The sequence below is a fragment of the Streptomyces sp. NPDC006544 genome (assembly GCF_040611715.1).
Taxonomy (GTDB): Bacteria; Actinomycetota; Actinomycetes; order Streptomycetales; family Streptomycetaceae; genus Streptomyces.
Window position 1 is genome coordinate 100,886 of sequence record NZ_JBEXOV010000004.1, and the last position, 54,400, is coordinate 155,285.

55 protein-coding genes and 3 pseudogenes (1 of these 58 only partly in view) are annotated in these 54,400 nt (G+C 71.4%); 37 read left to right on the forward strand and 21 right to left on the reverse strand.

Translation table 11 applies throughout. The features are described from left to right. Positions 1-153 precede the first annotated feature (153 nt). On the forward strand, positions 154-522 hold the full coding sequence (locus tag ABZY44_RS03200; RefSeq protein WP_356649838.1) for a hypothetical protein: 369 nt from the start codon (positions 154-156) through the stop codon (positions 520-522). Between the two features lie 101 nt (positions 523-623). Here the strand turns inward: ABZY44_RS03200 and ABZY44_RS03205 are convergent, their stop codons facing one another. Continuing rightward, positions 624-989 carry a darcynin family protein gene (locus tag ABZY44_RS03205; protein ID WP_356649839.1) on the reverse strand — a complete coding sequence of 122 codons (366 nt, stop codon included), beginning with the start codon at positions 987-989 and terminating at the stop codon, positions 624-626. Beyond that, positions 979-1,899: an NAD(P)H-binding protein gene (locus ABZY44_RS03210; protein WP_356649840.1), complete on the reverse strand. Its 921-nt coding sequence runs from the start codon at positions 1,897-1,899 to the stop codon at positions 979-981. Before ABZY44_RS03210 ends, ABZY44_RS03205 begins: the two co-directional genes overlap by 11 nt. 108 nt (positions 1,900-2,007) lie before the next feature. On the opposite strand from ABZY44_RS03210, the pseudogene ABZY44_RS03215 reads away from it, so the two are divergent. Beyond that, positions 2,008-2,950, forward strand: a pseudogene (locus tag ABZY44_RS03215) (LysR family transcriptional regulator). Between the two features lie 146 nt (positions 2,951-3,096). On the opposite strand, the gene ABZY44_RS03220 reads toward ABZY44_RS03215, so the two are convergent. Further along, a complete protein-coding gene (locus ABZY44_RS03220; RefSeq protein ID WP_356649841.1) occupies positions 3,097-3,543 on the reverse strand; it encodes an Lrp/AsnC family transcriptional regulator in 447 nt (148 codons plus the stop codon). Positions 3,544-3,636: 93 nt separating this feature from the next. On the opposite strand from ABZY44_RS03220, the gene ABZY44_RS03225 reads away from it, so the two are divergent. The 3 genes from ABZY44_RS03225 to ABZY44_RS03235 all read left to right on the forward strand — a co-directional run bounded on the left by ABZY44_RS03225 (position 3,637) and on the right by ABZY44_RS03235 (position 5,317). After that, positions 3,637-4,452 carry a TIGR03619 family F420-dependent LLM class oxidoreductase gene (locus ABZY44_RS03225; RefSeq protein ID WP_356649842.1) on the forward strand — a complete coding sequence of 272 codons (816 nt, stop codon included), beginning with the start codon at positions 3,637-3,639 and terminating at the stop codon, positions 4,450-4,452. Next, positions 4,449-4,889 (forward strand): nucleoside deaminase, encoded by a 441-nt coding sequence (locus tag ABZY44_RS03230; RefSeq protein WP_356649843.1) that lies wholly within the window; start codon positions 4,449-4,451, stop codon positions 4,887-4,889. The genes ABZY44_RS03225 and ABZY44_RS03230 overlap by 4 nt, the downstream gene beginning before the upstream one ends. Positions 4,890-4,984: 95 nt before the next feature. Beyond that, on the forward strand, positions 4,985-5,317 hold the full coding sequence (locus ABZY44_RS03235; protein WP_356649844.1) for a hypothetical protein: 333 nt from the start codon (positions 4,985-4,987) through the stop codon (positions 5,315-5,317). 107 nt (positions 5,318-5,424) lie between these two features. Here ABZY44_RS03235 and ABZY44_RS03240 read toward each other — a convergent pair whose 3' ends face one another. Then, positions 5,425-6,075 (reverse strand): HAD family hydrolase, encoded by a 651-nt coding sequence (locus ABZY44_RS03240; protein WP_356649845.1) that lies wholly within the window; start codon positions 6,073-6,075, stop codon positions 5,425-5,427. A gap of 123 nt (positions 6,076-6,198) precedes the next feature. Between ABZY44_RS03240 and ABZY44_RS03245 the strand changes: the two genes are divergently transcribed. Both ABZY44_RS03245 and ABZY44_RS03250 read left to right on the forward strand, forming a co-directional pair. Beyond that, on the forward strand, positions 6,199-6,684 hold the full coding sequence (locus ABZY44_RS03245; protein ID WP_356649846.1) for a DUF2975 domain-containing protein: 486 nt from the start codon (positions 6,199-6,201) through the stop codon (positions 6,682-6,684). Further along, the gene (locus ABZY44_RS03250) at positions 6,684-6,905 is read left to right on the forward strand and encodes a helix-turn-helix transcriptional regulator (protein ID WP_356649847.1); all 222 of its coding nucleotides are present in this window, start codon (positions 6,684-6,686) and stop codon (positions 6,903-6,905) included. Before ABZY44_RS03245 ends, ABZY44_RS03250 begins: the two co-directional genes overlap by 1 nt. Before the next feature lie 116 nt (positions 6,906-7,021). Here the strand turns inward: ABZY44_RS03250 and ABZY44_RS03255 are convergent, their stop codons facing one another. Then, positions 7,022-7,729, reverse strand: a complete 708-nt coding sequence (locus tag ABZY44_RS03255; RefSeq protein ID WP_356649848.1) for a TetR/AcrR family transcriptional regulator C-terminal domain-containing protein — start codon at positions 7,727-7,729, stop codon at positions 7,022-7,024. A 135-nt stretch (positions 7,730-7,864) separates the two neighbouring features. Between ABZY44_RS03255 and ABZY44_RS03260 the strand changes: the two genes are divergently transcribed. Beyond that, complete coding sequence (locus ABZY44_RS03260; protein WP_356649849.1) at positions 7,865-8,662, forward strand: DUF4386 domain-containing protein; 798 nt, start codon at positions 7,865-7,867, stop codon at positions 8,660-8,662. A gap of 148 nt (positions 8,663-8,810) precedes the next feature. Here ABZY44_RS03260 and ABZY44_RS03265 read toward each other — a convergent pair whose 3' ends face one another. After that, entirely contained in the window at positions 8,811-10,583 is a 1,773-nt protein-coding gene (locus ABZY44_RS03265) for an NlpC/P60 family protein (protein ID WP_356649850.1), read from the reverse strand. Positions 10,584-11,181: 598 nt separating this feature from the next. On the opposite strand from ABZY44_RS03265, the gene ABZY44_RS03270 reads away from it, so the two are divergent. Then, a complete protein-coding gene (locus tag ABZY44_RS03270; RefSeq protein WP_356649851.1) occupies positions 11,182-13,278 on the forward strand; it encodes a SpoIIE family protein phosphatase in 2,097 nt (698 codons plus the stop codon). A 166-nt stretch (positions 13,279-13,444) separates the two neighbouring features. Then, the gene (locus ABZY44_RS03275) at positions 13,445-14,212 is read left to right on the forward strand and encodes a class I SAM-dependent methyltransferase (RefSeq protein ID WP_356649852.1); all 768 of its coding nucleotides are present in this window, start codon (positions 13,445-13,447) and stop codon (positions 14,210-14,212) included. A gap of 46 nt (positions 14,213-14,258) precedes the next feature. On the opposite strand, the gene ABZY44_RS03280 is transcribed toward ABZY44_RS03275, so the two are convergent. The 3 genes from ABZY44_RS03280 to ABZY44_RS03290 all read right to left on the reverse strand — a co-directional run bounded on the left by ABZY44_RS03280 (position 14,259) and on the right by ABZY44_RS03290 (position 15,551). After that, entirely contained in the window at positions 14,259-14,480 is a 222-nt protein-coding gene (locus tag ABZY44_RS03280; protein WP_356649853.1) for a hypothetical protein, read from the reverse strand. Positions 14,481-14,510: 30 nt separating this feature from the next. After that, positions 14,511-14,906 carry a TraR/DksA C4-type zinc finger protein gene (locus tag ABZY44_RS03285; protein WP_356649854.1) on the reverse strand — a complete coding sequence of 132 codons (396 nt, stop codon included), beginning with the start codon at positions 14,904-14,906 and terminating at the stop codon, positions 14,511-14,513. Positions 14,907-15,110: 204 nt separating this feature from the next. Then, positions 15,111-15,551 carry a MarR family transcriptional regulator gene (locus ABZY44_RS03290; protein ID WP_356649911.1) on the reverse strand — a complete coding sequence of 147 codons (441 nt, stop codon included), beginning with the start codon at positions 15,549-15,551 and terminating at the stop codon, positions 15,111-15,113. A gap of 219 nt (positions 15,552-15,770) precedes the next feature. Between ABZY44_RS03290 and ABZY44_RS03295 the strand changes: the two genes are divergently transcribed. From ABZY44_RS03295 to ABZY44_RS03310, 4 genes are all read left to right on the forward strand, one after another. Further along, positions 15,771-16,901, forward strand: a complete 1,131-nt coding sequence (locus ABZY44_RS03295; protein WP_356649855.1) for an NADH:flavin oxidoreductase — start codon at positions 15,771-15,773, stop codon at positions 16,899-16,901. Positions 16,902-17,013: 112 nt separating this feature from the next. After that, positions 17,014-17,466, forward strand: coding sequence for a hypothetical protein (locus tag ABZY44_RS03300; protein ID WP_356649856.1), 453 nt, complete (start codon positions 17,014-17,016; stop codon positions 17,464-17,466). A gap of 231 nt (positions 17,467-17,697) precedes the next feature. Next, on the forward strand, positions 17,698-18,270 hold the full coding sequence (locus tag ABZY44_RS03305) for a dihydrofolate reductase family protein (protein WP_356649857.1): 573 nt from the start codon (positions 17,698-17,700) through the stop codon (positions 18,268-18,270). A 307-nt stretch (positions 18,271-18,577) separates the two neighbouring features. Continuing rightward, positions 18,578-19,456: a Rieske 2Fe-2S domain-containing protein gene (locus ABZY44_RS03310; protein WP_356649912.1), complete on the forward strand. Its 879-nt coding sequence runs from the start codon at positions 18,578-18,580 to the stop codon at positions 19,454-19,456. Between the two features lie 153 nt (positions 19,457-19,609). Here ABZY44_RS03310 and ABZY44_RS03315 read toward each other — a convergent pair whose 3' ends face one another. Continuing rightward, complete coding sequence (locus ABZY44_RS03315; protein WP_356649858.1) at positions 19,610-20,086, reverse strand: DUF5709 domain-containing protein; 477 nt, start codon at positions 20,084-20,086, stop codon at positions 19,610-19,612. A gap of 360 nt (positions 20,087-20,446) precedes the next feature. On the opposite strand from ABZY44_RS03315, the gene ABZY44_RS03320 reads away from it, so the two are divergent. Beyond that, on the forward strand, positions 20,447-20,812 hold the full coding sequence (locus tag ABZY44_RS03320) for a hypothetical protein (protein WP_356649859.1): 366 nt from the start codon (positions 20,447-20,449) through the stop codon (positions 20,810-20,812). A gap of 23 nt (positions 20,813-20,835) precedes the next feature. On the opposite strand, the gene ABZY44_RS03325 is transcribed toward ABZY44_RS03320, so the two are convergent. Then, positions 20,836-22,029: an amidohydrolase gene (locus tag ABZY44_RS03325; protein ID WP_356649860.1), complete on the reverse strand. Its 1,194-nt coding sequence runs from the start codon at positions 22,027-22,029 to the stop codon at positions 20,836-20,838. A 137-nt stretch (positions 22,030-22,166) separates the two neighbouring features. Between ABZY44_RS03325 and ABZY44_RS03330 the strand changes: the two genes are divergently transcribed. From ABZY44_RS03330 to ABZY44_RS03340, 3 genes are all read left to right on the forward strand, one after another. After that, positions 22,167-23,633: an ornithine decarboxylase gene (locus ABZY44_RS03330; protein ID WP_356649861.1), complete on the forward strand. Its 1,467-nt coding sequence runs from the start codon at positions 22,167-22,169 to the stop codon at positions 23,631-23,633. Next, a complete protein-coding gene (locus ABZY44_RS03335) occupies positions 23,633-24,922 on the forward strand; it encodes a peptide ligase PGM1-related protein (RefSeq protein WP_356649862.1) in 1,290 nt (429 codons plus the stop codon). The genes ABZY44_RS03330 and ABZY44_RS03335 overlap by 1 nt, the downstream gene beginning before the upstream one ends. A gap of 132 nt (positions 24,923-25,054) precedes the next feature. Further along, positions 25,055-26,239, forward strand: coding sequence for a zinc-dependent alcohol dehydrogenase (locus ABZY44_RS03340; protein WP_356649863.1), 1,185 nt, complete (start codon positions 25,055-25,057; stop codon positions 26,237-26,239). A gap of 9 nt (positions 26,240-26,248) precedes the next feature. On the opposite strand, the gene ABZY44_RS03345 is transcribed toward ABZY44_RS03340, so the two are convergent. Further along, positions 26,249-26,587 carry an STAS domain-containing protein gene (locus ABZY44_RS03345; RefSeq protein ID WP_356649864.1) on the reverse strand — a complete coding sequence of 113 codons (339 nt, stop codon included), beginning with the start codon at positions 26,585-26,587 and terminating at the stop codon, positions 26,249-26,251. A gap of 253 nt (positions 26,588-26,840) precedes the next feature. On the opposite strand from ABZY44_RS03345, the gene ABZY44_RS03350 reads away from it, so the two are divergent. From ABZY44_RS03350 to ABZY44_RS03360, 3 genes are all read left to right on the forward strand, one after another. Then, positions 26,841-27,797: a transcriptional regulator gene (locus ABZY44_RS03350; RefSeq protein ID WP_356649865.1), complete on the forward strand. Its 957-nt coding sequence runs from the start codon at positions 26,841-26,843 to the stop codon at positions 27,795-27,797. Between the two features lie 315 nt (positions 27,798-28,112). Beyond that, a complete protein-coding gene (locus ABZY44_RS03355) occupies positions 28,113-28,487 on the forward strand; it encodes a peptidase inhibitor family I36 protein (protein ID WP_356649866.1) in 375 nt (124 codons plus the stop codon). Positions 28,488-28,589: 102 nt separating this feature from the next. Then, positions 28,590-28,775, forward strand: a complete 186-nt coding sequence (locus tag ABZY44_RS03360) for a hypothetical protein (RefSeq protein ID WP_356649867.1) — start codon at positions 28,590-28,592, stop codon at positions 28,773-28,775. 49 nt (positions 28,776-28,824) lie between these two features. Here ABZY44_RS03360 and ABZY44_RS03365 read toward each other — a convergent pair whose 3' ends face one another. Continuing rightward, entirely contained in the window at positions 28,825-28,986 is a 162-nt protein-coding gene (locus ABZY44_RS03365; RefSeq protein WP_356649868.1) for a carbohydrate-binding protein, read from the reverse strand. A 288-nt stretch (positions 28,987-29,274) separates the two neighbouring features. Between ABZY44_RS03365 and ABZY44_RS03370 the strand changes: the two genes are divergently transcribed. Beyond that, a complete protein-coding gene (locus ABZY44_RS03370; RefSeq protein ID WP_356649869.1) occupies positions 29,275-30,153 on the forward strand; it encodes a trypsin-like peptidase domain-containing protein in 879 nt (292 codons plus the stop codon). 167 nt (positions 30,154-30,320) lie between these two features. Here ABZY44_RS03370 and ABZY44_RS03375 read toward each other — a convergent pair whose 3' ends face one another. Next, positions 30,321-31,052, reverse strand: a complete 732-nt coding sequence (locus ABZY44_RS03375; protein WP_356649870.1) for an alpha/beta hydrolase — start codon at positions 31,050-31,052, stop codon at positions 30,321-30,323. A 79-nt stretch (positions 31,053-31,131) separates the two neighbouring features. After that, positions 31,132-31,947: an NAD(P)-dependent oxidoreductase gene (locus ABZY44_RS03380; RefSeq protein WP_356649871.1), complete on the reverse strand. Its 816-nt coding sequence runs from the start codon at positions 31,945-31,947 to the stop codon at positions 31,132-31,134. A 57-nt stretch (positions 31,948-32,004) separates the two neighbouring features. On the opposite strand from ABZY44_RS03380, the gene ABZY44_RS03385 reads away from it, so the two are divergent. Then, the gene (locus ABZY44_RS03385) at positions 32,005-32,904 is read left to right on the forward strand and encodes a LysR substrate-binding domain-containing protein (protein ID WP_356649872.1); all 900 of its coding nucleotides are present in this window, start codon (positions 32,005-32,007) and stop codon (positions 32,902-32,904) included. Positions 32,905-33,073: 169 nt separating this feature from the next. Here the strand turns inward: ABZY44_RS03385 and ABZY44_RS03390 are convergent. Both ABZY44_RS03390 and ABZY44_RS03395 read right to left on the reverse strand, forming a co-directional pair. Next, a pseudogene (locus tag ABZY44_RS03390) lies at positions 33,074-33,214 on the reverse strand (phospholipase A2); the annotation flags it as partial. 36 nt (positions 33,215-33,250) lie between these two features. Next, positions 33,251-33,793: a hypothetical protein gene (locus ABZY44_RS03395; protein WP_356649873.1), complete on the reverse strand. Its 543-nt coding sequence runs from the start codon at positions 33,791-33,793 to the stop codon at positions 33,251-33,253. Between the two features lie 611 nt (positions 33,794-34,404). Between ABZY44_RS03395 and ABZY44_RS03400 the strand changes: the two genes are divergently transcribed. The 5 genes and pseudogenes from ABZY44_RS03400 to ABZY44_RS03420 all read left to right on the forward strand — a co-directional run bounded on the left by ABZY44_RS03400 (position 34,405) and on the right by ABZY44_RS03420 (position 40,773). After that, entirely contained in the window at positions 34,405-35,061 is a 657-nt protein-coding gene (locus ABZY44_RS03400) for a hypothetical protein (RefSeq protein WP_356649874.1), read from the forward strand. A 270-nt stretch (positions 35,062-35,331) separates the two neighbouring features. Next, entirely contained in the window at positions 35,332-36,552 is a 1,221-nt protein-coding gene (locus tag ABZY44_RS03405) for a helix-turn-helix domain-containing protein (protein WP_356649875.1), read from the forward strand. Between the two features lie 373 nt (positions 36,553-36,925). Continuing rightward, positions 36,926-39,415: a nitrate reductase gene (locus tag ABZY44_RS03410; protein ID WP_356649876.1), complete on the forward strand. Its 2,490-nt coding sequence runs from the start codon at positions 36,926-36,928 to the stop codon at positions 39,413-39,415. Continuing rightward, positions 39,412-39,936 (forward strand): annotated as a pseudogene (locus tag ABZY44_RS03415) (hypothetical protein); the annotation flags it as partial. The gene ABZY44_RS03410 and the pseudogene ABZY44_RS03415, both read left to right, overlap by 4 nt. A gap of 411 nt (positions 39,937-40,347) precedes the next feature. Next, positions 40,348-40,773, forward strand: coding sequence for a DoxX family membrane protein (locus ABZY44_RS03420; protein WP_356649913.1), 426 nt, complete (start codon positions 40,348-40,350; stop codon positions 40,771-40,773). 69 nt (positions 40,774-40,842) lie between these two features. On the opposite strand, the gene ABZY44_RS03425 is transcribed toward ABZY44_RS03420, so the two are convergent. Beyond that, entirely contained in the window at positions 40,843-41,043 is a 201-nt protein-coding gene (locus ABZY44_RS03425) for a hypothetical protein (RefSeq protein WP_356649877.1), read from the reverse strand. Positions 41,044-41,351: 308 nt separating this feature from the next. Between ABZY44_RS03425 and ABZY44_RS03430 the strand changes: the two genes are divergently transcribed. Further along, positions 41,352-43,694, forward strand: a complete 2,343-nt coding sequence (locus ABZY44_RS03430) for an Orn/Lys/Arg decarboxylase N-terminal domain-containing protein (protein ID WP_356649878.1) — start codon at positions 41,352-41,354, stop codon at positions 43,692-43,694. A 76-nt stretch (positions 43,695-43,770) separates the two neighbouring features. On the opposite strand, the gene ABZY44_RS03435 is transcribed toward ABZY44_RS03430, so the two are convergent. After that, entirely contained in the window at positions 43,771-45,552 is a 1,782-nt protein-coding gene (locus ABZY44_RS03435) for an RICIN domain-containing protein (RefSeq protein ID WP_356649879.1), read from the reverse strand. Positions 45,553-45,899: 347 nt separating this feature from the next. Here ABZY44_RS03435 and ABZY44_RS03440 point away from each other — a divergent pair, with 347 nt between their 5' ends. Next, positions 45,900-46,490, forward strand: a complete 591-nt coding sequence (locus ABZY44_RS03440; protein ID WP_356649880.1) for a peptidase inhibitor family I36 protein — start codon at positions 45,900-45,902, stop codon at positions 46,488-46,490. Between the two features lie 111 nt (positions 46,491-46,601). Here the strand turns inward: ABZY44_RS03440 and ABZY44_RS03445 are convergent, their stop codons facing one another. Together ABZY44_RS03445 and ABZY44_RS03450 are read right to left on the reverse strand one after the other, a co-directional pair. Continuing rightward, on the reverse strand, positions 46,602-47,057 hold the full coding sequence (locus tag ABZY44_RS03445) for a hypothetical protein (protein WP_356649881.1): 456 nt from the start codon (positions 47,055-47,057) through the stop codon (positions 46,602-46,604). A 306-nt stretch (positions 47,058-47,363) separates the two neighbouring features. Further along, positions 47,364-48,269 (reverse strand): LysR family transcriptional regulator, encoded by a 906-nt coding sequence (locus ABZY44_RS03450; RefSeq protein ID WP_356649882.1) that lies wholly within the window; start codon positions 48,267-48,269, stop codon positions 47,364-47,366. Positions 48,270-48,406: 137 nt separating this feature from the next. Here ABZY44_RS03450 and ABZY44_RS03455 point away from each other — a divergent pair, with 137 nt between their 5' ends. The 7 genes from ABZY44_RS03455 to ABZY44_RS03485 all read left to right on the forward strand — a co-directional run. Next, positions 48,407-49,225 carry a 3'(2'),5'-bisphosphate nucleotidase CysQ gene (locus ABZY44_RS03455; RefSeq protein WP_356649883.1) on the forward strand — a complete coding sequence of 273 codons (819 nt, stop codon included), beginning with the start codon at positions 48,407-48,409 and terminating at the stop codon, positions 49,223-49,225. 41 nt (positions 49,226-49,266) lie between these two features. Continuing rightward, positions 49,267-49,863 (forward strand): 3-hydroxyacyl-CoA dehydrogenase NAD-binding domain-containing protein, encoded by a 597-nt coding sequence (locus tag ABZY44_RS03460; protein ID WP_356649884.1) that lies wholly within the window; start codon positions 49,267-49,269, stop codon positions 49,861-49,863. Between the two features lie 241 nt (positions 49,864-50,104). Beyond that, on the forward strand, positions 50,105-50,932 hold the full coding sequence (locus ABZY44_RS03465; protein WP_356649914.1) for a 2OG-Fe dioxygenase family protein: 828 nt from the start codon (positions 50,105-50,107) through the stop codon (positions 50,930-50,932). A gap of 436 nt (positions 50,933-51,368) precedes the next feature. Beyond that, on the forward strand, positions 51,369-51,587 hold the full coding sequence (locus ABZY44_RS03470) for a hypothetical protein (protein ID WP_356649885.1): 219 nt from the start codon (positions 51,369-51,371) through the stop codon (positions 51,585-51,587). A 50-nt stretch (positions 51,588-51,637) separates the two neighbouring features. Beyond that, positions 51,638-52,963, forward strand: a complete 1,326-nt coding sequence (locus ABZY44_RS03475; RefSeq protein ID WP_356649886.1) for a chitinase — start codon at positions 51,638-51,640, stop codon at positions 52,961-52,963. Positions 52,964-53,217: 254 nt separating this feature from the next. Next, positions 53,218-53,862, forward strand: coding sequence for a dihydrofolate reductase family protein (locus ABZY44_RS03480; protein ID WP_356649887.1), 645 nt, complete (start codon positions 53,218-53,220; stop codon positions 53,860-53,862). A 107-nt stretch (positions 53,863-53,969) separates the two neighbouring features. After that, positions 53,970-54,400 carry the 5' portion of a VOC family protein gene (locus tag ABZY44_RS03485; protein ID WP_356649888.1) on the forward strand. Its footprint extends 40 nt past the window's final position, so only the first 431 of its 471 coding nucleotides appear in the window; its start codon is at positions 53,970-53,972; its stop codon lies beyond the right edge, outside the window.

A 54,400-nucleotide genomic window follows, 5' to 3' on the forward strand; every position in this document is an offset into this window, starting at 1 on the left:
GGCTTTACGCGCCCGTTGCCCTCACTCTGGGTAGTGATGGGAACGGCGGATGTCGTGCGGACGGGGGACGGCCGTGCATTGCGTGTTCGGACCCCGGCGACGTCCCGAGCCCTTTCGAAGCAGCAGCGGCATTCCGACTCAGGGAGGTTCTTCGTGGAGTTCTGGCAGTCCACCCCGTCCGAGGCCCCGCCCCCTCAGCTGGACCCCTACCGCTTCCCCGGCGCCGACGCCGTCCAGCCCGCCCCCCACCGCACGCCGCCCCAGAGCCGCCGCCCCGGCGACATGGACTGGCTCCTGCCTCCCTGCGGCGCAGAGCGCCCGGGTGAGCACGGGCCGACGAACGAAGCGCACCACGGCCGGTCCCTGACGCCCGTGGACCGGCGAAGGCTGGACCTGCAAGCCGCGCTGACGGCCGCGGGCATTGCACCGCTCCCCGGTGACATGGAATCCATCTACATCCTCTCGGCGCTCGACGACACGACCCACGCAGCCGTCGTCCGGTGGATCACCGCCAACCGTTGAGGGCCCTCCGGTGACTTGACAGCCCCGTCCGCGGGCCGAGTCCTCGTCTGTACCGCCCGGACGCGCAGTGCCAGTGCCGGGCGGCGGCCGGTCCGGGGACATCAGGTGGCGAGGGTGGCCACCGGCTCCACGCCGTAGGTGAGGGCGTAGCCGTTCTCGGTGCCCACGAGCAGGTCCACGACGGTGAAGTAGCGGTCCCAGAAGGGGGTTTCACGCAGCGCGTCGATCAGCAGCCGGTAGGCGTCGTGGTCGTCCGCCTCCCAGACCCAGACGTCGGTGACCCGCGCCGAGTAGAACTCCGTGTCGTAGAAGCGGGAGCGGACGCCCCGGGTGCGGGCCTCGATCACCGGGACGACCTCGGTGGTGAAGGCCTGGACGCGTTCGGCCACGGTCATCGCCAGCCACTCGGGCGTGGTCTTGACGGGTATGAACGCGGTGACCGGCGGCTCGGTTCGGTCAGCGGGCATCGGTCGCCTCCGGTGTGGTGGCGAAGACGGCGGGCTTGAGGGTCTGGGCGCACCACTGGGCGAATCCGGTGGCCGGGGCCGCCTGTGGCGAGCGGTCGAGGCCCGAGTCCAGGCCCTGGTCCTTGGCGCGCTTCATGTCGACCACGCCGTCGACGAACGCCTCGGCGAGGCCGTAGCCGAGCAGGGTGGACCGCAGCTCGTCGAGCGGCTGACGCCGGTAGCGGACGGGGCGGCCCAGCTCCTCGGTCATGATGCGGGCCAGGTCTTCGGGCGACAGGTCCTGTGGGCCGAGCACGGGAACGCTGTCGACGCCCTTCCAGGAACGGTCCAGCAGCAGCCGGGCCGCCGTCGCGGCGATGTCGGCGACGGCCACCAGCGGGGCCGGGCGATCTGCGGCCACGGTGTCGGTGAAGACACCGTTCTCGCGGATCGAGTCGGCCTCCTCCAGCAGGTTTTCGAAGAAGGACGGGCTGGCCAGGGCGCGATAGGCGACGCCGGAGCCGGCGATCAGGTCGTCCATGGCGAGCGAGGCGGTGACCAGACCGGCGCGGGCGGCCTGCGGAGTGCCGCGGCCGAGAGCCGAGACGCCGACGACATGGCCGACGCCGTGGGTGGCGAACGCCCGCGCGGCGGGGCGGGTGAAGCCGCTGTACGCCTCGTCGGGCGTGACCGAGGCGTCCGGCGGCACCAGCCAGAAGACGGCGTCGGCCCCGGTGAAGGCGCGCTCGACGCTCGCGGCGTCGCCGTGCGAGCCGGTGACCACCTCGACCTGTCCGCGCACGCCCTCGGGGAGCCGGGCGGGGTCGCGGACCACGACGCGCACCTTCTCTCCGCATGCGGGTGCGGCCTCGACCAGCAGTGACAGCAGCTGCCGGCCGATGTTCCCGGTGGGGGCGGTAATGACGATCATGAAAACCTCGCGGTCTGTGTCGGATCGGTACGCCCCCTCATCGTGCGAACCCGAACCGCATTGCCACAATGGGAACTTCAGCAACGGATCATTACCTGAAACGGAATCATGCAGGTGAGCAGCCCAGTCCCGAACCTCGACGCCAACCTCGCCGTCGCCCTCGACGCCCTGCTGACCGAGCAGAGCGTCACCCGGGCCGCCGCGCGGCTGCGGACCTCACCCGCGGCGATGAGGCACCCTGGCCCGGCTGCGCCGGGTGCTCCAGGACCCGCTCCTCGTACGGGCGGGACAGGCGATGGTGCCCACACCCCGTGCCGAGGCGCTGCGGGACGAGGCCGCCGCGGTGGTGCGCGGGCTGGAGGCGCTGCTCACCCCGAGCGGCGCGATCGACCCCGCCGCGCTGCGGCGCACCTTCACCGTCCAGGCCTCGGACCTGGTCGGCGCGGCGCTGGCCCCGGGGCTGCTCGGGCTGGCCCGGCGCCGCGCCCCGGGCGTCTCGCTACGGGTGCTGGCCGAGGAGTGGGAGGCGGGCCCCGCCCTGCGCGAAGGCCGGATCGATCTGGAGATCGGGGCCATCGACCACGTCGACCCCGAGACCCGGGTCGAGGAGCTGGTCACCCTGCGGATGACGGCCGGCGTCCGGGCCGGGCACCCGCTCGCCGAAGGAACCCTGACGCCCGCCAGGCTGGCGGCGGCCGAGCACGTGGCGGTCAGCCGCCGGGGACGCTTCACCGGCCCGCTGGACGCGGCCCTGGCCGAGCAGGGGCTCAGTCGGCAGGTCTCCGCCGTCCTGCCCGGACATCTGGCGGCGATGGCGCTGGCCGCCGTCGGAGACGTGGTCTGCCTGGTGCCGGCCGCCCTGCCGGGCGAGGCACCCTCACCACTCAGCGACGCGGCGCACGCGCTGGGGCTGCACCTGCTGGACATTCCGCTGCCGCTGCCACCGCTGACGATCGGCATGGCCTGGCACCCGCGCCACACCGCCGACGGAGGCCACCAGTGGCTGCGCGGCGCCGTACGCCAGGTGCTCCGTCCGGCCGGCGAGGTGTAGCCGCGGCGCGGGCCGGTACAGCCGCGGCGCGGGCCGCGCACCCGCAGGCCTCCGCGCAGGGCCGACGACCGGCCCGATGGCAGCAGGGCGTGGCAGGGCAGGGCATGGCATCGCTCGTGCGTACGCGGCGGCCGGGCAGCTGTTCTTCAGGGCCGGTCGGGTCCGCGACGGGGCAGCGTCTGGCTGTAGACGACACTGGTGGTCGTGCTGCCGAAGCCGGCCAGTTCGTCCATGAGCGTCTCCAGATGTTCCATGGAGGTCGCGGCCACCTTCAGGGTGTAGCAGTCCTCTCCGGTGGTCCGCAGGCACTCCAGGATCTCCCGCCGCTCGGCGAGCAGCCGGCGCAGCGGCTGGTGGTGGTTGCCCGGGTACTTCAACCGGACGACGGCGAGGACGGGGTAGCCGACCTTGGCCAGGTCGACCACCGCGTGGTAGCCGGTGATCACTCCCGTCGCCTCCAGGTGCCGCACCCGTTCCGTGGTGGCGGACGAGCCGAGACTCACGCGCCGCCCCAACTCGCTGAGGGAGATACGGGCCTCCCTTTGCAGCTCGCCGATGATCGCCCAGTCGGTGTCGTCAAGATTCACGGCCATATCGCAAATCTACCGGGAAACAGCCGGGAGAAGGCAGGAGATAGCAAGAGAAGCACCTTCCGAACGTCTTGATCGCCGGGATAGCCTCCGATCATGCAACTTGGCGTCAACGTACCGAACTTCGGGCCCGGGACCGATCCGGGCATGCTCCGCGCGTGGGCGAGGATCGTGGAGGGGCTCGGCTTCGACCTCCTGATGGTGTCGGATCACGTGGCCGTCACCCCGGACGTGGCCGGTCGCTATCCGGCGCCGTTCTACGAGCCGTTCACCACGCTCTCCTGGCTGGCCGGAGTCACCAGCAGGGTGCGGCTGGGCACGACCGTGCTCGTACTGCCCTACCGGCATCCGCTGCTCGTGGCGCGCATGAGCGCCAATCTGCAGGAGCTCAGCGGCGGCCGGCTCGTGCTCGGGGTGGGCGTCGGCTGGGCGCGTCAGGAGTTCGACGCGCTCGGCGTGCCGTTCGCCGCGCGCGGCAGGCTGACGGACGAGCACCTCGTCGCCCTGCGGAAAGCCTGGCGCGAGGAGGCCCACGGTCACACCGCCCCGATTCCCGTCTGGGTCGGCGGCAACAGCGAGGCGGGGATCCGGCGCGCCATCAGGTTCGGTGACGCCTGGCACCCGCTGCGGGGCACCCTTCCCTGGATGCGCGCGGTCCTGGCGAACCACTCGCTTCCGGCGTTCGCGCCCCGCATCGCCCTGCGGCTGACCACCCCACCGATCGACGATCCCGAACGGATCGCGGGCACCGGCTCCCTGGAGCAGATCCTCGACGACCTCGACCAGCTGCGGCGCCTCGGGGCCGACACCGTCGTTCTCGACCCGTACCACGGCGACCCGGGGGAGACCCGTCGTCCCCACGCCGCCTGGCAGGCGCTCACCGCCGTGGCCACACACTGGAGGACATCATGATCACCACCGCCGACGAGGACCTCCTGCGGCGGGCGATCGCCGTCGCCGCCCGTGCCGCCACCCTGGGCGACGCGCCCTACGGCTCCCTGCTGGCCGGCCCGGACGGAGCGATCCTCGCCGAAGCCCACAACACGGTGCGCCGCGACAACGACATCAGCGCCCACCCGGAGTTGAAACTCGCCCGCTGGGCGGCCCGCGCACTCGACCCCGACACGGCCGCCCGCACCACCATGTACACCAGCTGCGAACCGTGCGGCATGTGCGCCGGCGCCATCGTCCGCTCCGGACTCGGCCGTGTCGTCTACGCGCTCTCCACCGAGCAACTCGTCGAACTCAACCCGGAGTCAGGTACCTGGCCGACGCCGGTGAAGGACGGCCCGGCCCTGTTCGCCGAGGCGCGCGCTCCCATCGAGGCCTCCTATCGGCCCCAGCGGTGAGAGCCGTTCGGCAACGGCCCTCACCGGTCCCGTCCTGCGCGCGTCGATCACCTGCCGACGTGCCCGATCGTGTGTCCGTGGGGTTGGATGGCGCTGTGGCGAGACGCAGCAGGACGAGGGAGCAGCGGCCGGCCTTCGGCATACCGAAAGAGGTCATCCTGCTGACGGGGACGGACGTGTGGCCCTTCACGGTCGTGTGCGAGGGCTGGGGTGGCGGATGCGGCAAGATCCGCATGACCTCCGACGCGTCCCCCGAGGACGTACAGAACCGGGTCTTCACGGAGCTGGCGGACTACACCCGCACCCACCACGGCGTCGAGATCGAGGTTGCCTGGTCGGTCCTGCCGCCGGATTCGTGGGTGGGTCACATGCGGCGGGTCGTCACGGAGGAGCCCGTTCCGCCGCGAGCGACACCTGAAGCCGGCTGACCGGGTCGGGGCGCCCTGGACCCGTTCGCCCGCCTTCGGCCCCGTACCGAAGGCGCTGGGCGGTCGCGGGGACGCGGGGCCGCGGTGACGCGGCGGCGCGGTGACGCTCAGGCTTCGGAAAGGAGCAGCGGAAGCTTGCGCATGTCGTCGAACACCACGGTGTCAGGGCCCTCGAGCCACTCGGCGGGGGTCAGGCCACCGGAGTAGCCGAGCGACCGCATGCCGGCCGCGCGGGCGGCCTGGACTCCGTACTTGCTGTCTTCGACGACGATGCAGGCCGAGGGTTCGACCCCCATGCGCCGAGCCGCGTGCAGGAAGAGATCGGGGGCGGGCTTGCCGTGAGCGACCTCGGCGGCGCTGAAGATGCGGCCCTCGAAGTGCGCGTAGATCCCGGTGTGGCCGAGGGTGTGCCGCATCTTCTCGTGACTGCCGCTCGACGCCACGCACGTGGGAAGGGTGATGGCGCCGAGCGCCTCGCGAATGCCGTCGACCGGGACGAGTTCGGCATCGACGGCCACGCGGTGGAGTTGTTCGAACCTCGCCTGCCAGGCAACCGCCCGGCTCGAGCCCAGGCGAGTGGCGATCTGCTCGCCGATGGACGCGTTCGACCGGCCGACGAACCTGTCCATGACCTCGGCTTCCGTGAGGGGCCATCCCAGCTCGGCGCCCACGGCGACCTGCACGCGCACGGCGATCCGTTCGCTGTCGACGAGCACGCCGTCGCAGTCGAATATGACGAGTTCAATCGGAGTGACCATCGGGACAGGATAGGCAGGGGTGGTACCTGCCGGTGATGGGCTGCGGCTCACATCTGTTCCCGCCCTTGCCTAACCCATCGAGAATCGATAGATTTCCATCGCAATTCGATGGAGGGATGGGTCATGGGGAAACTGACGGTACGTGCGCTGCGCGCCGTGCTCGTGGTGGTGCTCGTCGGCACCGTGTTCGTGCAGGCGTCGATGGTGTGGGCGCTGGCCACCGACCCCGAGGACGGGTCGCTGCCGTTGACCCCGCTGCGCGTGATCACCATCCTGGGCGTGGTGTCCGTCCAGGTCGCCCTGGTCTGCGTATGGCGGCTGGTGTCCATGGTGCGACGCGGAACCGTGTTCTCCCACGCGGCCTTCCGGTACGTGGACATCGTGATCGGCGCGATCGTGGCCATCGCCCTCCTGTGGTTCGCGGTCACGGCCCTCAATGCGCCGGGCCAGCGGGAGGACCCGGGCGTCACCGTCATCATGGGCGGGATCGGCTTGGCCGTCCTGGGGGTCGCGCTCGTCGTCCTCCTCCTGCGGATGCTGCTCGCCCAGGCTGTCGCGCGCGATGTCGAAGCGGCGCAGATGCGGGACGAGTTGGACGAGGTGATCTGATGCCGATCGTCGTCGACATCGACGTGATGCTGGCCAGGCGGAAGATGTCCGTGGGCGAACTCGCGGACCGTGTGGGGATCACACCGGCCAACCTGGCGGTGCTCAAGAACGGCCGTGCCAAGGCGGTGCGCTTCGCGACGCTCGCCGCGCTCTGCGAGGCACTCGAATGCCAGCCGGGCGACCTGCTGCGCTGGGAGGTCGAGGGCACCGCGGGCGGCTGACGTCGTACGACGGCGGGAGCGAAGGTGCCCGACGAAGAAGCAAGGCCGGCCACCCGCAGGACCGGTGGCGGGTCGGGGACCCGGGGGTGTGGCGGGCGTCAGGGGCATCGGGGGCGTCAGGGCGTGGAGGTCCAGCCCTCCCGGTGGAGTCGATCGAATCCGTCCAGGAGGAGGTCCAGGGCGAACTCGAACTCGAACAGGTCGTCGCAGCCCGGGCCGACGACGGACCGCCGGTCGTGGGCCACCGCCCGGGCCAGCTCGGTGACGTGGGGATAAAGCCGGGCCATCGCCTCGTACGCGGCCGCCTGCACCCCGTCGTCCTGCGGTGCGGTGCTCGTGTTCGCCGGATCGTCGAACAGCTCCTCGGTGAAGCCCAGCACCCGGCTGCCGAGGGCGTGCATCACGTGGTGGGTGAGGTCGGTGGAGAAACCGCCGGCCCGGAACATGCCGATCACGGAGTCCAGGTACGCGAGCACGGCCGGCGTCGGGCTGGTGCGCGACCGGATCACCTGGGCCGCCCAGGTGTGCGCCAGGAGGGCGGCGCGCGCCCCGAGGATCCGCCCGCGGACCGCGCTCTTCCAGTCGGATCGGGGGGCTTGGCCGCCCTCGATCCCCGCGAAGGCGACTTCCACCATGCCGTCCAGAAGCTCTTCCTTGTTGGCCACGTGCTTGTAGAGCGCCATCGGCACCACGCCCAGATCCTGGGCGAGTCGGCGCATGCTCAGCGCCTCGATCCCGGCGGTGTCGGCGAAGGCGACGGCGGCGCGGAGCACCCGGTCCCGGCTCAGGGGGGTCCGGCGGGGTTCGTGTGGCTGCTCGGGCATGGGGGCTTCTCCCTCGATCCGTTCCCGGGGTGGCGCGGGCGGGGTCCCGCCTTGACGAGTGTACGGCGTACACCTACTGTGGGCGCCAGCTGCCTGGTGTACGCCGTACACCAGCTGAGGGAGGGTCGGTTCCACATGAGGTCATCCAGGAGGACCGCGATCGTCGCGGGGGCGCTGTTCCTCGTCACGGAGGTCGCCGCGATCGCGGGGCTCACGCTCTACCGCCCCGTCCTGCACGACGCCGGGTACGTCATCGGCTCCGGCGCCGACCCCCGCGTGTTCCTGGGGGCGCTGTGCGAGTTCGTCCTCGCGGTGGCGGTCACCGGCACCGGGGCCGTGCTGTTCCCGGTCCTGAGGAGGCGGAACGAGGGGGCCGCCGTCGCCTACGTCTGCGGGCGCCTGCTGGAGGCGGCCGTCATCGTCATCGGCATCATCAGCGTGCTGTCGGTCGTGACGCTCAGGAGGCAGGCCGAGGGTGCGGCGGGCATCGACGAGGCCTCCCTGGTCACGGCCGGTCGGGCCCTCGTGGCCTTCCACGACTGGACGTTCCTGTTCGGTCCCAACTTCGTCCTCGGTGCCAACACCCTGGTGCTGGCCGGCCTGATGTACACCTCGCGGCTCGTGCCGCGGTTCATCGCCGTCCTGGGGCTGGTCGGCGGGGCGATGATCTGCGCCTCGGCGACCGCCGTGCTGTTCGGGGCGTACGAGCAGGTCTCGGCGGCGGGGTCGCTCGCGGCCCTCCCCGTGTTCGCCTGGGAGGTGACGCTCGCCGTCCGGCTGCTGGCCAAGGGCTTTGACGAGGGGGGCGGAGAGAGCGCGCACGACAGCGCGTACGACGGTGCGCGTGACAACGCCCGGGGCGACGACCTGGGTGACTCCCGGGGCGACGCCGACGCCGCCGCCGGTGCCCGCGTGGGCGCCGACGCCGGGTGACGGTTCCCCAGGCCGACGGAGACGGACCCCGGAAGGCCGACGCGACGGACCGGGGCGGCTGCGACCGTGGGGCCGGGCCGGGCCGGGGCGGGCCGGGGCGGGGCGGGGCGGCGGTGGAGGCCGGCCGTCACCCCGGCCCGCGGTCGTGTCAGACGCGGTGCACGGTGTGCAGTTTCCTGGCGTAGGTGCCTGTTCCGTCGAGGAGGGACGCGCCGCCCAGGTCCGACATGGTGGGGCCGTTGTTGGTCTTGCGACTGGAGAGGAACCGGCGCTTGCCGGCGGTGTCCAGGCCGAGGTAGATGCCGACGTGGTCGACGGTCACGGTGACCGTGTCGTCGCCGGAGTCGGCGTTGAACAGGAGCAGGTCGCCGGGCTGGAGCTGCTGCGCGGCGGGCGGGTTCGTGCCGTCCGTCTGGTCGATCCGGGTGCCCGGGGCGTAGTCCACCATGTGGCGGGACTTGCGGGGCATCCTGGTCTTGGAGGTGTCCTCGCCGGCGGCGAGGGGGACGCCCAGGTGGTAGCCGTACACCATGCGCGTGTAGCCCGAGCAGTCGAGGTTGCCGACCTGCTTGCTGGACGGACCGGTGTAGGTGCCGTCGGGGAACGTCCAGCCGAGGTTCATGTACTCGTGGAAGTCCGCGCCTTCGTAGCGGTAGCCCTGCGGGTCCAAGTACCCGTAACCAGCCTCGCCCATGACCTGCTTGCCCGCCGCCGGCGCCGCGGCGGTCGTCACGGGGGATGCTCCGGCCAGGAACGTCGCCGCGTGGGCCAGGACGTCGGGGCTCGGGGATCCGGCCCAGCCGCGGATGGTCCGTTCCAGGGCCGAGGTCCAGGTTCCGTCGAAGGGCTCGGGCAGGACGCGTACCCAGGTGTTGTGGGTGACGGACGGCGGCTGCTGCCACGTCGCGGCGTCCACCTGGAAGCGGCTCACCACCAGTTTGACGGGCAGGTTGGTGCAGCCCTGGTTGGCCAGTGCGCGCAGGCCCACGCGCCCCTTGGTGTAGGTGGAGTCCGTGACGTCCACGGCCCACGCGGCGGGCTCGGCCGTGTCCGTGCGCCAGGCCTTGACCTGGATACGGGTGCCTTCGCGGCGCACGCGGATCGTCCAGTTCGTGCCCGCGGGAACCGCGGTGGCGAGGGTGGTCGTGCCGGCCAGCTGGGTGACCGTGTCCGCGACCTCCTTCTCTACGCGCAGCTCGACCGTGCCCGACGTCAGGAAGGACAGCCTGGCCCGGTAGTTGTTGTGGGTGTCCTGGTAGCCGAAGGACAGCGCGTACGAACAGGCCTGGCCGGTCGGCACCTTGTCGAACTTCGCGACGGCCCGTACATCGACGTCGGTGATCTCGTCGTCGCGAAGGGTGGCGTGGCGGCTGGCGTAGTCGGTGCTGAGCGCAAGGGTGGCGCTGCCCGGTACCACCGAGTAGTCGGTGTCTGCAGGCCCCAGCGTGGACCAGCTGCCGCCACCGGGGGAGGTGCCCCAGTACTTGCGGTCGGCCGTCGGCAGGGTCACGTCCGGGAGGGTGCGCTGAAAGTCGTCCACGAAGGACTTCTTGTTCTCGGTGAAGGTGCGCTCGGGGCCCGTCAGTACGACGGTGCGCGCACCTTCGGTCAGGACCGCGACGCGCTGAGCGCCGGAAGTGATCTCCAGGCGTTGCGGTGTTCCCGGCAGCACGCTGGTGGTGAACGAGCCGAGGGCGACCTGGGTGAAGAAGGCGGGGTCCACCGGTCCGATGGCGACGGACGAGCGCGGAGAGACGAGGGACGCGGGAGCTGTGGCCACGGCCGGGAGGAGCGACCCGCGTGCGGGAGCGGCCGTGACCGACGTTCTGGGCGAGGCCGCGGCGCTCATGGAGCCGAGTGGGACCGAGGCGGCAGCGGTGGCGAAGACGGCAAGCACATTGCGTCGGGAAGTGTGTGACATGCGGTAATGATCCGATCGTGGCGTCCATCAGCGGCCGTCGCCCCCCATGGGTGCCCCAATCATGTGGATTGTGTGCTGGCTGGCCGGGGAGGAACGGGATCCACAGGCGGGGGAGGGCAGCCCCGCGCGGCGGAGCTGCCTGCGCAGGTCGCGCCGCGACCAGGCGCTGCCCACCGTCACGCCGTCGATGCTCACCGCGCGCAGACCGCGTGCGTCCGGGGCCTCGGCCAATACCCTGCGGGGTGCTCACGGAACCAGACTCACGAGCCCGCCCGGGCGCGCACGCGGGGTCACTGCACTCGCCGAAGGCCTGACCGATCGGCCTGTGCGGGGGCACCCCGTATGCCACGAGAAGCACGCACGGGTGCGTGGGCAGGGGCGTGGACGGGCGGACGACGTCCCGTACCGGATCGTTCGACAGCGGAGAGTGATCGGACGCCCGCATCCCTGCGAGCGGCTGCCGGCCGGGCGGAGGCCTGCCGCTCCGACCGTTCAGAGGGAAGATGGGACGGTGGGAGACCGACGGCAGGAGCTCGGTGCCTGCGGTCCGGCCTCCGGTACGGGCTGATGCCGACCGGTCAGCGGAAAGGGCACCCGGGTGAGTACGTCCGATGCATTCCGAGCCGAGGTCGGCGGAGCGTTCGGGGTCCCGGCGCCCGGCGGGCTGCTCGACGTGCTGAACCTGGCCGCGGTGGTGCTGGACGACAGCGGGCGGATCGTGTTGTGGAGTCCGCAGGCCGAGGACCTGTTCGGCTACTCGTCCGGCGAGGCGCTGGGCCAGTTCGCGGCCCGGCTGCTCGTCGACGAGCAGCACCTAGACCTCGTGACCGAGCTGTTCGTCCGCGTCATGGAGAGCGGGCGGAGCTGGGCGGGCGGCTTCCCGGTCAGACGCAAGGACGACAGCACCCGGATGGTGGAATTCCGCAACATGCGGCTGCAGGACGAACGGGGGGAGGCCTACGCGCTGGGGATCGCCACCGATCAGGGAACGCTCCGGCGCGTGGAGCGAGACCTGGCGCTGTCCTTGCGCCTGATCTCCCAGTCACCGATCGGTCTGGGAGTCCTGGACACCGAGCTGCGGTTCGTGCTGGTCAATCCGGCACTGGAAGGCATGGACGGCCGCTCCGCCCCGGGCCACGGCGGGCTGACCACGGCGCAGACGCTGTCGTTCCTGAGCGGGGACGCCAACGAGTCCGCGATGCGCCAGGTCCTGGCCACAGGTGTTCCCTTGCTGGACCGTTTCACCGTGGGGCGCACCGCTGACGACCCGGGCCAGGAGCACGCCTGGTCGGTTTCGTTCTACCGACTGGAGGACCCCGCCGGACACGTGCTGGGTCTGGCCACCTCGGTGGTGGACGTCACCGCGCAGCATCTGGCGGCCGCTGACGCCGCTCGCGCACGAGGCCGCCTGGCACTGGTGGCCGACGCCTCGGTGCGGATCGGCACCACCCTCGACCTGGAGCAGACGGCCAGGGAGCTGGCCGAGGTGTGCGTACCCGAAGTGGCGGACCTTGCCACGGTGGACATTCTGGAGGACGTCCTGCAGGGCCAGCGAACCACCGGTGTGGTGACCGGCCCCGCACGTTTCAGAGCGCTGGCGGTGGTGGCGGCGTACCCCACCGAGGCCCTGCGGGCCCCCGACCCCGTCGGAAGCCTCGCCCAGTACGACACCGACCGTGTCGTCACCCAGTGCGTGAACACCGGCCGTCCCGTCCGGGAGGCGACGCTGACCGTTCAGGACCTGCCGCGCATCGCCCGGGACGAGAACGCGGCCGCGCTCCTCGCCGCGGCCGGCGTCCACTCCTACCTCGCGGTACCGCTGATCGCCCGCGGCCAGGTGATCGGTGCCCTGGGTCTGATGCGGGCGGACAACCCGGCTCCGTTCGATGACGACGACACCACACTGGCGGGCGAACTCGCCGCCCGCGCGGCCGTGTGCATCGACAACGCCCGCTGGTTCCAGAGCCAGCGTCACGCGGCGCTCGCTCTCCAGCGCAACCTGCTGCCGAACCGGCCCGAGAACCGGCCCGGCCTGGACATCGCCCATCGCTACGAACCCGCCGGCGCCACGAGCGAGATCGGCGGTGACTGGTTCGACGTCATCCCCCTCCCCGGTGACAAGACCGCCCTGATCATCGGTGACGTCATGGGCAGCGGCATCGAAGCCGCCGCCACCATGGGCCAGCTGCGCACCGCCACCCGCACCCTGGCCCAGCTCGATCTCGACCCCGCCCAGGTCCTGCACCACCTCGACCAGGCGACCGCGAGCATGGAGCACACCATCACCACGTGCGTGTACGCCGTCTACGATCCCCACGACCAGCAGTGCCACATCTCCGTGGCCGGCCACCTGCCCCCGGTCCTCATGCACCCCGGGCGGCCTCCGGAACTGCTCGACCTGCCCACCGGCGCCCCCCTCGGTGTGGGCGGCGTCCCCTTCCACACCACCCGCCTCGACCTGAGCCTCGGTGACCAGTTCGTTCTGTACACCGACGGACTGGTGGAAACCCGCGACCGGTCCCTCGACGAGCGTCTCGACGCCCTCCTGTCCCTGCTCGCCGGCCCGCAACGCAACCTGGAGGACACATGCGACCTCCTGCTGCGCCGGCTGCGCCGCCCTGGAGACCACGACGACGTCGCGCTGCTCATCGCCCGGTTGCGGGCGGAGCCGCCGACCGCTTCGGCGCATGCCTGACCGGCAGCTCCAGAAGTGCGCGCCGGCCGTGACGCGTCACCTGGGAGGCTCGGATCCGGTGGCGGCCTCGCGTGAAGGCGGCATGGAGGCATCGGCACGCTCTGGCTGGCCCGTCACGTCACGCCTGCCCGGGGCCGGCTGACCGGGCGACCACGAGGTTGCGACGATGGACGGCATGACCAACGTGCCGGAGAGCTTCGACCAGCCTGCAGGTCCGCGCCAGGCGAACGACTACGACAGCTTCGCCGAGGCGTACTCGGCGGAGAACGAGAACAGTCTCGTGAACGCGTACTACGAGCGACCCGCGATGGTGGCCCTCGCCGGCGACGTGGCCGGGCGTCTCATCCTGGACGCCGGTTGCGGCTCGGGCCCTCTGACCGCCGCGTTACGCGATCGCGGCGCGGTCGTCACCGGCATCGACGCCAGCGCGGAGATGGTGGCGTTGGCCGGGCGGCGGCTCGGTGACGACGCGGACCTGCACGTGGCGGACCTGAGGGACCGCCTGCCGTTCGCCGACGGTGCGTTCGACGACGTGGTCGCGTCACTCGTGCTGCACTACCTGGAGGACTGGGGGCCGACGCTGGCCGAGTTGCGGCGCGTGCTGAAGCCCGGCGGCCGGCTGATCGCGTCGGTGGACCACCCCTTCGTGGCCTACACGCTCCAGGATCCCCGGCCCGACTATTTTGCGACCACCAGCTATTGCTTCGAGTGGACGTTCGGTGGGCAGTCCGTCCCGATGAGGTTCTGGCGCAGGTCATTGCACGCGATGACCGATGCCTTCACCACCGCCGGCTTCCGCATTTCCGTCATCAGCGAGCCTCAGCCCGACCCGGCCGCCCGTGAACTGTTCCCCGACGACTTCCACGACCTTTCCACCAAGACCTGCTTCCTGTTCTTCGTCGTCGAGGTACCGCCGGGGGAGGCGGCACGCTGACGAGACCCGCCGGTGGAGGACGCGCCGCTCCGCCCGTGGTGTCGAGCTACCGCAGGCCGTTGCCGAGGGCTTCGACCGGGGCCGTGAGGGAGTGGAGGGGGTCCGGTCCTCCTTCGATGGTTCCGGTGGTGGTGTAGGAGCCGAGGTTCGCGGCCGCACTGTCCAAGGAGGCTCCGAGGGGGCTGCCGTCGGCGTGGGCGGTGCCCGTGACCGTCAGGGCCGCCCCGGCCAGGGCGATGGCGGCAAGTACGCGCTTGGTGTGGTCCATGCGCTGACAACGATCATGTCCGGAACCGGGTTACGTCCTGCCGGGCCGGGCGCAGCGGACGCAGGTGGTCGCCGCCGGCCGGATCTCCAGACGCTCGGGCGGAATCGTCTGGCCGCAGGACACGCACTGTCCGTACTCGCCTCGTTCGGGCCGTTCCAGAGCTTGGTCCAGTTCTTCCAGGTGTTCGCGCGCCTGTGCCATCAAGGCGGCCACGTGGGCCCGCTCGAAGGCGGTACTGGCGCCCTCGGGGTCGTGCTCGTCGTCGACGGCGACCAGGGCGTTCGCCGCGACGATCCCGTCGTAGTCACGACCCAGTGCGGCTGCCCGTGCGAGCGTGTCGGCGCGGTCGGCCGCGAGGCGGACGCGGGCGCCCCGGAGGGGGGACGGGCCGCGCTCGTCGGGGTCGGGGCGGGGCGCAGCGTCCATGCGTGTGTCAACGCTGCTCCACGCTGCCCGATTCCTCCGGCTAGGGGCTGTCCCGCAATCCCCGGTGGGTCGGCGCACGGCGTCAGATGCGGTGCATCGCAAGGCGGAGGAGCGCCCCCATACTGGGCGTATTCGGGCGTTCCGGCAACGCGGCGAGGTGCCGTAGCTGGCGTCGTGCGCCCGCCGGGGATTGCGGGAGAGCCCTTAGGGCGCGGTGCGGGCGTCGTCTTCCTCCGAGCGCGGCCAGTGCCGTCCTTCGAGGGCCTCGGCGCTGCGGTTGAGCCGGACCAGGACGTCCTCCAGCTCCTGTACCTGCTCGGGGGACCAGTCGGCGACCACCCGGGCCAGGCAGGAACGGTTGACCTCACGGTCCCCGGCGAGCCGGCGCCCGCCTTCGGCGGTGATGTGCAGCTTGCGGGCCATGCCGCCGTCCGGGTCCGCGACGCGCTCGGCCAGACCGCAGCGCAGCAGGGCGGCCGTCTGGCGGTTCACGGTCGAGGTGTCGAGTCCGAAGGCATCCGCCAACTGTCCGATGGACATGGGGCCTTGGGTGTCGATCCGGCTGAGCAGCAGGTACGCCGACCGCTCCAGGCGCTCGGGGTCGCGCTCGCGCCGGGCCAGCACCTGGTGCCGCGAGAGCAGCATCAGCTCCCGCTCCAGTTTCTCCAGCACTGCGCCTCCCACTCCCTCCGGCGCTCCATTATCGCGGACCCGTGCACCGGCGGACCCCTGCGGGTCCGCGGGCGGCTCCGCGCGAGACCGAGGCCAAGCCGGGAAGACGGCAATATGCATGATACATAACATGTGTACTATGCATTTCTCGTTGCCGTCCGACGAGCCGCAGCCTCACCCCGGAGGACCCGCATGACCGTCACCACGTCCACCGCCTCCCGCGCCGCCGAGATCCTTTCCCGGCCCGTCACCCTGAACGGCCTGACCGTCCCCAACCGCATCGCGATGGCTCCGATGACGCGGATGTTCTCCCCCGGCGGCGTGCCCGGCGAGGACGTGCAGGCGTACTACGCCAGCCGGGCCGCCGCGGGTGTGGGCCTGATCGTCACCGAGGGCACCTACGTCGGCCACGAGTCCGCCGGGCAGAGCGACCGCGTGCCGCGGTTCGAGGGCGAGGAGCAGCTGGCTGGGTGGGCGAAGGTCGCATCGGCCGTGCACGAGGCGGGCGGCACCATCGTGCCCCAGCTCTGGCACATAGGCATGGTGCGCAAGCAGGGCGAGGCACCGTACGTCGACGCGCCCGCCGTCGGCCCCTCCGGCATCCGCGTCGACGGCACCGAGGGGACCGGCAGGGCGATGACCCGCGCCGACCTCGACGACGTCATCGGGGCGTTCGCCGACGCCGCCGCGGAGGCCGAGCGGATCGGCTTCGACGGCGTCGAACTGCACGGCGCCCACGGCTACCTGCTCGACCAGTTCCTGTGGGAGCGGACCAACCGCCGCACCGACGCGTACGGCGGCGACGCGGTGGCCCGCACGAAGTTCGCCGCGGAGATCGTGGCGGCGGTCCGCGAACGCGTCCCGGCCGACTTCCCGGTGATCTTCCGTTACTCGCAGTGGAAGCAGGAGGCCTACGACGCCCGGCTCGCGCAGAGCCCGGAGGAGCTGGAGGCGATCCTGGCCCCGCTGGCGGCGGCGGGCGTCGACGTGTTCCACGCCTCCACCCGGCGCTACTGGCTCCCGGAGTTCGAGGGCTCGGACCTGAACCTGGCGGGCTGGACCAAGAAGCTCACCGGCCGGCCGACCATCACCGTCGGCTCGGTCGGCCTCGACGGGGACTTCCTCCGGGCCTTCGCCGGGGAGGGCGCGGCGCTCGGCGACATCGACAACCTCCTGGACCGCATGGAGCGCGACGAGTTCGACATGGTCGCCGTCGGCCGGGCGCTGCTCCAGGACCCGCAGTGGGCGGCGAAGGTCCTCGGCAACCGCTTCGACGAGCTGAAGCCGTACGACGCGGCGGCGCTCCGGTCGCTCAGCCGGTAGGGCCGGCCGCGCCGACGACTTCGCCCCACCTGAGCTTCGAGGGGCGGTCGCGGCGGGGGTGTGTCAGCGGCGTGGGGTAGCTTCGTCGGCACGACAGCCCGGGAGAGGCGACATGCGGATGGCTGGTGCCGAGGTCTTCTCCTGCGCCGTGTGCGGTGCTCGGCTGTCCGCGCCGGTGCGTGAGGTGCGACCACCGGCGGAGGACGAGGTCTGGACCCCGCTCGACACGCCGGTGGAGCCCTGCCCGCCCAGGATGGCGGCGGGCACCTTCGCCCGCGACCCGGAGCCCGGGCGCATCAGCTGGGGTTCACCGCCCAAGGGCTTCGGCAAGTCCAGGGCGGGGCACGGGCCGGGGGTGGACCTGCTGTTGAGCCCGGGTGACCTGGTCGGCACCACGAAGATCCTGAGTCGCTGGAGCGGCTGCTGCGGGCCGGCCGGGCACGAGGGGCCGAATCTGGCCTGCGGCGGGTGTGGGGCGGAGGTCGGGCTGTGGATCGGTGACTGCTACACCTGGCTGGAGGTCGTCCTCGACGGGCGTCTGGTCCGCCGTTCCGCGTCTGCTTGAGTGACGTGGCGTGGCAGCCCTCGGGGGGTGCGGATCCGAGCTGGAGCCCGTTCCCCGGGCAGTCGCCTCATCAGGGTGAGCGCACGCAATGAAGATGTTTTTGGGACGACCGATGAGTTTCTTCGGGCGCCGCAGTCGAAGATCATGACGGGTGTGCGGAGGCCGCGAGTACCGGGCCGAAGCGCGACCGACCTGACCTGTTGAGCCTGCCGAGACATCGGGGAACCTTCGATGCGCACTCTGATCAGCACCGCTTTCATCTCCCTCGACGGTGTCGTGGAGGGTCCGGGTGGCGAGCCCGGCTACCGCAACTCGGGATGGACGTTCAAGGACGTCGAATTCCTCCCCGAGGCATTCGAGATCAAGGGCCGTGAGCAGGAGGAGGCGACCGCGATGCTGCTGGGCCGGACCAGTTACGAGGCGTTCAGCCCGGTATGGCCTGGTATGGCGGACTTCGCCGGCTACAAGGCGATGCCGAAGTACGTCGTCTCCACCACGCTCACCGAGGACGACCTGGTGAGCGACTGGGGCCGGACCACGATCCTGCGCTCGCTCGAGGACGTCGCCGCGCTGAAGGAGACCGAAGGCGGCCCGATCATCGTCCACGGCAGCGCCGCCCTGAACCAGGGTCTTTCCGACGCGGGTCTGATCGACCGCTACCACCTGCTCGTCTTCCCGCTCCTCCTCGGCGCGGGCAAGCGTCTGTTCAGCGCCACGGACAAGGACACCCAGAAGCTGAGGCTGGTCGAGCACGAGGCCTACGCCAACGGCCTGCAGAAGAACGTGTTCGACGTCGTCCACTGATACGGCTCCACCGCTCGACCGTCCAAAGCGGGCCGCCGGGCCTCGGGCGGTGAAGTGCCGCACTGCCTGCCTCCTAACGGGTGAGGAGCGGCGGATCGGGCCGGGTGGTCCCCGGACGGGAATCCCTGCTGGGCGCCGGTGTCGCGGCGCGTGGGGTGATGCCGGCGGCCCGGGGCAGGCCGTTTCACGGAACCTGCGGCGGGTTACACGGGTTGCTATGGATACCTCTGTGACATGGGAACGTCTGGCCTGCGCGGTCCGTACCGTCCTGCCGTCCGAGGCGGGGCCGGGGCGGGTCCTGACCGCGATGGACCGCCTGGAGCGTTCCGAGCGGGCGGACCGGCTGGCCGATGCCCTGCGGGCGGTGGTCCGGGCGGTGCCGATGGGCCGGGGCCGGGACGTCCTGCACGGGCGGTGGCTGGGGCATCCCGTGCATCCGCTGCTGGTGCAGCTACCCATGGGCAGCTGGATGTCCGCCGCGGTGCTGGACTGCGTGCCGGGGCAGCAGCGGGCGGCGCGCACCCTGGTGGGGGTCGGCCTGGTGACCGCGTTGCCCGCGGCCTGGGCCGGGTGGACGGACTGGGCCGAACTGCGACGGCCGCAGATGCGCGTGGGGCTGGTGCACGCGGCGTCCAACGTGGCGGGTGTCGCCCTGTATGCCGCCTCGTTCGCCGCCCGCACCCGCGGCCGGTTCGTACGCGGCCGCGTATGGGGTCTCGCCGGGCTGGTAGCGGTGAGTGCCGGCGGAGCTCTGGGCGGACACATGGCCTTCCGGCAGGGGGCGGGCGCCAACCATGCCGAGCACATCCCTGACCTGATCGGGCCCGACTGGCAGCCCCTGGGGGAGTTGTCACACTTCCCGGAGGGCACGCCCGTACGCGCCCACGTGGGCGAGGAGCCGGTCGTGGTGGTGCGCGAGAGCGCGGGCGCGGTGCGGGTGCTGGCCGACCGGTGCAGCCACATGGGTGGCCCCCTGTCCGAGGGCGAGATCACCGACGGCTGCATCCGCTGCCCGTGGCACGGCAGCACGTTCCGCCTGACCGACGGATGGAACACGACAGGCCCGGCCACCGCTCCCCAGCCGGCGTTCGAGACCCGCACGATCGGGGGCCGCGTGGAGGCCCGTCTCCGGCAGCGGACCCGAGCGGCCGACCGGAAGGGCGTCGACGCCGAAGCCGCCCGGTAGGGCACGTGCACGCGCGGGGTCCGAGGGCCGCGTGTCTGCGGGCCGCATCTGCGCGGGTCCTCCAGCTCCGGAAGGGGTCGCGCCAGCCTCTCCGCGACCTTCGGCCGCGACCTTCGGCCGCGACCTTCGGCCGCGTCCTTCGACCGCGTCGCTTTACGCGTCCCCGCCCGGCTCGTTCTCCACGATGTGGACGGCGGCCTCCTCCGCGCTCGCTGCACCCGCGTCTATTCCGTGGTCCTCGGCCACCAGTTCCTTCGTCACGTCCGTGTGCGCGCCCTCGTCGGGAGCGGTCAGGCGGCCCGCGCGGACCGTTCCCGCCTCCGCGCCCAGGCGGGGCTCCCCTTCGCCTCCCGGTACGTCCCCCAGGCCGTCGCCCACGTCCGGAGCGCCCTCCGGCACCTCCTGTGCCAGGCGCTGGTCCAGGGACTCCCCCTCGTGCTGCTCCGCTGCGGTCGTCCCGTACTTCGTCACGCCGAGCGGCTTCTCAGGCGGCGAGTAGCCCTCGTCCAGCATGTCGTCGTACGTCCGTTCGCCCACGGCATTCTGCAGGTCCAGCGGTGCCGCGTCCCCCTGCTCGTCATTGCCGCCGGTCGGCTGGTACACGTCATCCGCTCTCTGGTCGTCACTCATCGTGTTCCTCCGATCGGATCACCCGAGTCTTCTGTTCGAGGCACCTCCAGGCGCCTTGCCGGGTTGTGCCGTTTTAAGTATCGCGGCCAGAGGCACGGGCCGGAACGCTCGGACCACCCGGGACGGGGGAGGGGCGCGATCGGGTCGAGAGCCGAACGGGGGAGCCGAGCGAGTTCTTCGTTCGCCGGACGGGCCCCCGCCTGCCACGCTGTACGGGACCCGACCGTCCGCGGAACGAAACGGACGCGGCACGGCTCGGGGCCGGCTCCTGCGCGCACGACGTCCCGGCGGACAGGAGCGTACGAACGCGGCACCTCTGATCGCGTCTCGCCACCGCGCGGCACAGGACCAAGGACCTCCATGTTGATGACCCACCACTTCGCCGACGGCGTCCTCACCGTTCGGCTCGCCCCTGAAGTGACGATCCGTCACCGCGCCGCCCTCACTCTCGCCGTCGAAGAGCTGCTGCGGGCCCACCGGCCGCACCACACCCTGATCGTTGCGGAGGGGACGTGGACACCGGCTGCCTTCAGCACCACGTTGCGGGCCCACCGGGCCGCACTGCAGCGAGGTTCCACCTTCGCCGTGGTCACCGCGGCCCCCGGCGCGGGCCGCCAGCTCAACGCCAATGCCTCGACGACCGTGCCGGTCTACACGTCCGTCACCCTGGCGCTCGAGGCGGCACACGGGGCGAACACCGTGCACGACGCCCAAGGCGTGTCATAGGCCGGGCTCCCGTGCCGCGTACGTCAAAGGCCCGCGGCCGTCTTCTCGTGCTGGCGGGCCCACGCCCGGGAGGCGAGTGCGGCGTCGGTGAGCACGTCGGCGCCCGTACAGGCCAGTGCTTCGGCGGCCGCCAGCATCACCGCGCGACCCCGCTCGGAGGCCGCCGCCCGCGCGAACGCCGGAGTGTGGTCCGAGGCGTCGTCGCCGAGTATCGCGACGAACGGATGGATGGCGGGGACCCGGCTGCTCACGTCGCCGATGTCGGACGAACCCAGGTACACCCCGCCGGCCGGCTGGGAGAGCCGGATGCCCGAGCGAGCGATGTGACGGCTGAACCGGTCCGAGAGCACGTCGTTGTCCCGGAAATGGGCGTACCCCCTGCCCAACCGGGTGACCTCCGCCGTGGATCCGGTCGCCGCCGCGACGCCTTCGGCCCAACGGCCGACGTCTGCGACCAGAGAGTCGAGGGCGGCGCTCGTCGCCGCCCGCAGTCCGAACAAGCCTTCCGCGTAAGCGGGGACGATGTTGGTCGCACTGCCGCCGTCGGTCACGATCCCCTGGACATGTGAGCCCGGGGGCAGACGCCTGCTGACCACGGCCACGGTGTTGAACAGCTGGACAAGGGCGGCCAGGGCGTCGATTCCCCGCGTCGGGTCGCCCGTCGGATGCGCCGCTCGACCGTGGAAGCCCACCCTGACCTGGGTCTGCGCGGTCAGCGGCGCCCAGGACCAGTCGTGCACGCCCGGATGGAACATCAGCGCCGCGTCCACACCGTCGAATACACCGGCCTCGGCCAGGGCGACCTTGCCCCCGCCCCGCTCCTCCGCGGGCGCCCCCACGGCCAGTACCTCGCCCTCGAACGCGTCCAGGGCGCTGCCCAGAGCCAGCGCGGCCCCGAGTCCGGCGGCGGCGATCAGGTTGTGTCCGCAGGCGTGCCCCAGACCCGGCAGTGCGTCGTACTCCATGAGCAAGGCCACGCGTCGCCCGCGGCCCCTGCCGGCGCGCGCCACGAAAGCCGTGCCGAGTCCGGCCGTGCCCGTCTCTACGGCGAACCCGCCCCGCTCGAGCCGGCGAGTGAGCAGACGGACCGCACGGTGCTCCTCGTAGGCGAGCTCGGGGTCCTCGTGCAGGCTGCGGCCGACTTCCCACAGATCGTCCGCCCGGCGGCCGCACTCCTGGCGCAGTCGCGCGTACAGATCGTCGGATGGCTCGCCCACGTCTCCTCCTCTTGGCCGCTCACGGCTTTCCTGCACGCTTCTGTCCCGAGGACAGCCCTTCACGCGCGGAAGGTGCATCCCCGGTGCATTCCGCACGATGTCCGTTTTCGTGGGCCGCCGGGGGGCAGGCGTGCGGCATGGACCAATCGAAGGCACCGGTACTCGACGCGTTGGCCGCCTACCACGAGAGCGGTCAGACTCCGTTCACGCCCCCGGGGCACAAGCAGGGACGGGGCGCCGACCCCCGCGTGCGGGCCGTGCTCGGCGAGGCGGTGTTCCGGTCCGACGTCCTGGCCACCAGCGGCCTGGACGACCGTACGTCCTCCCAGGGAATCGTGGAGGAGGCGCAGGCGCTGATGGCCGAGGCGGTGGGGGCGGACCACGCGTTCTTCTCCACGTGCGGCAGCTCCCTGTCGGTGAAGTCGGCGATGCTGTCCGTCGCAGGTCCCCACGAGAAGCTCCTCGTGGGACGGGACGCGCACAAGGCCGTCGTCTCCGGCCTGATCCTCTCGGGCATCCGGCCCGTCTGGGTCGACCCGCAGTGGGACGCGGAGCGCCACCTCGCCCACCCGCCGTCCGCCGAGGCCTTCGAAGCGGCCTTCGCGGAACACCCCGACGCCCGTGGTGCGCTCGTGACGACGCCGACGCCCTACGGCACCTGCTCGGACCTGGCCGCCATCGCCGAGGTGTGCCACCGCCGTGACCGTCCCCTGATCGTCGACGAGGCGTGGGGCGCCCATCTGCCGTTCCACCGCGACCTGCCGACCTGGGCGATGGACGCCGGCGCCGACGTGTGCGTCACCTCGGTCCACAAGATGGGCTCCGGCCTGGAGCAGAGCTCCGTGTTCCACCTCCAGGGCGACCGGGTCGAACCCGAAGTCCTCAAGAGCAGGGAAGACCTGCTCGGCACCACCAGCCCCTCCGTCCTCATGTACGCGGCGCTGGACGGATGGCGCCGGCAGATGGTGGAGCAGGGCGGCGCCCTCTACGACCACGCGCTCGCCCTCGCTCACGAGACCCGTGCCCGCATCGACCGGATCGACGGCATGCACGTCCACGGCCGCGACGACTTCTGCGGTCCGGACCGGGCGGCGGACATGGATCCGCTACAGATCATCATCGACATCAGTGCCTGGGAGGTCACCGGCTACCGCGCCGCGGACTGGCTGCGGGAGAACCACCACATCAACCTCCATCTCGCCGACCACCGCCGCATCAGTGCCCAGCTCACCCACGCGGACGACGGCGACACGACCGGGGTGCTGCTGGCAGCCCTGACCGACCTGGCCGCGCACCGCGGAGAGCTCCGGACGGGCCGGCCCGTGCAGGTTCCCCCGCCTTCCGGTCTCCGTCTGGAGCAGGCGGACCTGCCCCGCGACGCCTTCTTCGGTCCCACCGAGCAGGTGCCCTGGGACAAGGCGGCCGGACGGATCGCCGCCGAGATGCTGACCCCCTACCCGCCCGGTATCCCGGCGGCGCTGCCCGGCGAACGCCTCACCATGGACGTCCTGCGCTACGTGCGGTCCGGGGTGGAATCCGGCATGGTCGTACCGGACGCGGTCGACACGAACGTGGAGAGCATCCGCGTACTGTGCGAGGAGTGATGACGACAGCGCACCCGTCCCGTCCGATCGTCGTGTTCGCGAACTTCCTCTCGGACCTGGCGGTCGATCTCGACGAGGGACAGATCCTGATGGAATGGGCACAGCAGGCGCCGCGGAAGGCGTGGCTGCTCCGGCCCGGCGATGTCCTGGTCAGCCCCGTCCCCCTCGGACCGGAGTTCCTGCGGTACGTCTGCGACCTGACGAGGACGACCCCGGAAACCGTCACGGTCGTGACGGTACCGCCCGCAGGAGCGGTCCCCCTGGCGCGAGCCGTGGAGGAAGCCGGACTGGGCGAGCATGTACGGACCCTCGCCGGCGACCGCGGCGCGGCGCTGCTCCCCACGGCGCTCGACGCGTCCGTCATCGCCTTCGCCCGGCGCACGGGCCTCGCGGTCCACCCGTACCCCACGGTCGAGGCCGCCGAGGACGCCCTGAAGATGACCATGCTGCTCAATACGAAGGCGGGGTTCCGGGAGACCGTCGAACCGCTGGGCATGCGGCTGCCGGCAGGCCGGCTGTGCCGGCGGCCGGCTACGGAGGGTGTGGTTCGCGAGCTCCTCGGGGAGTACGGGAGCGTCGTGGTGAAGCCCGACCGGTCAGCGGGCGGACACGGGATGCGCTTCATTTCCCGCGATGACGTGCGGGGCGGGGTCTTTCCGGCGCTCGATGCCATCGGCGGGCCCGAGGGCATCTGGGTGGTGGAGGAGTGCCTCGACGTGGCCGAGTCGGTCAGCATCCAGCTGGAGGTCACTCCCTCCGGCACGCATGCGCTCTTCAGCGGTGCGATGCGGACGGCTCACGGCTCGTTCACCGGGTACGCCTCCCCGCTGCCACCGTCCTGCGCCCACGTGGCCGACGAACTGGAGGAGTGGGGGAAGGCGCTGGGCCGTCACCTGGCCGCTCACGGCTACGCGGGGCCGTTCGGACTCGACGGCCTGGTGGACGCGCACGGGGTCCTGTACGCGAACGAGAGCAACATCCGACGTACCGCCACCACCACGCCCCACGCCATGGTCACCCGGCTGACCACGGACTCCGCCAACCCGCACCCGGCATGGTCGGTGGGCAAGGGCTGGGCGCAGCGCTCCCTCGGCTTCGAAGAAGCCCTCGCCCGGCTGCAGGCGTCGCGCCTCGCGTTCGATCCGGAACGCGGCGAGGGCGTGGTGCTGTACGCGGACGCGCCCCTCGACGGCCGTTCCTGGCGGTACGCGGTCGTCGGCACGACCACGGAGGACGTGGAGGCGCGGGAAGCCGCGCTGGCCGATGTCCTGGCATTCGAGCGCCGCTGACCCACCCACCCGCTGAAGACGCCGTGGCGGGGTAGCAGCAGAAGGATGGACCGTCCTGCCGCACGAGGCGCGGGCGAGAACGACGCCGGACACCTGCCGGCCGTTCCGCCCGCCACGGAGCTAGGAGTCGCCATGAGGGCTTTGACCTGGCACGGGAAGCGTGACGTCCGCGTGGACACCGTGCCCGACCCCGTGATCAAGGATCCGACCGACGTGATCGTGAAGATCACCACCACCGGTCTGTGCGGCTCGGACCTGCACCTGTACGAGGTCCTCGGCCCCTTCCTGGACGCCGGTGACATCCTCGGCCACGAGCCCATGGGCATCGTGGAGGAGGTCGGAGCGGAGGTCACCCGGGTGAAACGGGGCGACCGCGTCGTCATCCCCTTCAACGTCTCCTGCGGTACCTGCCACACGTGCGGCCAAGGCCTGCACTCCCAGTGCGAGACGACCCAGGTCCACGAGTACGGCAGCGGAGCGTCCCTGTTCGGCTACACGAAGCTCTACGGGCAGGTTCCCGGCGGGCAGGCCGAGTACCTCCGCGTGCCCTTCGGCAACACGCTTCCGATCCCCGTACCGAGCCATGGGCCCGACGACCGGTTCGTGTACCTCTCCGACGTCCTGCCCACCGCGTGGCAGGCGGTCGAGTACGCGGCGATCCCGCCCGGCGGTACGGTGGCCGTCCTCGGCCTCGGACCCATCGGAGACATGGCCGCCCGCATCGCGGCCCATCGCGGCGCGAGCCTGGTCATCGGCATCGACCTCGTCCCCGAACGGCTCCGCCGGGCCGCTGCCCGAGGCGTACACGTTCTCGACCTGGCCACCTACGGCGAGGCCATCGCCGACGAGGTCCGTACGCTGACCGGTGGGCGCGGCCCGGACGCGGTCATCGACGCGGTCGGCATGGAAGCCCACGGGGCGCCCCTCGCGAAGGGGGCCCAGCACCTGACCACGATGCTGCCGGACGCGCTGGCCTCCAGGATGATGCAGCGGTTCGGCGTGGACCGCCTCTCCGCGCTCCACCTCGCCATCGACCTCGTCCGCCGGGGCGGCACCATCTCCGTGTCCGGCGTCTACGGCGGAATGGCCGACCCGCTGCCGCTGCTGACCCTGTTCGACAAGCAGATCCAGCTCCGGATGGGCCAGGCCAACGTCTGGCGCTGGGTCGACGACCTGCTCCCCCTGGTGACGAACGGCGACCCCCTGGGAGTCGAGGACTTCGCCACCCACCGGGTGCCCCTCGCCGAGGCGCCGCAGGCCTACGAGATGTTCCAGAAGAAGCAGGACGGAGCCGTCAAGGTCCTGTTCCACCCCTGACGACGGGGGTCAGTCCTTCGAGACCGGAAAGAGAAGGCCGGTTCCGGTGAGCTCGAGCAGATGCAGCAGCTGCGGCTGAGGGGAGCGCAGGCTGATACGGCGTCCGTGCTGGTGCGCGAGGTGCCGGGCCTCGAGGAGGGCGTTCAGACCCGAGGAGTCGCAGAAGGACAACTCCGCCACGTCGACGGCGATCTCACCGGGGCCGCCGGGCTGCGTGATCGCGGCGCACAGGGCGGCGAGGAGCATCGGTGCCCGCGCGATGTCCATCTCACCCCCGACCTGCACGACGAGCCGCTCGTTGCCTCCGCTCGCCCCCGCCGCCGCGTCACGGTTCTCCTGATCACCCATGGGGCAACTATGGGGCACGCCGCCTGCGAAGGGGTAGTCGCTCGCGTGGACGAGGCGTCGGAGCGGCTTCCGGCCGCCGCGTTCCCACGGGTGGCCAACACGGCGCCACCGAGGGGGAGATGCGGGATGCTGGGGGAAGCGCGCCGCGCGAAAGCGCACTGGTGGTGCGCTTCGCGTGCACGAATGCGGTGGGCAGGGGGACCGGTCGGTGTTACGGATCCACTTCACGACGGAAGACCTCGCCCGGACACGGGTGGCCGCAACGATCGGTGTCGCGGCGGAGGTCTATTACAGCCTGGAACTGCTGAGGGAGAAGCGGGACCTGCGTCACTACCGCGCGTGGAGGTCAGCGGTCGCCGGCCGGACGGGAGCGGACACACGGCCTCTGACGTCCTTGCTCCCCGTACGCGGTCCCGGGCTTGATCTGCTGGCCCTGATGGGTGACGTGCCCTCGTTGGACCACGCGGTGGACAACCTGATGCACGCCCCGGTGCCCCGGCTGCGACGCGAGTTCGCGGGTCTCGACTTCCACCCCCGGCACCTGCCGTGGGCCAGGAGGGTGTCCGAGGGGGATCGCGACGCGCGACGGGAGCTCGCCGAGGCCGTGCGCGCCTGCCACCGGCTGACCGTGGAGCCCTTCTGGCACGAAGGGCGGTCCGCACTCGTCGCGCTGTCCACCCGTTGCGCCAGCCTGGTGCTGGAGGGCGGCACCGATCTGCTGCTGCGTTCGGTCTGCGCACCCCTGGTCCGCTGGAATCCGCCGGTACTGGAGGCTCCCTATCCGCGTCCCGTCGAGGTACATCTGCGGGGCAGGGGACTGCTCATCACGCCCACCGTCTTCGCGAACCACCCGGTGAGCCTCCTGTGGGACCCGCTGGACAGCGCACAGCCACCCCGGCTGACGGTGCCCGCTCTCCGCCACGCCCTGACCGGCGGTGGACCGGCGGCACCGGACGGCTCGGCCCTTCGGAACCTGGAGTCCCTGGTGGGCCGCACGAGAGCTGCCGCTCTTCGGGTGGCAGCGGAAGGCTGTACGACGACCGAACTCGGTCGCCGCCTGAACGTCACCGCTGCGGCGGCCAGTCAGCACGCGACAGCGCTGCGGAACTCCGGCCTCATCACGACCACCCGCCGAGGCGGCTCCGTCCGGCACCTCGCCACCCCCCTCGGGCTGGCCCTGCTGCGGACGGGCACCCTGACCCCACCGTAGGCTCCGAGGGGGCGCGCCCGCCGTCGCGTCAGGAGCCGCCCCCCGCCCCCCTTTAAGCCGTGGCTTAAGAGCTGGGCCGTGGGCCGTCGGCTCGCCCAGGATGGGAAGCCGCACCGCACACGACCTGTACGCGGCGGTGCGAAGAGCGGACAAGACGCCGAACGGGAATGCGGACGCTGCGAGGGCCGAGCTCGTCACGCGGTGCTCCCACGAACCTGACGGGGGACTGCGACCGTCCGGCCCTGCGGCGTCCGCCGCCACCGGAAGAACACCGACTGAAGGGGAGGGACCATGCCCGCATCGAGGTTTCGGACGATGACCACCAGCACGGCCATGGCCGCGGGACTCGCTCTCGCGGCCCTGACCGCGCCCGTGGCGTCAGCAGCACCGTCCACGGGGAGCGCAAGCGGTTACGACCGGTGCGCCAGCCCCAACTTCTGCCTGTTCGAGAACATCGACGGGCAGGGGCGCGTCCTCGGCCTGCAAGGGGAACGCAGGACTCTCCCCCTGGACTTCGACAACATCACGTCGTCCCTCCGGAATCGCACCGGCCGGATCTGGTCCGTCTACACGGGGACCAACTTCACGGGACGCTGCCTGCCCGTCTCCGCCACCTACACGGGGAACGTCACCCAGTACAGCTTGAACGACCAGATCAGCTCCGTGCGGCCCGGCCCCTGCCCGGCCTGACCGTCAGGTACGACCGCCTGGTTCGGCCCCCGCGCCGGAGCCGGACCAGGCACTGCACTGACGGCGGCGTGACCGCAGCGGTCCGAAGCCTGTTGTCTCCACATGACCCCAGATGACATCGAGCACCTCATGGACGCGCCCGGCGACCGGCTGCCGCTCCTCACGCCCGGCGAGGCCGGCGCGATCGTCGCCCTGCTCGGCCGCCTCGCCCACCGCGACGACGATCAACTCCGCAGGGCCGCCCTCGAGCTGCAGACGCGGCTCGGGCTGCGCCTGCCGACACCCTGACGATCTGCGCACAGGGCCACCTGCTGGGTCCCTGGCAGCAGCTGACCGGTCACACCGAGTAACGCTGCCACAGCTTCACGGCCGTCTTCGGGTTGGACGCGGAGTTGGACTTGTTCGCCACCAGGCAGCGGTACTGCTTGCCCTGGTAGGAGACCCGGTCGTTCTCCGCGTACTGCCGGTTGACTTTCCAGTCCGAAAATCCTGCTGCCATGTCGCGGTACCTTTCATCGGGCCGGCCCACTGCCGGACCCGCCCGAATCCTCGCACGTCGGAGCCCCCGGCCGGCCCGGGCGAGGGCGACGCCGCCCCTACCGGCCGACGCCCGCGGCAGCCGGCCCACCCCGGGCGGGGCCTCCCCTCACCTCCGTGACCCGGTGCTGTCGTAAGCTCCGCGCGGTGATCAACCGCGCAGGCGCGGCGGGTCGGTCCGGAACCGGGGAGGGGGAAGCGCCCCAGGGGCCCGGAGGCGAGCGACGAGCGGGACGAAGGTGTCAGGGCAATGGGAAACACACGCACATGGGGGGCGGCGGCCGCGGCCGCTCTGGTCCTGTGGGGATCCACGGGCTGCGGTCCGGCCGCGACGGCCGGACGGGACGGCCCGCCGCCCGCCGGCGCGCGCACCGTGGTCCACGACGCCGCCACCACCGAGGAGGGGCGCCGCGGGGTCGAGGCCCGCTGGGTCGACGGCGGCATGGCGGCCGTGGCCCGCGACGACGCCAAGGACGGTCTGGTCCAGCCCGCGTGGACGAACGGCGGCTCGATAGCCCGTACCGTCGGCCGGCTGTACGCGTCGGGCACGAACGGCGGCTCCGGCGCCTGCACGGCGACCGTCGTCGGCGTCCGCACCGTGATCACTGCCGCGCACTGTGTCAGGACACCCGCCGAAGGAGCGCCCGCGCAGGCGGCTACCTGGGACGAGGACCTCTATTTCGTTCCGGGATACCAGAACGGGGCGGGGCCCCACGGCGGCTTCACGGTGCGGCGCGTACGGATGGCCGAGGACTGGCAGAGGTACGGGCGGGACGTCGCGATGCTGGAGATGAACGCAGGCCCCGACGGACGGAACATCTCCGAGGCGACCGGCGCCCAACCCGTCTCCTTCACCGCGGAACCCGGCGCGCCCGCGCACTTCTTCGGCTACCCCTACACGGACCGGGTGCTGCACTGCTCGGGTGTGACCACATGGGCGGCCGGCAAGACCCTGTTGCGCGTGCCCTGCCTGATGGGGATGGGGTCGAGCGGCGGCCCGTACGTCTCGGGCGACCCCGCGCAGGGCAGCGTTGTCGCGGTGAACATCAGCGGTGACGGGGACGCGAGCTTCGGAACGGCACTCGGCGCCTTCGCCCACGGCCTGTACCAGCAGTCCGAGCTCGGGTGACGAGCTGCTCGCCGCTGCCGCTGTTCTCGTTGCCGGCCACCACCTGATCCGACCGACGGGGACGCCACGCCTGCACGAGCTCGTGGGGCTGATGAAGCGCAGGACAGTGGCCGCCGACCCCGTGGTCGGGTAGGGACGCCGCCCAGCGCAGTCCGACTCCCGCGCACTCAGCTGCGCGCCGGTAGTTGCTGGGCGAAGCGGCGGACGGCATCGGTGAAGGCATCCGGAGCATCGAAGTTCGCGAGATGTCCTGCCCGCGGTACCAACTCGATCCGGGCGTGCGGATGCGCACGGGCGAAGTCCAGCTCGCCGGAACGGAAGACGGTGTCCTTCTCGCCGTTCAGGAGGAGCGCGGGAGCCGCCACGTGACGCATCGAACCCGCGTCGAACCGGCCCAGCACCTCACCCCATGCGGCCGGCAGGGTGTGGAAGGCATAGCCGGCGAGGACGGTCGCCTCGACCACCTCGGGTGGATAGAGCCGGCGCAGCAACCGGTCGTTCCACCGGGCCAGACGGTGCGCCGGTATGCGGGGGACGAGCCCGGCGACCCACCGGTACGGCGTTGCCCACGGGCCGCGAGTGGAGGCACTGGCCCCAGCAAGGACCAGGCCGCGCAGTCGCTCGGGGCAGCGCCGGGCGAACTCCAGCGCGGCGTATCCGCCGAGCGAGTGCCCGACGACGAGGGCCGGTCCGCGGTCGAGCGAATCCACGGCGGAAGCGATGATCTCCGTGGCCGCGTCGAGGCTCCAGGGTTGAGCGGCACGGGCGCCGTGGCCGGGCAGGTCGACCGCGGCCACCCGGAAGTCCCCTTGCAGCGCCGCGATCTGTGGGCTCCACTGCCCCGCGCTGAACCGCGTCCCGTGTACGAAGACGATGGGTGGTGCGTCCGCTGCCTTCATGATTCCCCCCGATCCACATGCTCCTCGGGCCGACTCTACCGGGGCCACAACGAGGCGCTGAGGTGCGGAAATTACGGCCTCAGTGGACCGGGCGGAGGGCCGCCAGGTCGCGGACGGCGAGTTCGGGGCGGGCGGTCAGCGCCGTGTGCACTGCGCCCAGGACCGGCAACTCGGCGTGCCGCCGGGCCAGTTCCACGTCCTTGGCCGCCAGCGCCACGGGGAAATGGGAGCCCTCCGCATAGGCTCGGGCCACCGCTCCGGCGAGGGGCCCGCGGGCCAGCGTCGAACGGAGCAGCCACTCCGGCAGGCCCAGGGCGGAGCCGAGCTCCAGGGCTTCGGACACCAGCGCGACCCCACCGATCGCCGCGTTGATCAGGACCAACTTGAGAGCGGCACCGGAGCCCGCCGGGCCGCACTCGGTCACCTCGCCCAGGGCGTCGAGGACTTGGCGGACCGGGCCGGGCAGCGGGCCGCCGGCCAGTACCCAGAGCTCACCGGAGGCGGCCCGGTCCACGCTGCCCATGACCGGGGCGTCGGTCAGGGCCACCCCGTCCGGCAGGCGTCCGGCCAGCTCCCGTACGGCCTGCGGGCCCACGGTCGACGTGTCGATCCAGTGGGTGCCGGGGCGCAGCCCGGGCAACAGCTCGTCGGCGACGGCGCGCAGGGCGGCCGGGTCGGCGAGCATCGTGATCACGAGGTCCGCATCGCGGACCGCGTCGGCGGGGCTGTCCGCCGGGATCGCGCCGGCCTCCGCGAGCGGGCGGGTCCTGCCGGGGGTGCGGTTCCACACGGTCAGCCGATGGCCGACGGCGAGCAGGCGGAGGGCCATCGGGGCGCCCATGGTGCCCAAACCGAGGAAGGCGACGTGCGGTGCGTTGGCTGCGGGGGTGTTCATGCCCCGACGCTAGAGCCGCCCCGGCCATGCGACAAGCGAATGAATAGCATGGTTCCCATGCAGATTCCGCATGAGCTCTTCAAGGTCTTCCGCAGCGTGGCCCGCCACGGCTCCTTCACGGCCGCGGCCCAGGCCCTGGGCTATACCCAATCCGCGGTGTCCCGGCAGGTGCAGAACCTGGAGGAGGAATGGGGTGCACCGCTGTTCGACCGGCTGCCGCGTGGGGTGCGGCTCACGGAGGCCGGCCGGGCCCTGCTGCCGCACGCCGAGGCGGTGGACGACCGGCTGCGCACGGCCCGCACCGAACTGGACGACCTGCGGACGCTGGACGGGGGCCGACTGCGGATCGGCGCGTTCTCCACCGCCGACGCCTCTCTGGTGCCCCGCACCCTGGCGGCGTTCCGGTCCCGGCACCCTGCCGTGCGGGTGACCCGTACCGAGGGTGGATCGGCCCTGCAGCTGGCCCTGCTGGCCGGCGGCGAGCTGGATCTGGGCGTGGTCGGGACGATGTGCGGACAGCCGCTGGAGGGTTGCGATCTGCACCACCTGCTGGACGAGCGGATGTACGTGGCGGTGCCCCGTGGCCATGCGCTGGCCGGGCGGCGTTCGGCGCGGTTGGCCGAGTTCGCCGGGGAGGAGTGGATCGCCGCGAGCAGCCGTCCCGAGGAGACCCTGATGTCCACAGCACTGGCGCGGGGGTTCCGGCCCCGGACGGGCTTCTTGGCCGCCGACTGGATCGCCAAGCAGGGGTTCGTGGCCGCCGGCCTGGGGGTCACCCTGGTGCCTGAGCTGGCGGCCTCCTCGGCCCGCGCGGACATCGCCCTCGTACCGCTGCGGGCGGAGGACTCCCCGCGGCGCCAGGTGTACGCCGCGACCCCGCGCGGCGTGGCCCCTTCCGCTGCGGTGGCTGCTTTCCTGGGCCTCTTGCGGTCGGTCGCCGCCGAGTTGACCGGCTGACGCATGCGGAACGCCGCGGCGGGCCACCGGCAAGGCCACCGCCACCGAGCAGGCGTGGGGAGCGGTACACGTCGCGCCCCACGCCGCACGGCCGCGGCGGCACCCCGCACACCCGGGCCATCGGCCACACGCGGGTCGGTGCGGAGGGTCAGCCGAACTGCTTGACCGTCTTGTCGGCACTGAACGTCCCGGCGGCCTTGTAGTTGCGGTAGCCGAAGTCGTGCCGGGCGCCGGAGAGGTTGAACGGGAAGCCGAGCGGATCGTCGGGAGACGAGGAGCAGTAGTCCGCGGACCAGTTGAAGCCGTAGGCCGGCAGGCGGCCGTCTCCAATCAAGTTGACGACATGTCACTCCTCACGACGGCGCTTGTGGTACGCGTACGTCAGAGCCAGGAGAAGCGGGCCCCACAGGCTCAGCGGGAGCGTGGCCGCTGCCGCGAGGGCCTTCCACCAGCCGTTGGAGTACTCGACGAGGGGGACCCCGCCGATGTGGAGAAAGGCGAGCGGCAGCGGGTCCCACAGCGCGATCAGCCCCAGAGCGCCCAAGGTGGCCGGGACGATCGCTGCGAGCGGTGGAATACGTCGGCCGCCGATGATCGGGATCCAGGAAGGAGCGACTTCGCCCCATCCGGCCACCAGGCCGAAGGAAAGGTAGGCGAGCCCCTCGGAGAGAAGGCTGAGCCCGAAGACGTAGAGGATCACCCACCAGTGCCACGGCTGGTGGACGGCGTAGACCTGGCCCATCTCGTAGTCGAATGCGAACGGCAGGCGCCAGAGGCACGACGGCAGGACAACCAGGGGTATGACCTGGGCGGAGCGGATGGCCCACCTGGGGACGGGCCGCGCGGTGTCACCGACCGTCGGGGATGGATGAAGCGTCGTGAATCGCATGGGCCGATCTTCCTTGCCCGGCTGGCGCCGGGGGATCGGCCCGAAGCAGTGTCTGATGCTCACCCATGCGAGGGGCATGGAGTCCTCCGCTGGGAGGGCGGCCGCGGCTCCGGGCGGGTTTCGCTGGCAGGGGCGGCCCGCTTTGTGCGGGCGAACGGCCGCCTCGCCCTGGCGGGCTGACCGCCATCACGCTTTCAAGTTCAGTACCTCCGAGAGTTGGCGGGCCGCGCATCGGCGGCCGCGCATCGGCAGGAGTGCATCACGTACGGCGGCGGCGGCCTATGCGCGACCGGGAAGACCTGGCGGTCCGTCGATTTCCCTTCTGCGCAAAACGCCGACCGGGTAGGGATCTTCTTCTCGTGAACCCTTGCCTGTCGTGAGGGGCGTGATGAATGCTGGCCTCGCCCGTCAGGTGGATGGCGGCACATGCCGTGCTGGAAGAGAGGCGCATCGCCTCTTGGTTCCTTCGCGGCAGAAGTAATGTGCACGCGGTTTGCTACGGGCGTCGGCCTGTCCGGCGCTTTGTCCGTAGTCGCGTAATGCCGCGCATGCGTCAGCATGCTGTCGGCTCGTCACCAGGCACCCGCTTCATCTCAAGGGAAGGAATTTCCATGCCAAAACGAGTTCGTGCCTCGCTCATCGGGGTGTCATTGGCAGTGGCGACCGTGGTCGTGCCCCTGCTGGTTCAGGCGCCCTCCGCCGGAGCCGCGGTCCGCAAGCACGTGTCCGCCGACTACACGCTCTTGCGGCGGGCCCCGCACTCGTACGTTCTGGGTACGGCGTACCGCAATTGGACGGTCGACGTGCAGGGCGAGCAGAGCGGCGGGTACCGGTGGGGCCGCGTGTACGGGGACCTCAACGCGTGTCTGTGGACCTTCTCGGGAGCGGTCGCGGGCAGTGCGTCCGCCGCCGACGGTTGTGGCACCGAGGCCACGCTGCCGACCTCGCTCTTCACCAACGGCCAGATCGGCGGCTCCGCAGACGACGGAGCGACCGTGGCCACGGTCGCCCGGTCCGGGTGTGGCACCTGGGACGGATCGCACATCAAGGGTTACGGCAACGTGCAGCCCTGGAAGGTCCCCGCGGTGGCCAGTTCGGCCGTGAACGGCCGGGTGGCCGTCGGCCAGACCGTTCTGTGGCGCTACGTCTCGCGCGACGGCAAATGGGTGATGATCCGGGACCCGCGCGCCGCCGGCACCGATGGCGTCGGCCAGCAGGGGTGGTACTTCATTCCCCGCAACTGCCTCCCCGCCACCCTTCCCGGATAGCCCGCGAGGCGGCTACGCTCACCGTCGAAATGGCGAGGAAACGCGCTTTGTAGTACCTGTACGGCCCGGGCCTTCCGGAATCTGCGTGGACCCTCACGTCTGCGCCGAGGCCGGAAGGTCCGTGCGCTCCTCCTGACAGGTCGGCGATTCAGCCCAGCGACGTCCGTCATGAGGACATCCGGGCGCGCTGGAAATGACGAGTCATTAGCTCGTACCGCGCCATCCGGCGCGATCCGGGCATTCCTTCGATTGCTGATATAGGTGTGTCACATGAATGACTCGGCGCTCGTCAGGCAGCTGAAGGCCCGACGTGACATCACCGTCTCGAAGATTCTCGACATGGCGACGAGTGAAATTCCCAAAGTGGCGCAGCTGCATGCGAAACGCCCCAAAGAGATCCCGGCTGAGCTGCATTTCGTGACGGTCCGCATGCTCGACCTGTTCGACAACGGCCAGGCTCCCTTCGTCGAGTCCGATCTCGAGGTCTTCCGGAACATGGGGTCCCATCGCTGCTTGTTCGACTCGTTCTCCGCGTCCGACCTCCGCGACGGATTCGAGGTGGGGCACCTGGCCGGTCTGCGAGACATCCTGTCGGTGGCGAACTCCGAGAACTACGCAGAGTTCGCCAAGCTGATCACGTACGGGGCGCAGGAGAACGCCCGGATCATCGCGGCCGCCATGGCGGGCTACCACGACACGGCGCGCGTCGAACGAGGCGAGACGCTCCAGGCCCGCCGGCAACTGCTTGCCGAGGTGCTACGCGCGTCGACCGAGGTCACGTCCATGGCCGCGGCGGCGGGCATCCTCCTCCCCGAGGGCTATCTCATCCTCGTCTGCGGGTTCTTGCGGGAGGAAGGCGCCCTCGCCCGTGCGGTGGACGAGAGCCGCAGCCTGCTCCGGTCGTCGCCAGGGATCCTCTGGTCGACGCATGCGCGGCGCGACGAAATGATGGTGCTGCTCCCGGTGAACGGGGACGAGGCCGCGGCGGAGGCCCTGGGAGCGGAGCTGGTGACCGCGGCCTCTCGAACGGTCCGGTCCGTACGCGCCGCCCACGCCCTGGCCGCGACGGTGGAATCAGTCCCCGACACGCTCCGCGAACTGCGGCAGACCATGTCCGTGGTGGTGGCGATGCCCGATGCCCAGGCGCGCCCTTACACGGCGAGCGAACTGGTCCTCGAGCTGGCGATCTCCCGGCAGCCGGCACTGCAGGACCGGCTCGTCGACCTCCTGGGACCGCTCGAACAGGGGACCGATCTGCGACTCACTCTCGACGCGCTCTTCTTCTACGAGCTCGACCGTGAACAGACCGCAAAGGCACTCAACATCCACCGGAGGACCCTGAGTTACCGCCTCCAGAGGATTCGGGAGCTCAGCGGACTCGATCCCAGCAGCCCGCACGGCATCCAACTCCTCCGCGTGGCGATGACGGCAGCCAACCTCACGTCCTCCAAGAACGGCGACTCACGCGCTCGTTTCCTTCCCGTGGACTAGCGATGCCCGGTGGCACGGCCATGCGCCGCGCCCTCGGCGACACGCCGATCACGGTCGCCTCGGCATCGCACTGCGCGAGGACTCGTTCGCGCGAGGTGGTCCCGCGCGAGGTGGTGTAGCCGCCATGGATTCGATGGATTCGATGTCAATTGGGGCTACTGGGCATGAGATCCACCGTTGTGCGCCCTGTAACACCTACGAAGACAGGGGGAGAGGGGGACGCTCGTGGGAGGACCACTGGTTGGAGGACCGGACGAGACCAAGGGGGTGTCCGCAGGCCGCCGCGGGGTAGGCGCGGGATGATGTCGAGCGCGGGCCGGTACGCAGTGCCGGTCACAGCTGATCTATCGATCGCCACGGGCAGGAGCGGATCATGGAAGCTTCCCTGGACCGCATCGCCCAGCCCTGGGGAGCCCGTACGCCGTACGGGCGCGACGGATCGTGGCCGGTGCGTACGGACACCTGTCTGGCCGACGGAGTGAGCCCCGCTGACGTCCAGCGGTGGGTACGGGCTGCCTCGATCCTGCACTCCGACGGAGACGCCATGGACATCGCGGTCGTGGACGGCCGCATGGTCGGCGTGCGGGGCCGTGCGAGCGACCGCGTCAACCGGGGTCGGCTGGGTCCGAAGGACCTCTTCGGCTGGCAGGCCAACGCCTCCGCGGACCGGCTGCGCCGGCCCCTGATCCGCGAGGGGGGACGGCTCGTCGAGACCGACTGGCCGACGGCGATGGGGCGGCTCGTCTCCCGCTCCCAGGACCTCTTGCGCGAGCGCGGACCCGGCTCCATCGGCTTCTACACCTCCGGCCAGCTCTTCCTGGAGGAGTACTACACGCTTGCGGTGCTCGCCCGGGCCGGCATCGGCACGAATCATCTGGACGGCAACACCCGCCTGTGCACCGCGACCGCGGCCGAGGCGCTCAAGGAATCCTTCGGCTGCGACGGTCAGCCGGGCTCCTACGCCGACATCGACCACGCCGATGTGATCGCCCTGTTCGGACACAACCTCGCCGAGACGCAGCCCGTGCAGTGGATGCGGATCCTGGACCGTCTCGACGGCCGCGATCCACCCCGCCTGGTCTGTGTCGACCCCCGCCCCACGCCCGTGGCCCGGAGGGCCGAGGTCCACCTCGCGCCGCGAGGCGGTACCAATGTCGCCCTCCTCAACGCCCTCCTGCACGAGCTCATCCGGACGGACCGCATCGATCACGGCTTCCTCGCCGCCCACACCGTCGGCTTCGACGAGCTGTGCGCCCAGGTCGAGGAGTGCACGCCGGCGTGGGCCGCGGCCGTCTGCGACGTCCCGGCCGTCCGGACCACCGAAGCGGCAGAAGTCCTCGGCACGGCGGAACGGCTGTTGTCCACCGTCCTGCAGGGGGTCTATCAGTCCCCTCAGGCCACCGCGGCCGCCGTGCAGGTCAACAACCTGCACCTCGTTCGGGGCATGCTCGGTGGTCCCGGGGCCGGCGTCCTGCAGATGAACGGACAGCCCACGGCACAGAACACGCGGGAGTGCGGTGCCGACGGCGACCTGCCGGGCTTCCGGAACTGGCAGAACGACGAGCACGTGGCCGATCTGGCGAGGGTGTGGAACGTCGAACCGGAGCGGATCCCGCATTACGCCCCGCCCACCCATGCCCTGCAGATCTTCCGCTACGCCGAACAGGGATCCCTCGGCCTGCTGTGGATCAGCGGCACCAATCCCGCCGTGTCCCTGCCGGAACTCTCACGGATCCGCTCCATCCTCGCGCAGGAGCGGCTGTTCACCGTCGTCCAGGACCTGTTCCTGACGGAGACGGCCCAGCTGGCCGACCTGGTGCTCCCCGCCGCGACCTGGGGCGAGAAGACAGGGACGTTCACCAACGCGGACCGCACCGTGCACCTGTCCGAAAAGGCCGTCGAACCGCCGGGCCAGGCCAGGCCGGACCTCGAGATCTTCCTCGACTACGCCGCCCGTATGGACTTCCGCGACAAGGACGGTGCCCCCCTGCTCCACTGGCACGACCCGGAGTCGGCGTTCGAGGCCTGGAAACGGTGCAGCGCCGGCCGCCCCTGCGACTACACCGGCCTCACCTACGACCTGCTTCGCGGCCCCAGCGGCATCCAGTGGCCGTGCAACGAGCGCGCGCCCGAGGGAACGGAGCGGCTCTACACCGACGGCGTCAGCTGGGCCCGTCCCGACCTGTGCGAGACCTGCGGGAAGGACCTGGAGACCGGCGCCGCGGACTGCGCCGTCGACTACCGCGCCCGTAACCCCGACGGCAAGGCGATGATCAAGGCCGCCGCCTACCTGCCGCCCCACGAACCGACCAGCCCGGAGTACCCGTTCCAACTCACGACCGGACGGACGATCTACCACTTCCACACCCGGACGAAGACCGGCCGGGTGCCCCAGTTGAACGCCGCCGCTCCCGACGTGTGGGTCGAGGTGTCCGTCGCCGACGCCACCGAACGGGGCCTCGAAGAAGGAGACCTGGTGGAAGTCGCGTCTCCCCGGGGAAGCCTGCGCGGACGGGTGCGCGTGACCGACGTCCGCCAGGGGATGCTGTTCGTACCGTTCCACTACGGCTACTGGGACACCCCCGCCGGCCACGGCCCCGACGGCAGGACCCCCGGGCGGGCAGCCAACGAGACGACGGTCACGGACTGGGACCCGGCCTCCAAACAGCCCTTGTTCAAGACTTCGGCGGCCGCACTCACGCTCGTCGAGCGCGCGGAGGGCGCGTCGGCGCCGGCGCCCACCACCGCGGCCTCCGCCCCGGCCCGGCCGGGCAGCGCGCCCCCGACGGTCGGCGGTCCGTCCGCGCACGCCGTCCACGCGTTCGGCGACGGGCGGTCCGGGCGCGAGGGAGGTGTGCGGTGAACGGAACCCTATGGACCCTGCGGACCCTGCACCACGGAGAGGAAGACCTCGCGTCGGAGTTCCTCAGGGTGGCCGACACGCACCGTGACGAGCACGAGGTGCACCACGTCTCCACCGATCTGGCGCGGTGGTCCGCAGAGCACGCGAGGCGTCTGGCCGAGACGGGCGACGTCCAGGGGCCGCTCACGGACACGACGCTCACGGACACGATGCTCACGGGCACGACGCTCATGGACACGACCGCCACGCTCCGCCCGGACCGGCCCCGCACGGCACCGCCGTCCGGAGACCGGACGGGTGGGCCGGAGAGCGGGCTGGTCCTGCTGGAGGACCTCTGCGGCCTGCACCTCGCAGCCGCGCGCAACTCCCTCCACTGGGAGATGCTGGCCCAGACGGCTCAGGCCACCCGCGACGCGAAGCTCCTGGCCCTTGCCTCCTCCTGCCATCCCCAGACCCTGCGCCAGATGCGCTGGACCAACACCATGATCAAAAATCTCTGCCCCCAGGTGCTGACCAGCCTGTTAGCCCCACGGCTCTCGGCTCCCCTCGGAGGGCTCATGGCCCACACCACGCACCCGGAGCCCCTGTGCGACCGCGTTGACGTGGTGACCGGCGCCGCCCGGGGGCCGGGAGCCGCCACCGTCCGTGAACCGGCGCGGCGCGGAAGTGGCCCTGGTGGGACTGGAGGCGGCCGCGCACCTGGAGGAAGTCGCCGGCTCGCTGCGCAACGACGCCGCCCGCCGGGAGGCCGACGTCACCGATGACGCGGCGACGGCCGCCCCCGCACGTCAGATCGCAGCCCGGACGGCCGCAGTAGCGCTGCGTACCGGCCCGGTTATGATTTCTTTGTGGCCGAGGCCGCCGGCCGCCGCTCGCCAGTCGTACCGGCACGGCTCGTCGTCGTACCGGCCGCACCTTTTCCGGAGGTCGCGATGGATGTCCTGGTGCTTGTCGGACGCATTCTCTTCGCGGTGCTGTTCCTCGGTTCGGCGCTCAACCACCTGACACAGACCAAGGCCATGACCGGCTACGTGGAGAGCCGCGGCGTCCCGTCCGCAGCCGCGGCCGGCGCGGTGGCGGGCAGTGGACTGCTGCTCCTGGCGGGAGGCCTGATGGTGGCCGTCGGGCTCTGGGCGGACCTGGGCGCCCTCCTCCTGGCCGCGTTCCTCTTCCCGACCGCGGTGATCATGCACGCGTACTGGAAGGAGGGCGACGGCCAGGCCCGCCAGATGGAGATGGTGCATTTCCTCAAAGACATCAGCCTGGGCGGTGCCGCCCTCGTTCTGTTCGCCTTCTTCTCGTACGCCGGCCACGACCTCGGCCTCACGATCACGGGACCGCTGTTCCACATCGACTGAGTCAGTGGCAGCACGGCACGGTACGGGCGTCGGGCGGCGAATCGGCGCGCGCTGCGCGCTCCCGGGCCGTTACCCGCCGGTCGCGTTCCGCGCCGTCTGGAGAGCCTGATCGGCGATGGTGATGGCTTCTTGGTCGTGACCCGCCGCCTTCGCCGTCCGGGCCTGGCTGAGGGACACGCGGAGCAACTCGACGGTGTGCTCCGGCAGGCCGGACGACGCGACGACGCCTTCCAGCTCCCGGATGATGTCGCTTGCCAGGTCCTCGGACATCGTGCGTCTCCTTCAACCGTTGATCAAGGACTGACGACGTTGCCACGCCCTGTTGCGCGGGACAAGGCGCCGTGCTGCCCGACCACCCGGACGCGCGGCCGCCGCGAGCGCGGGCCCGGCCGTGAAGTGCTCGGCCGGAGCCGCCCGCTGCCGACGTCCTGAGCGGTCCCTCCGTATCCGCCCCGACGCGCGACCGGGGCGCGATCTCCCCGTACGGGTGACGTGCCGGGTGTTTTCGGCGCGGCGCGTGGGACCTGCCCTCGACAATTCCCCCGTCGGTTGCTCGGTGCGACGCAGGTGGGAGTCTCATGGCGAACGGTACTGTCCTACTGGCCTTGCGCGAGGATCCGCTGGGCCGGGGCGTCGGCGGTGAACAGCTGCGACGCATCGCCAAGGAGCTGGAGAACCGCGGGCTGGAAGTGCGGTGGGCGCGGACGGTCGAGGGGGCCGGCGCCGTACTGAGTACCGAGGCCGGGCTGACGGCCGCCGTCGTGGCGTGGGACCTCCCGCCGGAGAGCGGCGAAGAGGCCTCCGGCGGGGGCGGGACGGTGCTGCGACAGATCTCCCGCCGCTTCAAGGACCTGCCGGTCTTCGTGGTGATGTCCGAGACGTCGGACCTCGGCCTGGACCGGCTGCCCCTGTGGGTCGCGGAAATCGCCGTCGGCTACATCTGGCCGCTGGAGGACACCCCTTCCTTCATCGCCGGCCGGGTCGTCAGCGCGGCTCGCGCCTACGGTGACACCGTCCTGCCACCGTTCTTCAAGGCGCTGAGGCTGTTCGACGACGCGCACGAGTACTCCTGGCACACCCCCGCGCACTCCGGCGGAGTGGCGTTCTTGAAGTCACCGGTCGGCCGGGCGTTCTTCGACTACTACGGTGAGCGCCTCCTGCGCACCGACCTGTCGATCTCGGTGGAGGAGCTGGGTTCCCTCTTCGAGCACAGCGGCCCCATCGGCGACGCGGAGCGAAACGCGGCCCGGATCTTCGGGGCGGACCGGACGTACTTCGTACTCCACGGGAATTCCACCGCCGATCGGATGGTCGGCCACTACTGCGTCACCACCGACGAGATCGCCCTGGTGGACCGCAACTGTCACAAGTCGGTGCTGCACGGGCTGGTGATCTCGGGCGCGCGACCGGTCTACCTCGTCCCGACCCGCAACGGCTACGGCCTGGCGGGTCCCCTGCCCGTGAGCGAGACGCTGCCCGCAGCGGTGGCCGCACGCATTGCCGCCCATCCACTGCTGCCCGGGGCGGTTTCCCCGCAAGCCCAGTACGCGGTCGTCACCAACTCCACGTACGACGGCTTGTGCTGCGACACCGTGCGGACCGCGCGCGCCCTGGCACCCAGTACGCCCCGGCTCCACTTCGACGAAGCCTGGTTCGCCTACGCGCGCTTCCACCCGCTCTACGAGGGCCGGTACGGCATGGCGGTGGGCCCGGACACCTTCGAAGGCGACGAGCGTCCGACCGTTTTCGCCACCCAGTCGACGCACAAGCTGCTGGCCGCCCTGTCACAGACGGCCATGGTGCACGTCAAGTCCTCGCCGCGGGCACCGGTCGAGCACCATCGGTTCAACGAGGCGTTCATGATGCACGGCACCACCTCCGCCCTGTATCCGGCCATCGCCTCGCTGGATGTTGCCGCGGCGATGATGGACGGCCCGCAGGGCGAGTGGCTGATCAACGAGGCGGTCACCGAAGCGATCCGCTTCCGGCAGGCCGTCGTCCGTACCGGACGACGGATCGCGGCCGCCGGCGACCGGCCGCCGTGGTTCTTCGGCGTCTGGCAGCCGGACACCGTGACCGACCCGGCCGACGGGAGCAGCGTCCCGTTCGCCGACGCCTCCCCGGCGCTGCTGGCCGCCGACCCCCGTTGCTGGGAGCTGGACCCCGACGCGGACTGGCACGGCTTCCCCGGACTGAGCCGGGGACAGTGCCTGCTGGACCCGATCAAGGTGACGCTGACCTGCCCCGGCGTCGACGCGAGCGGCCGGGCGGACTCCTGGGGCATTCCTGCCCGGATCCTCACCGCCTACCTGGCCGGCCGGGGCATCGTCGTGGAGAAGACCGACACCTACACCGCCCTCGTCCTGTTCTCCATGGGCATCACCAAGGGGAAATGGGGCACCTTGATGGACGCCCTCATGGACTTCAAGGCCCTCCACGACGCCGACGCCCCCCTGCGCCACGTCCTGCCCCACCTGGTCGAGCGCCACCCACAGCGTTACGGCCGCTCGACTCTGCGCGGTCTGTGCCAGGACATGCACGAACACCTCACCCGCGCCGAACTGATCGACGCCCTGGACGCGGCCTTCCAGCAGCTGCCCGAACCCGTCGTGCCGCCCCGGACCTGCTACCAGCAGCTGATCCGGGGCGGCACCGAACGCCTGCGTCTGACCGACGCCGCCGGCAGGGTGGCCGCCGCCATGGTCACCGTCACCCCGCCCGGCATCCCCGTCCTGATGCCCGGAGAAGCCCTCGGGGATCCCGACAGTCCCGTCCTGCGCTACCTCAGGGCGCTGGAAACCTTCGACAGGGACTTCCCCGGCTTCCACAGCGAAGCGCACGGAGTGACCATCGACCCGGACACCGGCGACTACCTCATCGAATGCGTACGCCAGGACGTCCGGACGCGCTGGCGCTCATGACACCGGCACGCGCAGCCGTCAGGGCCCTCAGCGATCCGCGGCGCCGCGCCGCACTCGTCACTCACGGAGCCGCCGTTCAGATCCGCCACAGCAACCAGGGATCCTCGCGGCAGTCCTGCTGGAGGACCGGTTCGTTCTCCCGGCTCCCCGCCCGGGACGAGGCGCACTTGCCGCTGTGCACGTTGACCAGCTGCCAGGCACGGGAGGCGTCCTGGTACCGCACCGTCCAGAACTGGTCAGGGAACAGGCCCTCCCTGTCCCCGCAGTCGTACTGCGTGACGGGGGCGTCGTTGGTGACGCGGGCCGCCTCGACGGACAGGCACAAGCCGCTGTACCGGTTGCGCACCGAGTACACGGTGCCGGCCGTGCCCGTGGATTCCGGGGTGAGGTGCCAGCGCTGCTCAAGGCTGTCGCCACAGGACGACTGGATCAGGCCGTCGGCCGGGGCGTTGCTCCCCTCGGGCACGGACAGACACATGCGGCTCCCGGCGTTGGACAGCTGGAGCAGACCGTCCGAAGGGGACGGGACGGCCGTCGTGCCGGGAACGGGACCGCCGGTGGCGGTTGCGGCCCCGGAGGGCGAGGAAGAGGACGAGGACGACGGAATCGGAGAGGCGCCGTTCGCGGGCGACCCCGTCGATGCGGGGAGGCCGGGAGAGGCCGACGGGGGAGGCGACGCGTCCGGGAGCGTGCCGCCCGGAGACGAAGTGGAGGGCGTGGGGGTCGCGGGAGCCGATGGGCGCGCCGCGCCACGGGATCCCGGCAGCTGACGTTCCGCGGAGCCCTTCACGGCCGAGGTCGCCGCGTTCCGCTGATGGCCGACGGCGACCACGGCGACCATGGCGATCGCGGCGATCGCGGCGATGCCGAGGATCGCGGCCGCGGCGACACCAGCCAGCAGGGTGCGGTTGGGCCCCGGGCGCGCGGCCACGACGGCGCCCCCTCCCGCCGCGGGCCACGGCGCGAGGTCGTACGGCAAGGGCGGGGGCTCCGGGCCGTCCACCGGCCGGGCGGCGGCCGCCGACAACGGCCGATCGGTCCGCTCCAGGACGACACCCTCGAGGGCCGCACCATCGTGCGCCTCCCGGTGGCCTTCGCTGCCGAGCTCGCTCCGCACCTCCTGGTGCAAGCGCTCGGCTTCCCACCGGCCGTGCTCCAGCGCGTCGGCGATCCGCGCCAGGGCGAGGGTCACGTCGCCGCCGGCGACGGCGCTCCGGCCGTCCCCGGCGGGCAGTGCCCGGTACCGGGCCCTCGTATCGGCGAGCACCTGCCGAGCGGCCAGCCGGGCGGCCCACATCGCACCGAGCTGACCGAAAGCCCGTTCCACAAGTCCGTGTGACGGCGTTTCGGGCTCAGGTTCGGGCGCACCGCTCCCGTGTGCTGCCCGCCCGTCCGGCCCGTCCCGCCCGTCCGGCCCGTCCGGCCCGTCCCGCTCCTCCTGTCCGGCCCGAGGTGATCCGGCCTCCGGCCGGGGTGCGGGGGGCTCTTCCGTCAGCAGGGTGACGATCGAGAGCAGGCTCCTCACGAGGCGTTCCGATTCGGCGAGATCGGCTTCCGCGCGGCGGAGCGCCTCCTCCAGCTTCGGTTCGGGGCCCGCCTCCGCCTCGGCGATCAGTGCCGCCTCGTGGAGACCGCGCGCGCGTCGCAGCATCTCCTCGCGTCCACGTCCGTCCCGCACGCGGTCCCGTACGACGGTGTTGAGCCTTCCCAGGGGAATGATCCGGGCGGCGCACCGGTACTCGCTCCACATCGTCCTGCCGCCGCCGTAGCGCTGCGCCATCTCCCGCACCGTCAGCTCGGCGGTCAGCTCGACCAGGAGCAGGGCTAGGTCGTCGGCTGCTCGTGTCGCGCCCTTCATGTCCCCCTGTGGACGTCCCGTCCTGCCCATGGTCCCCCTCGGTTGTCCGCGGACAACCGAAGTTGTCCGTCCCCTACCCACCGGCTGGTCTGCGCGGTCCTGCCCGGACCGGCGCGGACAAGCACGGCGCCCGGCAGTGTCTGACAGCGGAGCGGCACCACGGAACACCGGTTCGGCTGTGCCGTCCACCACCAGGCACGCCGTTGTCTCGAATCCACCGGACAGACGGCGTAAGTGCGTCGGCACACGAGTGCGGGGGGCGAAGACCCCTCCGGCCGACGAACGACCGGCCGCACGGCCAGAGTGCGGCCGGTACCAGTCAGCATCCCCACCAGAGAGGTGAGCCAGTGACCAAGCACCGAACCCTGAGCACGGCCAGGTCGTGGAAGGTCGTCGTCGCACTGTTGATGACCTTCTTCGCATCCGCGGCGACGATGAGCGCGGCCAGCGCGGCCGGAGGCCGCCCGGACTTCTCGGCCCAGGCAGCCGCTCTCGGCCTGGACGGCACCCAGGCCGGGAACCTGCAGGACGAGGCCGATGGCTATCTCGCCCGGATGGGCGGAACGCAGGTCTCCGCCGACCGGATCGTCCTGCCCGGGGGACGGGGAGAGCTGCTCCTGCCCCTGCCGGGGGAGAGCCGTCCCCGCCACGCCGCGGCGGTGGGCGACGAACGAAGCCTGGCCGGCGCCTGCCCCTACACCTACGTGTGTGCCTTCTCGGGTCCGGATTTCACGGGCGTGGAGATACGCCTCTACAGCTGCGACACCATGACCGAGATTCCCTGGAGCGGCACCGGATCGTGGATCAACAACCAACGGTCCGCACTCCACGCGAAGTTCTACGACGTCAACCGGAACCTCGGGTGGACCTCGCCCGGCGGCTACAGCGAGGACCGCAACGCGCCGTGGGGATGGGTCTGGTACCTGAGCCCCTGCTAGGGAGGGCGTGAGGATCGACGCGACGGCCCGCAAGGCCGCGCACGCGACCCGGACGGAGGACGGCCCCGGCGTGGTGATCGCCGGGGCCGTCCTCCGTCCGGTGACGGCCTGTCACGAGGCCTCCGGTTCCCGGGTGTGCGCGGGGTGACCCGGGGTGCTGCGCACTGTCTTCAGCTTGGCTTCGTAGAGATGGTCGCGGCCGTCGGCGAGGTCACGGACCAGTCGCTGTTCGAGCGCGGCGAAAGGGCGGTGATAGGTCGCGTTGTACGCCTCGATGATCTGGAACGTCCAGTGGCCGGGGATGACGTTGCGTCCGATGATCTCGCGCCGCACGACCTCCGCCTCCCGGTGGTGGCCCGCCTTCCGCAGCAGGCGGACCGCATCGTCCAGTTCGAAGTCCGCCGTGCCGGTGAGCTGGTGGAAGCTGTAGAGGTGACCGCGGGCCCGCTCGGTGGTTTCCAGCGCCTTGGAAAGAGCCCCCAGAGCGGCCACCGTCTCCTCGCTCACTTCCCTCGGGCACTCGTGCCCCGCGACAGCGGCGGTCCGGTCGTCGTCACGTTCGTCCATGTCTGACAGCCCTTCCCCGGTGAGCAGACGCATGCGTCCGCATGCGTCCCAGGGGAACGCCCCGGGGGGAGTGGTCACGCATGCGGTGGGCAGTCGTCCGGTCGTGTGTACGGCGAAGGTCTCCGGTGGGGTGGAGCTTTCTGCAAAACACACCTGCCGGAGATCTTCGTGGCCCACCGTAATGCCAGGCCGGCCGTCTCCACGGGAGGCGGCTGCCGGCCGAACGTGTCGCATCAGGCCGTACGGTGGCGCCATGGCCGTCGGGACGGGTGCCCCGCGGGCCACGGCAGTCCGGCCGCGCGCCGCCTACGGGGTGGCGCACAGGGCCAGCGCGCTTCGCGCCAGCCCGCGCAGCCAGGCGTGGGCGGTGTCGGTGTCGTAGCGCTGGTGCCACGACAGGTAGATCGGCGCCGACGGGAGTTCGAGCGGCAGGGGGAGCACCACCAGGCCGAGGTCCGCGACCGCGGAACGCGTGGTGGCCTCGGGGACGCTGAGCACCAGATCGCCGTCGCGCGCGAACGCCAACGCCGCCGCCTCCGTGGGCGCGGTCGCCACCACGCGGCGGCTGAGGCCGAGCCGTGCGAGGGCGTCATCGAGGGCGTTGCCGAGGTTTCCACGTCGCGAGACGGTGACGTGCTCGGCGGCCGCGTACCGCTGCGCCGTGAGGGTCCCGCCGCGGGCCAGGGGGTGCCCCCGCCGCATGATGACGACGATGCGGGTCTCGCCCACGTTCTCGGCACGGATGTCCGGTGCGCCCGGCGGGTTGGCGTTGGCCTCCAGATCGACCTCACCGCGCCGCAACTCGGGGGTGTCGACGCTCGATTCCGCGACGAAGCGCAAGCGCACGCCGGGCGCCTGTCCCCGCACGGACGCGAGCAGCGCGGGTCCGCTCAGGGAGACCAGGGAATCGTGCCAGCGAAGCGTGAAAGTGCGCTCCAGCGTCGCCAGATCGAGTTCCCGGCTCGGTGCCAGGACCCCGTGGACCTGATGCAGCAGTTCGTGCACCTGCGCCCGGACGGCGATCGCATACGGCGTCGGGGTCATCGTGCGGCCGGTGCGCACCAGGATCTGATCCCCGGTCGTGCGGCGGATCCGGCCCAGACTCCGACTCATCGCGGGCGCGGTGACGTGCAGCCGGGCGGCGGCCCCGGCCACGCTCCCCTCCTCGAGCAGGGCGTCGAGCGCGGTGAGCAAATTCAAATCCAATTGCATGCGAGTAATCCTAGCCGTGCTTGACATGCAGTTGAAGTTAATGCCGGGCCTCCCTACCGTTGAGGCGTAAGCGCACGACGGAACGCGCGGCTCGGCCCCGTTCGACTTCACCGACCTCCTCAGACAGGAGCACCACCATGTCCGCGACACTTCAGACCTCGGCCCCCGCCCTCTCCGACGCCGACCTGCTCGCCCGGACCGTGATCGCCGTGCGCGCGGCCGGATCGGCGCTGCTCGAGCGCTTCGGCGAGGTGGTCCGCTACGACACGCGCGAAGAGATGATGCGCGCGCTCGCCGCCAATGACGACACGGCCCTCGACATCCTGCGCCCCCGCCTCACAGACCTCCGCCCGGACGCCGGCTGGGTGGAGGACGAACTCGACGGCGGGGCGCTGCCGCCCGGCGAGTGGTGGGTCGTGGACCCGGCCGAAGGCAACGTCAACCACCTGCACGCCCTGCCGGAATGGGCGGTCACCGCCACCCTCGTGCGCGAGAACCAGCCGGTCCTCACCGTGGTCCACCTGCCGGTGACCGGAGAGACGTACACCGCGCTCACCGGAGCCGGCGCCCATCTCGACGGCCGGCCCCTGCGCGTCTCCCCGACCGCGGACCTCGGCCTGAGCATCGTCGCCACCAGCCAGGCCCGACCCGACGAAGACGAAGAGGTTGTGCGGCGCGCCGGCTCCTCGATCACCGCGATGCTCCTCGACGCACTCGTCGTGCGCACCTCCGTGCCCGCGACCTTGCACCTGGTGAACGTCGCCGCCGGCAGGACCGAAGCCTTCTGGCAGTTCGCCGGGGCCCGCGCGGACCTGCTCCCCGGGGCGCTGCTCGTCCTGGAGGCCGGCGGACGGATCTCCGACGCCGAGGGCCGCCCCTGGACCCCGCAGAGCGACGGCTTCCTGGCCGCCGCACCCGGCGTCCACGCCGATGCCGTCGCGACACTCTCCCGCTGAACCCTGCCGAGAAACCGAAAGACCAAGAGGAGCGCATCGGTATGAACGAGATCGCAGTACTCGGGAACGGCCGCGTCGGCGGCAACCTGGCCGCAGCCCTCACCCGGGCGGGGCATCGGGTCACCGTGGCGGAGCGGGCGCAGGGCGCGGCCGCCGACGCCGCCCGCACGGCCCGGATCGTCATCAACGCCACACCGGGCGCCGGCTCACTGGAACGTCTCGCCGCCCTGCGCGCGGAACTGCGGGGCAAGATCCTCGTCGACGTCTCCAACGCGACCACCGACGGCCCGGACGGACTGCCCGCCGACCTGATCTACCCCGGATCCAGCCTCGCCGAACAGCTCCAGGAAGCGCTCCCCGAGACCCGCGTCGTCAAAACACTCAACACGATGCTCTTCCCGGTGATGACCGCGCCGTCCCTGCTCACCCAGCCGCCGACCGCGTTCCTCTCCGGTGAGGACCCGCAGGCCAAGCAGACCGTGCGCGACATGCTCACCGACCTCGGCTGGCGGAAGGAATGGATCACCGACCTCGGGGGCATCCGGACCGCGCGCGCCACGGAGGCCGCGATCCTGTTCGTGCCGCATGTGATCCGCTCCAGCGGATTCGCGCCCTTCGCGCTCTCCGTCGCCCGCTGAGCCGCACCCACCGCACGGCCGCGGGCGGGTTCGCGTCCCGCACGGACGCGACAGCGCGGCCGGGGGCCGGTGCCGGCCGGGCGGTGGGGGAGCGACGCGTACGACGCGCACCTGATGGGGGCCACCACCGCCGCGTGCCCGTCCGCCCGCCCGGTCGCGGTGGGGGAGGCGTGCGTAAGGTCGGTGGCGTGGGCCGACGGCGCGCCGCCACCGGTCCGACCCGCAGGAGGAACACGTGAAGATGGCTCAGTCGGGCGGACAGTCGCTCTCCGGCACGAGGGGGCCGGCCGACGGCATGGACGGCCTGCGCGAGCGTGGCTTCGCCCGCTACGGGGCCGAGCAGCTCGGCATCGCCCCGGCCGGCTCCGTCGCGGAGGACCTGGCCGTCATCCAGGAGGTCTGCGCGGACCTGCCGCCGGACCCGTACGCTCCCGGCACCCAACGATTCCGCCGGTACTCCCACGCCGTGTACCTGCCGTGGACGGACGCGCTGTCCTGGATTCCCGAAGTCGCCGACCCCGTCCACGGCACGGTCACCGAGCTCTCCCACGGCGATCACGACGCCGCGTCCCCGCGGCCGCGCCGCGTTCTGCCCGGTCTCCCCGAGGTGCTGCGCACCAACCCGTTGCTGCTGCGCGTCCTGCGCTGGGACATCGGACAGGTCCTGAGCCTGAAAGACCTGGGCAGGCGGCCGCTGTGGGTCGGTGTCCACGTGATCAAACTCGGCGTCGACCACCGCGGGCAGGTCGCCGTCTCGTCTCCGGACTGCCTTCACCAGGACGGAGGCTCGACGGGCACGTTCACCTTCGCCCACCTGATCAGCCGTAAGAACGTCGAGGGCGGCCAGAACCTCATCGCCACCGCGGACAGTGCGGGCCTGCGGCCCGAGGAGATCCCGACGGCGGACATCCACGCCCACTTCACCCTCAGCGACCCGCTGGAGGGCTACGCCGTCCACGACCACCGGGTCAGCCACTACGTGGGCCCGGTCCGCGCGGGATCGGATCCGGGGCCGGGTGAACGCTCCATCGTCATCGTCGGCATCGCCCCGTACGTCCCCCAGCTCTGACGGCAGAGCCGGGCCCTCGACTCCGCCTCCGCCGGATCGCGCGGGCCCGCCGTGCGGACCGCCCCGGTCTGTGGGCCCGCGAGGCGACGAGGACCCAACGGCCGCCTCCCGGTGCGCGGTCGGCGCCGACGTCGGGAGCCGACCGGAAGTCCGGCGGGAGGTGCGCCGACCTGCATTCCGGCCTATTGGTCCAGACCTATTGACCAGCCTCGGCATCCCTCCTACGATCCGGTCCGGCACAGCCCCACATGTCCCCACCTCACCCAGAGCCGGGCGTCACGCCCCCACGCGTCGGTCATGCCCATGACGCTCGGCGGGAAGGGAGCGCACCATGTTCCGTCGGAGGTCACGCACTCCGCGTCCGTCAGGCGTCTTCCGCCCTCGTGCGGACCCCGGCCGCCCCGAAGGCGACCAGGCCGGCCGGACCGGCCACACCGTGCTCGGACGCACCACGCTGCGGCGCTCCCTCGCCGCTCTGAGCGCCGTCGCCGTCATCGGCACCGGCCTGGCCGTGGCCGGCACCGTCTCGGCCGGAGCCGTCAGTACCAACCTGGTGGCCAACTCCGGCTTCGAGAACGGGCTCTCCGGCTGGGTCTGCTCCAGCGGATCCGGCACGGCCGTCAGCAGCCCGCCCGTTCCGGCGGCTCCGCGCTGAAGGCCACGCCGAGCGGCCAGGACACCGGCCAGTGCACCCAGACCATCGGCGTGCAGCCCAACTCCTCGTACACACTGAGTGCCTACGTCCAGGGCACTTACGTCTACCTCGGAGCCACGGGCACCGGCATCACCGGTGCCTCGTCCACCTGGACGCCGGGCAACCCGTCGTACGGTCAGCTCACCGTCGGCTCCACCACGGGCCCGAGCACCACCTCGGTGACGGTCTATCTGCACGGCTGGTACGGGCAGCCCGCGTACTACGCGGACGACGTCTCGCTCACCGGCCCCGGTGGCACCGACCCCACGCCGACCGCGACCCCTCCGACGACCGCTCCTCCGACGACCGCTCCTCCGACCACGGCGCCGCCCACCACCGCTCCTCCGACCACGGCGCCGCCGACCACCACCCCGCCGGGGGACACCTGCCCCACGAAACCCAAGCCGCCGGGCAAGGTGCTCCAGGGATACTGGGAGAACTGGGACGGCGCCTCGAACGGTGTCCACCCCGGCATGGGCTGGGTGCCCATCACGGACACCCGGATCGCCGCGCACGGCTACAACGTCATCAACGCCGCCTTCCCGGTGATCCTCTCGGACGGCACCGTCCTGTGGCAGGACGGCATGGACGCCAACGTCAAGGTCTCGACCCCCGCGGAGATGTGCCAGGCCAAGGCGGCCGGGGGGACCATCCTGATGTCGATCGGCGGCGCCGCCGCGGGCATCGACCTGAGCTCCAGCACGGTCGCCGACCGGTTCGTGGCGACCGTCGTACCGATCCTGAAGAAGTACAACTTCGACGGGATCGACATCGACATCGAGACCGGCCTGTCCGGCAGCGGCAACATCAACACGCTGTCCCCCTCCCAGGCCAACCTGATACGCATCATCGACGGCGTGCTGGCCCAGATGCCCGCGGGCTTCGGCCTGACCATGGCCCCCGAGACCGCGTACGTCACCGGCGGAAGCGTCACCTACGGGTCGATCTGGGGCTCGTACCTGCCGATCATCAAGAAGTACGCCGACAACGGCCGGCTGTGGTGGCTGAACATGCAGTACTACAACGGCAGCATGTACGGCTGCTCCGGCGATTCCTATCAGGCCGGAACCGTCCAGGGGTTCACCGCCCAGACCACCTGCCTGAACAACGGCCTGACCATCCAGGGCACCACCGTCAAGGTGCCCTACGACAAGCAGGTGCCCGGCCTTCCGGCCCAACCCGGCGCGGGCGGCGGCTACATGACGCCGAGCCTGGTCAGCCAGTCATGGAACGCCTTCGGCGGTTCGCTGAAGGGGCTCATGACGTGGTCGGTCAACTGGGACGGCTCGAAGGGCTGGACCTTCGCGGACAACGTCCGCTCCCTCCAGGGCCGTTGACCGCCCGCCTGCCGCAGTCCCGCCGCGGATCCTGAGCTGATACGAAAGAGAGGGCGAGGTCCCGCCCGGTCGAAGGACCGGGCGGGACCTCGCTGCTCCCAGGCGTCGACACGCCGCAACGGACTGACGAGGCTCAGAGCAAGGCGACCGGTCACCCTGAGTGAACGATGGGGCCATCGGCGCGTTGCGATGAGTTTGCGGGCGCCCGCGGGTCTATCTCTTGACGGAGACAACCGACTCAGCGGGAGCAAGCCATGGGCCTCATCCACATCGAGCTGTTCGCGACCCTCGACCTCGTCGGGCAGGCGCCCGGCGGCCCCGACGAGGACCCGGTGGGGTTCCCGTTCGGCGGCTGGCAGGCACCCCTGCTGGACGAGGTGACCGGGGCGCAGATCGGTGCCGCGTACGAAGGGACCGACGCCCTGCTGCTCGGTCGGCGGACCTACGACATCTTCGCCGCCTACTGGCCTCATCAGCACGGCGGCGAGGACAACGAGATCGCCACGCTCTTCAACAGCGTCCCGAAGTACGTGGCCTCCCGCGGCCGGCCCGACCTCTCGTGGGCGGGGTCCACGCAGCTCGGCCCCGATCTGGCCGCCGCGGTGCGCGAGCTCCGTGACCGGCACGAGCACGTGAAGGTCGTGGGGAGCCTGGACCTGGTGCAGACCCTCCTGCGCGAGAAGCTCTTCGACCGCCTCGACCTCTGGCTGCACCCGATCGTCCTCGGCGTCGGGAAGAAGCTCTTCGACGGCGGCGAGGTACCCACCAACCTCACCCTCCTCGAACCGCCGGCAGCGGGACAGAAGGGCACCGTGTACCTGCGCTACGGGCTTGCCGACGGCACCCCCGCCACGGGAGACATGAGCGCTCCCGACCGCGGTGCCGGAAACGGCCACTGAACGTTTCGGAGTCCGGCGTCCTGCGGATGTCGAGAACGTGGTACCGGCTCCGTCCCAGGGACATGCGCAGCCGCCACCGGCCGCACGAGGAAGAAGGAGGAATCGGCATGGCCATTCAGCGGATGGACAACGTCGGCATCGTCGTCGAGGACATGGACGCCGCCATCGCGTTCTTCGTGGAACTCGGAATGGAGCTGGAGGGCAGGGCGACGGTCGAGGGCCCCGTAGCCGACCAGTGCACCGGACTCGACGGCGTCCGCTGTGACATCGCGATGCTCCGGACCCCGGACGGTCACAGCCGGCTCGAACTGGCGAAGTACCGCAGCCCCGCGGCGATCAGCGCCGGGCCGCGCGACCGGCCGCACAACGTCCTGGGCACGCACCGCGTCATGTTCGCCGTCGACGACATCGAGGACACCGTTGCCCGCCTGGGCCCCCACGGCGCCGGGCTCCTCGGAGAGATCGCCCGGTTCGAGGACAGCTATCTGCTCTGCTACGTCCGCGGCCCGGAGGGCATCATCGTCGGACTCGCCGAGCA

What these genes read in the sequence shown, in the direction of transcription:
- ABZY44_RS03205 (WP_356649839.1), bottom strand. Translation starts at nt 989, where the DNA reads ATGCCCGCTGACCGAACCGAGCCGCCGGTCACCGCGTTCATACCCGTC.
- ABZY44_RS03210 (WP_356649840.1), bottom strand. Translation starts at nt 1,899, where the DNA reads ATGATCGTCATTACCGCCCCCACCGGGAACATCGGCCGGCAGCTGCTG.
- ABZY44_RS03220 (WP_356649841.1), bottom strand. Translation starts at nt 3,543, where the DNA reads ATGGCCGTGAATCTTGACGACACCGACTGGGCGATCATCGGCGAGCTG.
- ABZY44_RS03225 (WP_356649842.1), top strand. Translation starts at nt 3,637, where the DNA reads ATGCAACTTGGCGTCAACGTACCGAACTTCGGGCCCGGGACCGATCCG.
- ABZY44_RS03230 (WP_356649843.1), top strand. Translation starts at nt 4,449, where the DNA reads ATGATCACCACCGCCGACGAGGACCTCCTGCGGCGGGCGATCGCCGTC.
- ABZY44_RS03240 (WP_356649845.1), bottom strand. Translation starts at nt 6,075, where the DNA reads ATGGTCACTCCGATTGAACTCGTCATATTCGACTGCGACGGCGTGCTC.
- ABZY44_RS03245 (WP_356649846.1), top strand. Translation starts at nt 6,199, where the DNA reads ATGGGGAAACTGACGGTACGTGCGCTGCGCGCCGTGCTCGTGGTGGTG.
- ABZY44_RS03250 (WP_356649847.1), top strand. Translation starts at nt 6,684, where the DNA reads ATGCCGATCGTCGTCGACATCGACGTGATGCTGGCCAGGCGGAAGATG.
- ABZY44_RS03255 (WP_356649848.1), bottom strand. Translation starts at nt 7,729, where the DNA reads ATGCCCGAGCAGCCACACGAACCCCGCCGGACCCCCCTGAGCCGGGAC.
- ABZY44_RS03260 (WP_356649849.1), top strand. Translation starts at nt 7,865, where the DNA reads ATGAGGTCATCCAGGAGGACCGCGATCGTCGCGGGGGCGCTGTTCCTC.
- ABZY44_RS03265 (WP_356649850.1), bottom strand. Translation starts at nt 10,583, where the DNA reads ATGTCACACACTTCCCGACGCAATGTGCTTGCCGTCTTCGCCACCGCT.
- ABZY44_RS03275 (WP_356649852.1), top strand. Translation starts at nt 13,445, where the DNA reads ATGGACGGCATGACCAACGTGCCGGAGAGCTTCGACCAGCCTGCAGGT.
- ABZY44_RS03280 (WP_356649853.1), bottom strand. Translation starts at nt 14,480, where the DNA reads ATGGACCACACCAAGCGCGTACTTGCCGCCATCGCCCTGGCCGGGGCG.
- ABZY44_RS03285 (WP_356649854.1), bottom strand. Translation starts at nt 14,906, where the DNA reads ATGGACGCTGCGCCCCGCCCCGACCCCGACGAGCGCGGCCCGTCCCCC.
- ABZY44_RS03290 (WP_356649911.1), bottom strand. Translation starts at nt 15,551, where the DNA reads ATGCTGCTCTCGCGGCACCAGGTGCTGGCCCGGCGCGAGCGCGACCCC.
- ABZY44_RS03295 (WP_356649855.1), top strand. Translation starts at nt 15,771, where the DNA reads ATGACCGTCACCACGTCCACCGCCTCCCGCGCCGCCGAGATCCTTTCC.
- ABZY44_RS03300 (WP_356649856.1), top strand. Translation starts at nt 17,014, where the DNA reads ATGCGGATGGCTGGTGCCGAGGTCTTCTCCTGCGCCGTGTGCGGTGCT.
- ABZY44_RS03305 (WP_356649857.1), top strand. Translation starts at nt 17,698, where the DNA reads ATGCGCACTCTGATCAGCACCGCTTTCATCTCCCTCGACGGTGTCGTG.
- ABZY44_RS03310 (WP_356649912.1), top strand. Translation starts at nt 18,578, where the DNA reads ATGGACCGCCTGGAGCGTTCCGAGCGGGCGGACCGGCTGGCCGATGCC.
- ABZY44_RS03315 (WP_356649858.1), bottom strand. Translation starts at nt 20,086, where the DNA reads ATGAGTGACGACCAGAGAGCGGATGACGTGTACCAGCCGACCGGCGGC.
- ABZY44_RS03320 (WP_356649859.1), top strand. Translation starts at nt 20,447, where the DNA reads ATGTTGATGACCCACCACTTCGCCGACGGCGTCCTCACCGTTCGGCTC.
- ABZY44_RS03330 (WP_356649861.1), top strand. Translation starts at nt 22,167, where the DNA reads ATGGACCAATCGAAGGCACCGGTACTCGACGCGTTGGCCGCCTACCAC.
- ABZY44_RS03335 (WP_356649862.1), top strand. Translation starts at nt 23,633, where the DNA reads ATGACGACAGCGCACCCGTCCCGTCCGATCGTCGTGTTCGCGAACTTC.
- ABZY44_RS03340 (WP_356649863.1), top strand. Translation starts at nt 25,055, where the DNA reads ATGAGGGCTTTGACCTGGCACGGGAAGCGTGACGTCCGCGTGGACACC.
- ABZY44_RS03345 (WP_356649864.1), bottom strand. Translation starts at nt 26,587, where the DNA reads ATGGGTGATCAGGAGAACCGTGACGCGGCGGCGGGGGCGAGCGGAGGC.
- ABZY44_RS03355 (WP_356649866.1), top strand. Translation starts at nt 28,113, where the DNA reads ATGACCACCAGCACGGCCATGGCCGCGGGACTCGCTCTCGCGGCCCTG.
- ABZY44_RS03360 (WP_356649867.1), top strand. Translation starts at nt 28,590, where the DNA reads ATGACCCCAGATGACATCGAGCACCTCATGGACGCGCCCGGCGACCGG.
- ABZY44_RS03365 (WP_356649868.1), bottom strand. Translation starts at nt 28,986, where the DNA reads ATGGCAGCAGGATTTTCGGACTGGAAAGTCAACCGGCAGTACGCGGAG.
- ABZY44_RS03370 (WP_356649869.1), top strand. Translation starts at nt 29,275, where the DNA reads ATGGGAAACACACGCACATGGGGGGCGGCGGCCGCGGCCGCTCTGGTC.
- ABZY44_RS03375 (WP_356649870.1), bottom strand. Translation starts at nt 31,052, where the DNA reads ATGAAGGCAGCGGACGCACCACCCATCGTCTTCGTACACGGGACGCGG.
- ABZY44_RS03380 (WP_356649871.1), bottom strand. Translation starts at nt 31,947, where the DNA reads ATGAACACCCCCGCAGCCAACGCACCGCACGTCGCCTTCCTCGGTTTG.
- ABZY44_RS03385 (WP_356649872.1), top strand. Translation starts at nt 32,005, where the DNA reads ATGCAGATTCCGCATGAGCTCTTCAAGGTCTTCCGCAGCGTGGCCCGC.
- ABZY44_RS03395 (WP_356649873.1), bottom strand. Translation starts at nt 33,793, where the DNA reads ATGCGATTCACGACGCTTCATCCATCCCCGACGGTCGGTGACACCGCG.
- ABZY44_RS03400 (WP_356649874.1), top strand. Translation starts at nt 34,405, where the DNA reads ATGCCAAAACGAGTTCGTGCCTCGCTCATCGGGGTGTCATTGGCAGTG.
- ABZY44_RS03405 (WP_356649875.1), top strand. Translation starts at nt 35,332, where the DNA reads ATGAATGACTCGGCGCTCGTCAGGCAGCTGAAGGCCCGACGTGACATC.
- ABZY44_RS03410 (WP_356649876.1), top strand. Translation starts at nt 36,926, where the DNA reads ATGGAAGCTTCCCTGGACCGCATCGCCCAGCCCTGGGGAGCCCGTACG.
- ABZY44_RS03420 (WP_356649913.1), top strand. Translation starts at nt 40,348, where the DNA reads ATGGATGTCCTGGTGCTTGTCGGACGCATTCTCTTCGCGGTGCTGTTC.
- ABZY44_RS03425 (WP_356649877.1), bottom strand. Translation starts at nt 41,043, where the DNA reads ATGTCCGAGGACCTGGCAAGCGACATCATCCGGGAGCTGGAAGGCGTC.
- ABZY44_RS03430 (WP_356649878.1), top strand. Translation starts at nt 41,352, where the DNA reads ATGGCGAACGGTACTGTCCTACTGGCCTTGCGCGAGGATCCGCTGGGC.
- ABZY44_RS03435 (WP_356649879.1), bottom strand. Translation starts at nt 45,552, where the DNA reads ATGAAGGGCGCGACACGAGCAGCCGACGACCTAGCCCTGCTCCTGGTC.
- ABZY44_RS03445 (WP_356649881.1), bottom strand. Translation starts at nt 47,057, where the DNA reads ATGGACGAACGTGACGACGACCGGACCGCCGCTGTCGCGGGGCACGAG.
- ABZY44_RS03450 (WP_356649882.1), bottom strand. Translation starts at nt 48,269, where the DNA reads ATGCAATTGGATTTGAATTTGCTCACCGCGCTCGACGCCCTGCTCGAG.
- ABZY44_RS03455 (WP_356649883.1), top strand. Translation starts at nt 48,407, where the DNA reads ATGTCCGCGACACTTCAGACCTCGGCCCCCGCCCTCTCCGACGCCGAC.
- ABZY44_RS03460 (WP_356649884.1), top strand. Translation starts at nt 49,267, where the DNA reads ATGAACGAGATCGCAGTACTCGGGAACGGCCGCGTCGGCGGCAACCTG.
- ABZY44_RS03465 (WP_356649914.1), top strand. Translation starts at nt 50,105, where the DNA reads ATGGCTCAGTCGGGCGGACAGTCGCTCTCCGGCACGAGGGGGCCGGCC.
- ABZY44_RS03480 (WP_356649887.1), top strand. Translation starts at nt 53,218, where the DNA reads ATGGGCCTCATCCACATCGAGCTGTTCGCGACCCTCGACCTCGTCGGG.